General features: G+C 64.3%; 42 protein-coding genes and 3 pseudogenes (2 of these 45 only partly in view). 20 read left to right on the top strand and 25 right to left on the bottom strand.

Annotated elements, in window-relative coordinates:
- Positions 1–622 carry the final stretch of a xanthine dehydrogenase family protein molybdopterin-binding subunit gene (locus tag CSV86_RS12405; RefSeq protein WP_009401489.1) on the top strand. Its footprint begins 1,550 nt before the window's first position, so only the last 622 of its 2,172 coding nucleotides appear in the window; its start codon lies beyond the left edge, outside the window; its stop codon occupies positions 620–622.
- A 50-nt stretch (positions 623–672) separates the two neighbouring features.
- Here the strand turns inward: CSV86_RS12405 and CSV86_RS12400 are convergent, their stop codons facing one another.
- The 4 genes and pseudogenes from CSV86_RS12400 to CSV86_RS12385 form a co-directional block, all read right to left on the bottom strand.
- Positions 673–1,695 (bottom strand): XdhC family protein, encoded by a 1,023-nt coding sequence (locus tag CSV86_RS12400; protein WP_009401491.1) that lies wholly within the window; start codon positions 1,693–1,695, stop codon positions 673–675.
- A 224-nt stretch (positions 1,696–1,919) separates the two neighbouring features.
- Positions 1,920–3,231 (bottom strand): annotated as a pseudogene (locus CSV86_RS12395) (c-type cytochrome).
- A gap of 10 nt (positions 3,232–3,241) precedes the next feature.
- Positions 3,242–5,473, bottom strand: coding sequence for a xanthine dehydrogenase family protein molybdopterin-binding subunit (locus tag CSV86_RS12390; RefSeq protein ID WP_009401494.1), 2,232 nt, complete (start codon positions 5,471–5,473; stop codon positions 3,242–3,244).
- The gene (locus CSV86_RS12385; protein WP_009401495.1) at positions 5,473–5,931 is read right to left on the bottom strand and encodes a (2Fe-2S)-binding protein; all 459 of its coding nucleotides are present in this window, start codon (positions 5,929–5,931) and stop codon (positions 5,473–5,475) included. Before CSV86_RS12385 ends, CSV86_RS12390 begins: the two co-directional genes overlap by 1 nt.
- 301 nt (positions 5,932–6,232) lie before the next feature.
- On the opposite strand from CSV86_RS12385, the gene CSV86_RS12380 reads away from it, so the two are divergent.
- The 5 genes and pseudogenes from CSV86_RS12380 to CSV86_RS12365 all read left to right on the top strand — a co-directional run bounded on the left by CSV86_RS12380 (position 6,233) and on the right by CSV86_RS12365 (position 9,922).
- Entirely contained in the window at positions 6,233–7,120 is an 888-nt protein-coding gene (locus CSV86_RS12380) for a hypothetical protein (RefSeq protein ID WP_009401496.1), read from the top strand.
- Positions 7,071–8,126: a GGDEF domain-containing protein gene (locus tag CSV86_RS12375; RefSeq protein ID WP_080604775.1), complete on the top strand. Its 1,056-nt coding sequence runs from the start codon at positions 7,071–7,073 to the stop codon at positions 8,124–8,126. Before CSV86_RS12380 ends, CSV86_RS12375 begins: the two co-directional genes overlap by 50 nt.
- A pseudogene (locus CSV86_RS33330) lies at positions 8,127–8,846 on the top strand (PAS domain-containing protein); the annotation flags it as partial.
- A gap of 99 nt (positions 8,847–8,945) precedes the next feature.
- Positions 8,946–9,404 carry a methyl-accepting chemotaxis protein gene (locus CSV86_RS33325; protein WP_376699755.1) on the top strand — a complete coding sequence of 153 codons (459 nt, stop codon included), beginning with the start codon at positions 8,946–8,948 and terminating at the stop codon, positions 9,402–9,404.
- Positions 9,405–9,499: 95 nt separating this feature from the next.
- Positions 9,500–9,922: a hypothetical protein gene (locus CSV86_RS12365; protein WP_009401501.1), complete on the top strand. Its 423-nt coding sequence runs from the start codon at positions 9,500–9,502 to the stop codon at positions 9,920–9,922.
- Positions 9,923–9,931: 9 nt separating this feature from the next.
- On the opposite strand, the gene CSV86_RS12360 is transcribed toward CSV86_RS12365, so the two are convergent.
- The 6 genes from CSV86_RS12360 to CSV86_RS12335 form a co-directional block, all read right to left on the bottom strand.
- The gene (locus CSV86_RS12360; RefSeq protein WP_009401503.1) at positions 9,932–10,822 is read right to left on the bottom strand and encodes a LysR family transcriptional regulator; all 891 of its coding nucleotides are present in this window, start codon (positions 10,820–10,822) and stop codon (positions 9,932–9,934) included.
- Positions 10,822–11,730, bottom strand: coding sequence for a LysR family transcriptional regulator (locus CSV86_RS12355; protein WP_009401505.1), 909 nt, complete (start codon positions 11,728–11,730; stop codon positions 10,822–10,824). The genes CSV86_RS12360 and CSV86_RS12355 overlap by 1 nt, the downstream gene beginning before the upstream one ends.
- 5 nt (positions 11,731–11,735) lie before the next feature.
- Positions 11,736–12,293 carry a GNAT family N-acetyltransferase gene (locus tag CSV86_RS12350; RefSeq protein ID WP_009401507.1) on the bottom strand — a complete coding sequence of 186 codons (558 nt, stop codon included), beginning with the start codon at positions 12,291–12,293 and terminating at the stop codon, positions 11,736–11,738.
- Between the two features lie 214 nt (positions 12,294–12,507).
- Positions 12,508–12,852: a carboxymuconolactone decarboxylase family protein gene (locus CSV86_RS12345; protein ID WP_037060772.1), complete on the bottom strand. Its 345-nt coding sequence runs from the start codon at positions 12,850–12,852 to the stop codon at positions 12,508–12,510.
- Between the two features lie 118 nt (positions 12,853–12,970).
- Positions 12,971–13,870 carry a lipid A hydroxylase LpxO gene (lpxO, locus tag CSV86_RS12340; RefSeq protein ID WP_009401510.1) on the bottom strand — a complete coding sequence of 300 codons (900 nt, stop codon included), beginning with the start codon at positions 13,868–13,870 and terminating at the stop codon, positions 12,971–12,973.
- A 159-nt stretch (positions 13,871–14,029) separates the two neighbouring features.
- On the bottom strand, positions 14,030–14,575 hold the full coding sequence (locus CSV86_RS12335; protein WP_009401512.1) for an AidA/PixA family protein: 546 nt from the start codon (positions 14,573–14,575) through the stop codon (positions 14,030–14,032).
- Between the two features lie 482 nt (positions 14,576–15,057).
- Here CSV86_RS12335 and CSV86_RS12330 point away from each other — a divergent pair, with 482 nt between their 5' ends.
- The 3 genes from CSV86_RS12330 to CSV86_RS12320 are packed head-to-tail and all read left to right on the top strand — an operon-like array spanning position 15,058 to position 23,710.
- Positions 15,058–16,728 (top strand): Tc toxin subunit A, encoded by a 1,671-nt coding sequence (locus CSV86_RS12330; protein WP_170394636.1) that lies wholly within the window; start codon positions 15,058–15,060, stop codon positions 16,726–16,728.
- A 41-nt stretch (positions 16,729–16,769) separates the two neighbouring features.
- A complete protein-coding gene (locus CSV86_RS33025; RefSeq protein WP_170394634.1) occupies positions 16,770–20,636 on the top strand; it encodes an Ig-like domain-containing protein in 3,867 nt (1,288 codons plus the stop codon).
- Positions 20,633–23,710 (top strand): neuraminidase-like domain-containing protein, encoded by a 3,078-nt coding sequence (locus CSV86_RS12320; RefSeq protein WP_170394631.1) that lies wholly within the window; start codon positions 20,633–20,635, stop codon positions 23,708–23,710. Before CSV86_RS33025 ends, CSV86_RS12320 begins: the two co-directional genes overlap by 4 nt.
- A gap of 103 nt (positions 23,711–23,813) precedes the next feature.
- Here the strand turns inward: CSV86_RS12320 and CSV86_RS12315 are convergent, their stop codons facing one another.
- On the bottom strand, positions 23,814–24,128 hold the full coding sequence (locus CSV86_RS12315) for an ArsR/SmtB family transcription factor (protein ID WP_000349485.1): 315 nt from the start codon (positions 24,126–24,128) through the stop codon (positions 23,814–23,816).
- 141 nt (positions 24,129–24,269) lie between these two features.
- Here CSV86_RS12315 and CSV86_RS12310 point away from each other — a divergent pair, with 141 nt between their 5' ends.
- The 3 genes from CSV86_RS12310 to CSV86_RS12300 are packed head-to-tail and all read left to right on the top strand — an operon-like array spanning position 24,270 to position 27,701.
- On the top strand, positions 24,270–25,274 hold the full coding sequence (locus CSV86_RS12310) for a permease (protein ID WP_040363373.1): 1,005 nt from the start codon (positions 24,270–24,272) through the stop codon (positions 25,272–25,274).
- Between the two features lie 12 nt (positions 25,275–25,286).
- A complete protein-coding gene (locus CSV86_RS12305) occupies positions 25,287–26,564 on the top strand; it encodes an ISL3 family transposase (protein WP_000610830.1) in 1,278 nt (425 codons plus the stop codon).
- Between the two features lie 27 nt (positions 26,565–26,591).
- Positions 26,592–27,701, top strand: coding sequence for a Tc toxin subunit A-related protein (locus tag CSV86_RS12300; RefSeq protein WP_170394628.1), 1,110 nt, complete (start codon positions 26,592–26,594; stop codon positions 27,699–27,701).
- Positions 27,702–27,824: 123 nt separating this feature from the next.
- On the opposite strand, the gene CSV86_RS12295 is transcribed toward CSV86_RS12300, so the two are convergent.
- The 13 genes and pseudogenes from CSV86_RS12295 to CSV86_RS12245 all read right to left on the bottom strand — a co-directional run bounded on the left by CSV86_RS12295 (position 27,825) and on the right by CSV86_RS12245 (position 44,343).
- A complete protein-coding gene (locus CSV86_RS12295; RefSeq protein ID WP_170394624.1) occupies positions 27,825–30,485 on the bottom strand; it encodes an RHS repeat domain-containing protein in 2,661 nt (886 codons plus the stop codon).
- Positions 30,486–30,488: 3 nt separating this feature from the next.
- Positions 30,489–31,550, bottom strand: a complete 1,062-nt coding sequence (locus CSV86_RS12290; RefSeq protein WP_311985829.1) for an RHS repeat-associated core domain-containing protein — start codon at positions 31,548–31,550, stop codon at positions 30,489–30,491.
- Positions 31,454–32,908 carry an RHS repeat domain-containing protein gene (locus CSV86_RS33020; RefSeq protein ID WP_311985816.1) on the bottom strand — a complete coding sequence of 485 codons (1,455 nt, stop codon included), beginning with the start codon at positions 32,906–32,908 and terminating at the stop codon, positions 31,454–31,456. Before CSV86_RS33020 ends, CSV86_RS12290 begins: the two co-directional genes overlap by 97 nt.
- The gene (locus tag CSV86_RS12285; protein WP_170394621.1) at positions 32,902–33,285 is read right to left on the bottom strand and encodes a hypothetical protein; all 384 of its coding nucleotides are present in this window, start codon (positions 33,283–33,285) and stop codon (positions 32,902–32,904) included. The genes CSV86_RS33020 and CSV86_RS12285 overlap by 7 nt, the downstream gene beginning before the upstream one ends.
- Before the next feature lie 199 nt (positions 33,286–33,484).
- Positions 33,485–36,775, bottom strand: a complete 3,291-nt coding sequence (locus CSV86_RS12280) for a toxin TcdB middle/N-terminal domain-containing protein (RefSeq protein WP_446532471.1) — start codon at positions 36,773–36,775, stop codon at positions 33,485–33,487.
- Between the two features lie 24 nt (positions 36,776–36,799).
- Positions 36,800–37,801: a SpvB/TcaC N-terminal domain-containing protein gene (locus CSV86_RS33815; protein WP_446532470.1), complete on the bottom strand. Its 1,002-nt coding sequence runs from the start codon at positions 37,799–37,801 to the stop codon at positions 36,800–36,802.
- A gap of 97 nt (positions 37,802–37,898) precedes the next feature.
- On the bottom strand, positions 37,899–38,750 hold the full coding sequence (locus CSV86_RS12275) for a CAP domain-containing protein (protein WP_009400366.1): 852 nt from the start codon (positions 38,748–38,750) through the stop codon (positions 37,899–37,901).
- A gap of 452 nt (positions 38,751–39,202) precedes the next feature.
- Positions 39,203–39,916: a GNAT family N-acetyltransferase gene (locus CSV86_RS12270; protein ID WP_009400364.1), complete on the bottom strand. Its 714-nt coding sequence runs from the start codon at positions 39,914–39,916 to the stop codon at positions 39,203–39,205.
- 65 nt (positions 39,917–39,981) lie between these two features.
- Positions 39,982–41,607 carry a methyl-accepting chemotaxis protein PcaY gene (locus CSV86_RS12265; protein WP_009400363.1) on the bottom strand — a complete coding sequence of 542 codons (1,626 nt, stop codon included), beginning with the start codon at positions 41,605–41,607 and terminating at the stop codon, positions 39,982–39,984.
- A gap of 109 nt (positions 41,608–41,716) precedes the next feature.
- Positions 41,717–42,567 (bottom strand): annotated as a pseudogene (locus CSV86_RS12260) (helix-turn-helix transcriptional regulator).
- A complete protein-coding gene (locus tag CSV86_RS12255) occupies positions 42,564–42,887 on the bottom strand; it encodes a branched-chain amino acid transport AzlD family protein (RefSeq protein WP_009400359.1) in 324 nt (107 codons plus the stop codon). The pseudogene CSV86_RS12260 and the gene CSV86_RS12255 overlap by 4 nt, the downstream one beginning before the upstream one ends.
- A complete protein-coding gene (locus tag CSV86_RS12250) occupies positions 42,887–43,579 on the bottom strand; it encodes an AzlC family ABC transporter permease (protein ID WP_037060561.1) in 693 nt (230 codons plus the stop codon). The genes CSV86_RS12255 and CSV86_RS12250 overlap by 1 nt, the downstream gene beginning before the upstream one ends.
- A gap of 77 nt (positions 43,580–43,656) precedes the next feature.
- Positions 43,657–44,343, bottom strand: a complete 687-nt coding sequence (locus CSV86_RS12245; RefSeq protein WP_009400345.1) for a hypothetical protein — start codon at positions 44,341–44,343, stop codon at positions 43,657–43,659.
- Positions 44,344–44,642: 299 nt separating this feature from the next.
- On the opposite strand from CSV86_RS12245, the gene CSV86_RS12240 reads away from it, so the two are divergent.
- Positions 44,643–47,003, top strand: a complete 2,361-nt coding sequence (locus CSV86_RS12240; protein ID WP_037060558.1) for a DNA polymerase II — start codon at positions 44,643–44,645, stop codon at positions 47,001–47,003.
- A gap of 228 nt (positions 47,004–47,231) precedes the next feature.
- Complete coding sequence (locus CSV86_RS12235) at positions 47,232–47,789, top strand: DUF4174 domain-containing protein (RefSeq protein ID WP_009400343.1); 558 nt, start codon at positions 47,232–47,234, stop codon at positions 47,787–47,789.
- A 108-nt stretch (positions 47,790–47,897) separates the two neighbouring features.
- Here the strand turns inward: CSV86_RS12235 and CSV86_RS12230 are convergent, their stop codons facing one another.
- Entirely contained in the window at positions 47,898–49,139 is a 1,242-nt protein-coding gene (locus tag CSV86_RS12230) for an NAD(P)/FAD-dependent oxidoreductase (protein ID WP_009400342.1), read from the bottom strand.
- Between the two features lie 114 nt (positions 49,140–49,253).
- Between CSV86_RS12230 and CSV86_RS12225 the strand changes: the two genes are divergently transcribed.
- The 6 genes from CSV86_RS12225 to CSV86_RS12200 all read left to right on the top strand — a co-directional run.
- Positions 49,254–50,264, top strand: a complete 1,011-nt coding sequence (locus CSV86_RS12225; protein ID WP_009400340.1) for an Ldh family oxidoreductase — start codon at positions 49,254–49,256, stop codon at positions 50,262–50,264.
- 229 nt (positions 50,265–50,493) lie between these two features.
- Positions 50,494–51,687 (top strand): amino acid aminotransferase, encoded by a 1,194-nt coding sequence (locus CSV86_RS12220; RefSeq protein ID WP_009400338.1) that lies wholly within the window; start codon positions 50,494–50,496, stop codon positions 51,685–51,687.
- Between the two features lie 260 nt (positions 51,688–51,947).
- Positions 51,948–53,228, top strand: coding sequence for an HAAAP family serine/threonine permease (locus CSV86_RS12215; protein ID WP_009400336.1), 1,281 nt, complete (start codon positions 51,948–51,950; stop codon positions 53,226–53,228).
- A gap of 260 nt (positions 53,229–53,488) precedes the next feature.
- The gene (gene tpx / locus CSV86_RS12210; protein WP_009400333.1) at positions 53,489–53,989 is read left to right on the top strand and encodes a thiol peroxidase; all 501 of its coding nucleotides are present in this window, start codon (positions 53,489–53,491) and stop codon (positions 53,987–53,989) included.
- Between the two features lie 178 nt (positions 53,990–54,167).
- A complete protein-coding gene (locus CSV86_RS12205; RefSeq protein WP_009400330.1) occupies positions 54,168–55,496 on the top strand; it encodes an MdtA/MuxA family multidrug efflux RND transporter periplasmic adaptor subunit in 1,329 nt (442 codons plus the stop codon).
- Positions 55,493–57,671 carry the 5' portion of an MdtB/MuxB family multidrug efflux RND transporter permease subunit gene (locus tag CSV86_RS12200; protein ID WP_009400328.1) on the top strand. Its footprint extends 920 nt past the window's final position, so 2,179 of the gene's 3,099 nt are visible here — the first part of the coding sequence; it begins with the start codon at positions 55,493–55,495; its stop codon lies off the right edge, out of view. The genes CSV86_RS12205 and CSV86_RS12200 overlap by 4 nt, the downstream gene beginning before the upstream one ends.

The following is a 57,671-nucleotide window of genomic DNA, read 5'->3' as shown; positions in this document are numbered from 1 at the left end:
CTGCCAGGCCTTGCGTGGCAAGCTGGTGGCCTGGGCCAAGGGGCGTTACCCGGAACTTGCCGGGATCGATGCCGGGGCATTCGTGGTTCGTGACGGGCAACTCCAAGTGGCCGGCAAGGCTTATGCGCTGGAAGCCATGGACGTACGCGTCGATGCCGAACCCTCGGCCAGGCGCCAGGGCTTTGCCAGCGCCACGCACTCGGCGGTGTTCGTCGAGGTGCGCATCGACGAGGCGCTGGGGACCTTGCGCGTCAGCCGGGTGGTGAGCGCCGTGGCGGCGGGCCGGGTAATCAACCCCAAGACCGCACGCAGCCAGATACTTGGTGGCGTGGTCTGGGGGCTGGGCATGGCCCTGCAGGAAGAGACGCAGATCGACCATGGCCTGGGTCGCTACATGAACCACAACCTGGCCGAGTACCACATCCCGGTGAATGCCGACATCGGCGAAATCGAAGTGATCTTCGTCGATGAGCCCGACGATATCGTCAACGAGCTGGGCTCCAAGGGCGTTGGCGAGATTGGTGTGGTCGGGGTGGCGGCGGCGGTGGCCAATGCGGTGTGTCATGCCACCGGGCGGCGGGTCAGGGACTTTCCGTTGACGGTGGAGAAGTTGCTGGGGTGAGATGACTCCACGAGTCTCGCGCCCCGCTTGAGCATGGGGGGCGAGACTCGCTAGACCACCTGCATCAGTTGCTCCCGCGCCTGCTTGGCCTGGACCACGGACAGCTCCTTCGGCAACACCACGGCATTCTTCTGCGCCAGCACCTCGGCCATGACGCTCACGGCGATCTCCGCCGGGGTCTTGCTGCCGATGTAGATGCCGATCGGGCCGTGCAGCCGTTTCAGCGACGCCTGGGTTTCGCCGAAATGCTCGATCAGGCGTTCGCGCCGGCTCTGGCTGTTGCGCCGCGAGCCGATCGCGCCGATATAGAACGCCGGGCTGTGCAGCGCTTCGAGCAATGCCAGGTCGTCGAGCTTGGGGTCATGGCTGAGGGCGATGATGCAGGTGCGCACGTCCGGTGCGAAGGCGCGGACGATGTCGTCGGGCATGCCGACCAGCTTCTCGACGCCGTCCAGGCTCCAGGCTTCCATGTATTCCGGGCGCGGGTCGCAGACGCTGACCTTGAAGCCGTTGAAGCGGGCCATGGTCGCCAGGTATTCGGCCAGGGCGCCGGCCCCGATGAGCAGCATGCGGTAGCCGGGGCCGAGGGTGTTGAGCATGCGCTGGCCATCGAAGGCGAACTGTTCGGGGACCAGGGTGGTGTGCAGCGCGACCTGGCCGCTGGCGAGTTCGAGGCTGCGGCGCACCAACCGACCGTTGTCGAGATGCTGGAGAAGCTGGCCGAGGCTGTCGGCACAGGGGGCGAATTCGAGGACGATTTCCAGGGTGCCGCCACAGGGCAGGCCAAAGCGGTGGGCCTCGTCTGCGTCGATGCCGTAGCGCACCAGTCGCGGCAACCCGTCGGGAAGGCCGGGGCCCTCGTAGGCGGTGGTATAGCGGTGGATCAGGTCGTCTTCGATACAGCCACCGGACACGCTACCAACAACCCGGCCATCGCCGCGCAGGGCCATCATCGAGCCGACCGGGCGCGGCGATGAGCCCCAGGTGCGGACCACCGTGGCCAGCAGGGTGCGATGGCCCGAGGTGAGCCAGTCGTGGGCGGTGCGCAGGACCAGGAGGTCGATGCTTTCCATGGGTGTGGTCCTTTTGGTTCGTTATCCGGGTTGGACTGCTGGAGGCGGGGCACAGTGCGATCTGAAATGAACCCGCGATCCCCATGCCTGCCGAGCCCCCTGTGGGAGCTGGCTTGCCAGCGATGAGGCCGGCTCTGATGTCGATGGTGTCCGGGCGGCCGCCATCGCTGGCAAGTCGGAGCGCCGAACCGCAGCTCCCACAGGGTCCTCGGCAGGCATGGGGATCAGCGCATGCGCAGCACGATTGGGCTGCTACTCGCCGGGTCAGTGCGTTCGCGCAATTCACTCACCGCCTTGACCTCGACGGCCCCCCACGATTCCCCCATTGCGTCCTGACAAAACTCAACACCTCGGCAATCTCCCGATCCGACAACTGCTCCCTGAACGCCGGCATCCGATACGCATCCGGCACCCCGGCCGCCACCACCCGCTGCGCGCCGTTCAAGGTGATGTTGATGCTCGACGCATTTTCATGGGCCATGGACGACGAAGCCCCCGCCAGCGGCGGCATCCATTCGTTCTGCCCACGCCCGTCGACACCATGGCAGGAGGCGCAGCGCGTGGCGTAGGTATGCGCACCCGGCGCATCAGCCACGGCTTGCTGGTACTGCCACGGTGGCCCGTCGCGCTGCGGATCACCCGGCAGCGATTTGAGGTAGCGGGCAATCGCGGCCAGGTCCTCGTCGGTCATGAACTGCGTGGAGTTGTTGAACGCCTCGGTCATCGAGCCGAACACCACCGCATGCTGGTTGCGCCCGGTCTTGAGGAACTGCGCGATCTGCGCCTCGCTCCAGCGGCCCAGCCCGGTATTCGGATCGTCGCGCAGGCTTGGGGCGTACCAGCCATCGAGCAGGGCGCCGGAGAGGTAGGCCGGCTTGCTGCCGTCCAGGGCCTTTTCATTGAAGGCCAGCCCGCGCGGTGTGTGGCAGCTGCCGCAGTGCCCCGGGCCTTCGACGATATAGGCGCCACGGTTCCACAGCGCATCCTTGGCCGGGTTGTCGATATGCGGGGCGGAGGCACTGAACAGGCCATTCCACATGGCTATCGGCCAGCGCATGTTCAACGGCCAGGGTATCTCGCCAGGCTTGTTGGCTTCGGCGACCGGGGCGACGCCCTTGCTGAAGAAGGCATAGAGCGCCCGCACATCCTCGTCGCTGAGCCTGGCATAGGACGGGTAGGGCATTGCCGGGTAGAGCCGGGCGCCATCGCGCCGTACGCCGTGGCGCACCGCGCGGTCGAAGTCGGCCAGGCTGTAGGCGCCAATGCCGTGCTCGGGGTCCGGCGTGATGTTGGTGGCATGGATGCCCCCAGCGGCGTGTCCATCTTCAGCCCGCCAGCGAAGGGCCGGCCCTCCGGCAGGCTATGGCAGGCCACGCAATCGGCCAGGCGGGCGACATATTCGCCGCGTCGAACCAGTTGCTCGTCCGGCGCATCGCCCGCTTGCGCCGTGAGGGGCGAGGCGGGCGTGCGGGTGACGTACCAGCCCAGCGCCGCAGCGCCCAGCACGACCAGCAGTGCCAGTGGTTTTGCATTCATCGGCGACCCCTTAGCTGAAGGTGTAGCGCGACAGCGGCATGCTGCGGATGCGCTGCCCGGTCAGATGGGCCACGGCATTGGCCACCGCCGGGGCCGTGGCCGGCAGGGGTGGCTCGCCGATGCCGCCCATTTTTTCGCCGCTTTCGACGATCTTCACCTGCACCCGGGGCATGCGCGCCGGCGGCAGGATCGGATACAGGTCGTAGTTACGCGCCCGTGGCTTGCCGTCGATATACACGGCTTCTTCCACCAGCGCCTGGGACAGCCCCAGGGCCACGGCGCCATTGACCTGGGCGTCGATGATGGCCGGGTTGACGATGCTGCCGGGGTCGATGGCCTGCCAGATCTCGTGGACCTTGACCTGGCCATTTTCAATGGACACTTCGGCGATCACCGCCGCATGCGAGCCGAACGGCGAAGCCATGGCCACGCCGCGGGCACGCCGGGTGCCGTCCTCGGCCACCCAGGGCCCGCGTTTCCAGCCACCGGACAGCTCGCCCACGGCATTGAGCAGGGTGGTCAGGCGCGGGTTATCGCGCAGCAGTTTCAGGCGCAACTCGAAAGGGTCGTGCTTGCCCTGGTCGGCCAGTTCGTCGAGGAAGGCTTCGTAGAAGAAGTCGTTCAGCGAATTGCCCACCGAGCGCCAGTAGCCCAGCATCGCCGGCCCCTGCACATAGTTCTGGGCGATGCGCCGGTTGGCGATGGCGTAGGCCTTGCCTGCCAGGCCTTCGACCGCCGTGGCATCGACCTTTTCCGCTTGCTTGCCGGCCCGGGCCTCGGTTGGGCCCTCGGTGGCACTGACCGCTTCCAGGGCCACGGGCAGGCCGTCCTGGTCCAGCGCGGCACGGAACCTGACCACGGCCATCGGCCGCAGGACATCGCGCAGGAATTCTTCCTCGCGGCTCCAGATCAGCTTGATCGGGCGCCCGGTGGCCTTGGCCAGCTCGATGGCCTGGGGGTAGGGGTTGGCGCTGTCGTAGAGGAAGTGCCGACCGAAGAAACCACCGAGTAGCGGCGAGTGCAAGGTGATCTTTTCCGGGTCGAGGCCGGTACGTTTGGCGATGTCGGCGCGGAACATGTCCGGCGCCTGGTTCGGCAGCCAGACCTCGAGGCTGCCGTCCGGGTTGAAGCGCGCCGTGGCCGAGGCCGGTTCGAGCTGGGCGTGGTTGAGGTACTGGTTGTGGTAGGTGGCTTCGACCCTGGTGCTGGCGTTATTCCAGGCGCTGGCGAAATCGCCTTCCTGCTCCGCTTCGCGGCCTGGGCCGGTTTCGCCGGCCAGGCGCTGGCGATGGCCGTCGCTGGAGAAGTCGGCGGGCATGGCGCGCACCCTGGAGTCGGCAGCGGCTTCCTGCCAATCCACCTGCAAGGCTTCGGCGGCGCGCCTGGCGTGCCACCAGCGCTCGGCCACCACCGCCATGGCCCCGGGCAGACGATGGATCGAGTGCACGCCCTTCATGGCCTTGACCTGCTCTTCGTTGTGCACGCTGGCCACCGTCATGCCCAGGCGCGGCGCGTGCTGCACCGCGGCGTGAAGCATGCCGTCCACCTTGATGTCGATGCTGTACACGGCCTTGCCTGTGGACTTGTCGTAGGCATCCACGCGCTGCACCGGCTTGCCGATCCAGCGGAACTGGCTGGGGGCGCGCAATTTCACGCTGTCGGCGTCCGGTACCGGCAGGTCCATGGCCCTCTCGGCCAGTTCGCCGTAGTCCAGGGTGCGACCGGAAGCGGCGTGGATCACCCGGCCAGGCTCGGTGGTCAATTCGCTGACCGGCACCTTCAGGCGCTCGCTGGCCGCCTGCAGCAACATGGCCCGGGCCAGGGCGCCAAGCTTGCGCATGGTCGGGTAGCTGGTGCGCACTGACATGCTGCCACCGGTAATCCGCCTGCCGTTGTCCATCACCACGAAATCCGGACCTGCAGGCGCCGCTTCCACCAGGAAACGGGCGGGATCGATATCCAGTTCCTCGCCGACGATCTGCGCCATGGCGGTGTAGATGCCCTGGCCACCTTCCATGAACGAACAGAGCAGGCGCACGCGGCCATCGGGGCGGATTTCCAGCAGCGCCGGGACCTTGATCGGCGACGCGGCAGCAGCGTCGGCCGCTTCGACGCGGCCGACGCCCAGGGGCAGGCCGCAGCCCAGCACCAGGGCGCCGGCAGCGACCCCGGCGCTGGCCAGCAGGAAGCGCCGGCGCGACAGGTTGACCGGCTCGCCGAGGGGCAACTGTTCTCTTTTCATCAGGCAGCCCCTTCGTTGCTGGCGACGTCGTGGACGGCGGCGCGGATGGCGTTGTAGGTGCCGCAACGGCACAGGTTGACCATGGCCGCTTCGATCTCGCGGTCGTCGGGACGGGCGTTGTGCTTGAGCAGGGCGGTCGCGGCCATCACCTGGCCGGACTGGCAGTAGCCGCATTGGGCGACCTGGTGCCTGACCCAGGCCTCGACCACGCGCTTGCCGACCGCGTCGGCCTCCACCGCTTCGATGGTGGTAATCTCGCGACCGACCACGCCGGCCACCGGGGTCACGCAGGAGCGCACCACATTGCCGTCCACCAGCACCGAGCAGGCGCCGCATTGGGCCAGGCCGCAGCCGTACTTGGTCCCGGTCAGGCCGAGGTCGTCGCGCAGCACCCAGAGCAGGGGCGTATCCGCGTCGGCGTCGACCTGGTAGGTCTGTTGATTGATTCGCAGGTCCATTGGCTCACCAGTCTTTTTCGGTTATTTGATCGGGCTTGTTGTAAACCGCCGCACGCAGGGCAGTGCGAGCCCGTCGGGAAACGCTAGCACAGGGATCCATTGAGGATGGTCGGAGCGTTTCGCTAGGTGCTAGCGACAGGATTGATAAATCGGCAAACGCGCCGATGTGCACCAGATCGCCGTATTTAGGCTTGCTGAAACATTTTTGGGGTGATCCGATTGCCATCATCGAACTCCCTATAATCAAGTACGCCAGGTAATGGCTATATGACGCTATTTTTCCGGGGTAACCTGAAATTCGATGAAGCGAGCCGAACTGCTGGATTGTCTGCAACACACCATCGGCGACTTCTACAAAGCTGAAATCGACGAAGCCATATCCCTTCACCTGGACCTGATGCTCGACTTCTACCAACGCAAGCCGTTCTTCTACAAAAGCTTGATGAAATACGACCGCCTGATGGTAGTCCTGTCACTGTTCGCCTTTCATTACCAGGATCCACTGACGCCGCTGTCCCGGGTCAAGGAGTTCTGCCTGGGGCGTGGCTACCTGTCGCGCAACAGCCTGGACTCGTATTTTTCGTTCTTCTTCATCAGCGGCTACATGCACGTCAGCGTGCATCCCGAAGATGCCCGGCTGCGGATCTATCGCCCGACCCAATCGGCCATCGACGAGGCGGCCAGGATCATCAAGACCTACCTGCTGCCCGGTTGCCTGCTGGTGCCCGGCAGCGGCGCTACGGCCACCGCGGTGGAGCCGGCCGTCCTGTTGCGACGCTTCTTTACCGGCCTGGTGCAGTTTCTCGAGGCAGGCATCCTGCTCGACAGCCTGTTGCCGGGGGCCAAGTGGATCATGAACAAGGATGGCGGACACCTGCCGATGCTCGCCCTGTACCTGGATGCCCTCAGGCACCGCTCGGTCAATGGCGGCTACAAGGTCTCGACCTATGCCGAGCTGTCTTCGCGCCTCTACGTGTCGCGCACCCATGTCATGCGCCTGGTGCGCGAAGGCGAGGCGAAAGGCTATTTCCGCTGCTGCGGTAACACCGTGGAAATGCGACCGATGTTCGCCGAACTGGTCAGGCACACCATGGCGATCAATTTCGCGGTAGCGCGGGTCAGTATGGAGCTGGGGTCGGATGTTAAGGAAAGCAGAGTGTTCAAGCCAGGCGCTGGATGTGCCGGTTAGCCAGGCACAGCGTATCCGCCTGCTGCTGCGCGAGGGGGTGATCGCCGCGCAGATGCTGGTGCTGGTCAGTTGGCTGCTGATTCACGTGGTGCTGTACGAGCGGGCGACCAGCGTCGCCGCCTGGGGACCGTTGCTGATATCGGCAGCGTTGGCCCTGTTGCAGACCTATGCGCAGTCGGACCGGATCTGGCGTTTTTCCGGGCTGGCCTTCGTGCTGGTGGTGATGGTCGGGTTCAAACTGCTGTTTACCGAGTACCCGCTGCTGCACCAGCGGTTTTCCTTGCCCTTGACGGTGCTCGCGGTGGTGGGTGCATCGCTGCTGATTCGCGGGTCGTGGGATTACCTGGTGGTCGCGGTGCTGACCTGGGTGTTGATCCAGCCCTATGTGAACGGCGAAAGCGACGATCGGTATTTCCTCGGCCTGTTCGTGGTGTTTTCCATCAGCCTGGGCTGGATCAACAGCCGCACCTACATCCGCGCGCTGGAAAACACCCTGGACATCGAGCGGTACTACCGAAACCTGTCCGAGACCGACCACCTCACCGCGCTGTACAACCGCCGGGCGCTGATGGAGCGCCTGGAAACCTTCGTCGCGACCAGGGCAGGCGGCTTCTTCATGATGATCGATGTCGATGACTTCAAGAGCGTCAATGACCGCTTCGGCCATGGAGTCGGCGATGAAGTCCTGCGGGTGCTGGCCGAGCGCCTGAAGGCAATGGCCGTGGGCCATTGCGTTGGACGGCTGGGCGGCGAGGAGTTCGGCGTCATCCTCGACACCTGCGATGCGCGTAAGGCGTGCGCCCTGGCGCAGCAGATGCTGGACGCGGTGCGCGAGTGTCGCGAGGCACCGGTGCCCTTCACCTTCAGCGCCGGGCTGGCGCCCTTCGCCCCGGGCCAGGACATTTCCGAGATTCTCATCCATGCCGATCGCAACCTGTACAAGGCCAAGCGCGCCGGCAAGGACCGGGTGCATCCAGGCACCCAGGACAGCCATTCCCGTCAGTAAATGGAGTCAGCCATGTTCAACCGTCGTTGCACGCAGGCCTTGAGGGCTTGCCAGCAGGAGTTGCAAGCACTTCAGGGATCGTTCGCCTGTCTTGAGCAGGGATTGGCCAGTGTCGCTCTGGACGAGCGCGGGCAGATCAGCGCTGTCAGCCAGACCTTTGCCGATGCCCTGGGGCACCCCTCGGCGCAGTTGCTGGGCATGAAGCCTGGCGAGTTGCTGGAGCCCGGCACCGAGGGCGCGGTCAAGCCGCAGACCCTCACCCACTGGCGCTGTCGCGGCGCCCAGGGACGCTCGGTAATGCTGGGCCTGTATTGGCTGTGCGATGGCAGCGGCTGTTGCCGCGGCTACGGTACGGCATGGCCGGTGCCAAGTCGCCAGGAGCGTGACGGGCTGGAAATGTTCCAAGCGCTCGACCGCTCCACGGCAATCATCCAGTTCAATCTCGAAGGCGTGGTGATGGATGCCAACGAGCCTTTCCTGCAGGCCATGGGCTACGGCCTTACGGCAATCCTGGGCAAGCACCACCGGATGTTTTGCCGCGCCGAGGACGCCGCCTCGCTGGAGTACACCGAGTTCTGGCGGGCGCTCAAGCGTGGCGAGTTCATCGCCGGACGTTTCCAGCGCGTGGACAGCCGTGGCCAGCCCGTCTGGCTGGAGGCCACCTACAACCCGATCAAGGATGCCGCCGGCAAGGTCTACAAGGTGGCCAAGTTCGCCAACCTGGTGACCGCGCAGGTAGAAAAGGCCGACCTGGTGAAGCGGGCCGCCGGCCTGGCTTTCGATGTCGCCCAGGTTACCGACCAGCGTGCGCGACGCGGCATGGACGTGGTGGGCGAGGCGGCCACGGCGATGCGCGACATCGCCGGGCAGATGCAGGCGCTGACCGACAGCATGGAAGCCCTGGAAAACCAGTCGCGCCTGATCGGTTCGATCGTCGAAACCATCGGTGCGATCGCCACCCAGACCAACCTGCTGGCCCTCAACGCGGCGATCGAGGCGGCCCGCGCAGGCGGGCAGGGCAGGGGCTTCGCGGTGGTAGCCGATGAAGTGCGCCGGCTGGCGGCACGCACAACCGAGGCTACCGCGGAGATCTTCGAGGTGGTCAAGCAGAACCGCGCCCTGACCGATGCCGCGACCCGCGGCATTGAATCCAGCCGCGCCCATACCGGCCAGGTCGAGGCGTTGGCCGAACAGGCCGGCAGCACCATGCTGGAGATCCAGCAGGGCGCGCGCCAGGTGGTCGAGGGTATCGGGCGGGTGGTACACGACCTGGAGTGAGCCCGGGCCATGTCCATTTCTGGGGAGAACGTGGCGCCGGCTGTCGGCCTGTTAGCCTGACCTGACTTCAACAGCGATCCGCAAGTGGAGGCAACATGGCTGATTTGGCAGTGCGGGTGGCAGGCGCCCCCGTGATCACCGACAAGACCACGGTTCGGGTGCAGCTCGGCATGAAAGCGCCGGACAAGGAGGCCTCCGCCGCCGAGGCCAAGGCGCCAAACGATGCCATGGGCAGCCTGCTGGCGGTGGAGCAGGGCAAGGACAACCAGCAGGACCTTATGCGGCGCACCCGCGAAATGATTCAGGAAGCGCAGAAGCGCCTGCAGCAGGAGCAGCAGAAACTCGAGCGCCTGGCTGCCGAGGCGGCCCAGGATCCCGCCGCCCAGGCTGCGCTCTCGGCCCAGCGCACCAGCGTCTCGGCAGCCAATGCGCAGTTGCTCGCCCTGCACGCGCAGTTGATCCAGCTGATGAGCCAGTCCTCGGGGGTTTCGCTGGGTCGGGTCGATACCACCGCCTGAGCCTGGCGTTCAGTCCAGGCGCAGTTCGTCGATCACCAGGTGCATCGCCCGGGACACTTCGCGCTGGTTCGAGTAGTACAGGTGAAACCCGGGAAACTCCCGCCACCATTCCTGCAACACGGGCACCAGCCGGCCGCCATCGAGGTGCGGCCGGGCCATGTCCTCAGGCACATAGGCCAGGCCATGGCCGTCCAGTGCGGCACTCAGCACCTGGTAGATGCCGTTGAACACCAGGCGGCCGTTGACCCGCACATTCATCTCCCGCTCGCCGCGCTTCAGTTCCCAGGCATACAGGTTGCCCAGGGTTGGCAGGCGCAGGTTGATGCAGTCGTGGTTCATCAGTTCGTCCGGGCTCAGGGCCAGCCCTCGCTCGGCCAGGTAGTGCGGCGAGGCGACGATGGCCAGGCGAATGTCCGGACCGATCCTCACGGCCTGGATGTCCCTGGCCAGGCTGTCGCCCAGGCGCACGCCGAAGTCATAGCGGCCCTGGACGATATCGGTAAAGGCGTAGTCGGAGTGCATTTCCACCTGCAGGCGCGGATAGCGGCGCAGCAGCGGTGCCAGTTTCGGCCAGAGCAGACTGTCGATCGCGTGGTCGCTGGCGGTGAAGCGCAGGACGCCACCGGGGCTGTCGCCCAGCTCGCTGACCGCACGCAGCTCCTCGGCGATGCTCGCCAGGCGCGGACCGACGGCCTCCAGCAGGCGCTCGCCGGCTTCGGTCAGGGACACGCTGCGGGTGGTGCGGGTGAGCAGGCGGATGTCCAGGCGTTTTTCCATCTCGCGGATGGTGTAGCTGAGCATCGACTGCGACATGCCCAGTTGCGCCGCCGCGCGGGTGAAATTGCGCTCGCGGGCCACGGCCAGCAGGGCCAGCAATTCGCTGTAGCGTTCGCGGGGCATCAGTCCGGCTCCAGGCGTAGGGCGGCGATCAGCAGGCTCATGGCACCGGAGGGCTGGCGCCGGCTCGGGTAGTACAGGTGCAGGCCGGGCCAGCTCGGGCACCAGTCTTCCAGCAGGCGCAGCAGATGACCGGAACGCAGCCAGGGATCGGCCATTTCTTCCGGGACATAGGCCAGGCCAAGGCCGGCGACGGCCGCCTCGACGCAGTCGGTGGCGCGGTTGAAGGTGAGCTGGCCATCGACCCGTACCGACAGCGGCTTGCCGTCGCGCTCGAATTCCCAGGCCCACAGGTTGCCATGGGTGGACAGTCGGATATTGATGCAGTTGTGCCGGCTCAGGTCCCGCGGATGCTCGAGGGCGGGGTGACGGGCAAGGTAGGCCTTGGTTGCGACCAGGGCGAAGCGCAGGTCGGGGGCGATGCGCACGGCGATCATGTCCTGGGCCAGGGACTCGCCCAGGCGCACGCCAGCGTCGAAGCGCCCGGCGGCAATGTCCACCAAGGCGTTGTCCACCGAGATCTCCACCTTGATTCCCGGGTACTGGGGCAGGAAGCGCTTGAGCTTGCCCATCAGCACCGTTTGCACGGCGTGATCCGAGGCGGTGATGCGGATTGAACCGGTCGGAGTATCGCGCAGCTCATCAAGGGCGCGCAGCTCGGCGTCGATCTGCGCCATCTGCGGCGCGACCTGCTGCAGCAGGCGCTCGCCGGCTTCGGTCGGCACCACGCTGCGCGAATTGCGCGACAGCAGGCGCACGCCCAGGCGCGCCTCGAGGTTGCGTATGCCATGGCTGACGGCGGTCTGGGACAGGCCCAGGCGTGCGGCGGCCTTGGTGAAACTGCGTTCTTCGGCAACGGCGAAGAACAACGGCAGGCCGGCGAAGGCATCGCGCAGATGGCGGTGCTCCATCCTGCTCAGCGCCCGCGACGCCGCGACACCACGGCCTCGATATTCTTGCGGCCGATCAGCTTCGGCTGCTCCGGTTCGCCCAGCCACTTGTACATCACCAGGCAATCGACCAGGCCCAGGCGCGCATGGCGGTAGGCCTTGGGCAGGCGCCCCACTGTATCGAAGCCGAGTTTGGTCCAGAGCGCGACGGCGGCTTCGTTGCTCGCCACCACCGAATTGAACTGCAGGGCAAGAAAGCCCGAGGCCTGGGCCAGTTGCTGGGAGTGTTCGCACATCTGCCGCGCCACACCGCGGCCGCGGGCGGCCTCGCTGACCATGTAGCCGCAGTTGCCGACATGGCTGCCGGGGCCGGTAGCGTTGGCCTTGAGGTAATAGGTACCGAGCAGTTCGCCGTGTTCTTCGGCGACCAGGGTGTGCAGGGGCAGGTCCAGCCAGAGATGGCGCGCCTGCTCCGGGGTCATGGCCGGATCGTAGGCGTAGGTTTCCCGGGCCGCGACGATGGCCTGGAAGGTGGGCCAGAAACGGTCGAAATCGGCGGCGGTCATCGGGCGGATCTGCAGCATGCGGGGGCCTTGGCTGGGGGAAGGGGAAGTCGGCATTCTAGGGGATTCGAGACCGCGCCGTCGAAAGCACGACGCGTACCCTGTGGGAGCGGGTTCACCCGCGATTGCTATGGTGAATTCACTACTGTAATCGCGGGTGAACCCGCTCCCACAAGGTCCCTGCAAATCAAAGGGTTATGTGTTGTCCTATGGAAGCTGGCCGGACGGCGATGGCCTACTCGCCAGCCTTGCCCACCGCATCCAGCGCCCGCGCCGAATACACCAGGGCCGCGCCGGCATTCATCGCCACCGCCACGCCCAGCGCTTCGGCGATCTCTTCCCGGGTTGCGCCATGCTTGACCGCCTGCTGCGAATGCACGGCGATACAGCCGTCGCAACGGGTGGTGACCGCCACCGCCAAGGAAATCAGCTCGCGGGTCTTGGCGTCGAGATGGTTGGTCTTGGCCCCGGCCGCGCTGGCGGTCGCGTAGCCGGCCACGGTATCGGGAGAAAGCTGCTTGAGATCGCCGATACCTGCCATCAACTGCTTACGGTAGCCATCCCAGTCCATCATGCTCATTGCGTTCACCTCGTTGGTTTGGATCGATCGAACAGTGAAGCTAGTCGCTTCCCCGCCGTCTTGCCAATGAACAATAGGACTGGAAGGTCGATGCTTTGGCAGCAAACGCCGGTGGACTTCAGATGTAGATGAACACCAGGGCCAGCACCGCCACCACCGCCCATTTCTCGGCGTAGTAGCGCGCCCGGTTGCGCTTCTTCAGGGCCTTGCCACGCTCGCGGATCCTGTAGATGCGGGTGAACAGGCGGTTGATGCCGCCGGTCTTGTCCCCGGCGTCGTTGGGCGCTGCGGCCGCGGCCATGACATTGGCGCTGAACCAGCGGTTGAAAGCGGTCGCCCAGCGGTACTTGAGCGGTCGCTCGACGTCGCAGAACAGGATCACCCGGTTGTGTCCGGTCTGGTTGGCGGCGTAGTGGATGTAGGTTTCGTCGAACACCACCGCTTCGCCATCGCGCCAGTGGTAGTTCTCGCCGTCTACGCAGATGTAGCAGGCCTCGTCGTTCGGCGTGTCCAGGCCCAGGTGATAACGGTAGGAGCCGGCGTAGGGGTCACGGTGGCGCACCAGCTTCGAGCCCGGCGGCAGGGTGGCGAACATCGCCGCCTTGACCGTGCCGATGCTCTGCAGCAGTTCGGTGGTGCGCGGGCACAGTTTCATCGCCGACGGATGGCTCTCGCCGTACCACTTCAGGTAAAAGCGCTTCCAGCCGCTCTTGAAGAACGAGTTGAAGCCGACGTCATCATAGTTCTGCGAACTCTTGATTTCGCCTACATGCAGCAGTTGCAGGGCTTCTTCGCGGATGACCTGCCAGTTGTCCTGCAGCGGCTTGAGTTCGGGGAACGACTCGGTCGGCAGGTATGGCCTGGCCGGCAATTTCGAGAACAGGTAGAGGAAGGCGTTGACCGGCGCCAGGAAGCTGGAGTGGTCGCCCAGCTGGCGGGTGATCTTGTGTCGTACGCGGCCGCGGAAATGCACATAGGCAATGGAGGCGGCGAACAACAGGACGATGAAGATTTTCATGGACGGGTACTTGTCGATGTGGCGATGCGCCATGGCATAAGCCCGCCAGCATAATCAATTGGCCCGTCGGTTTGTACAAAATGTTGCAGTAAGGCATGTCGACCATGGTGCAATGGCTCCCCCGGCCATGGCCGGGAGGTGAGCCGTTTCAGCAGTGGGTCAGGTGAGGGAAACGGTGATGAACGGATCCCAGCTCAGGCGATCGCTGATGAGATTGCCTGCGGCATCCAGCAGGTAGAAGTCGATACGGTAGGCAATGCGGTCCGTGCCTGCTGCCCTGGCTTCGGCTTGCCAGAGGCTGACGGTGGTGCTGGTGGTACCGATATCCGGTGCCTTTCGCGGATCGCTGTCCGCTTTCACGTAGGGCACGAGCACGTCGTCGTACTGTTGCAGCGTGAACTGGTCGAGCACGCCGGCATGGGCCGATTGCGTACCGCTTTCGTACACGTTGGTGATCACGCTGGACTTGTCGAAGTTGCGCGACAGGGTGGTGGTGCGCCAGCGGATGACGTCACCGCGCTTGACGTCGATCCACAACTCGTAACCGCCGTCCTGTTCGTTGCCCTGGGCATTGGGATCGACCAGTTGGCGCTGGGCCACCAGGTAGACGGCGTTCGCCACCTGGCCTGCTTGCTGATTGCGGGGCACCGAAGCAATGAGGTCGGCATCGACGACCAGCAGGATATCCACGATGTTTCCAGACATGCATGACTCTCCATGAAAAATTGGGTTGGCAAGGCGACCACGCCCCTTGGGCGCATCCCGACTCCCGGTCCTTGGGTGCGGTCGCGGGGCAAAGCATGATTGATGGCTATGTGATGTCAATTTATCGAGAAGCGCCGGGATACCGACGAGCGCTTGGCGATGCCAGCCATGCTGTTGAATTGTCTGACAATACGCCGATAGCTGTGGTTGATACGGGGTGTTGTCGTGCAGCGCCCATGGCAGGACGCTTACGCAGATCAAGGTCGATTTCCCCCTCTGCGATCTACATTGTCGTAGCCCGGTCGGGGCGCAGCGGCGAACGGCGGGCTCGCTCCCTTGCGCCGCAGACAGCGTCGGCAGTCGCTCTATTTCAAGCCTTTTCGAGGTACCTGATATTTCTGTCAGTAGCGGGGAAGTCCACTGCCTGATTAGCTTGGCCGAACCGCGGCCAGGCGTGCCGCGCTACGACGGAGATTGACCCCATGGCCCGGCGCAAGGTGGAACCCGCAAGCAACCCCCTATCGCGTATCGCCAGTGGCCCGGAGCAGGCCGAGCAACTGCTGCAGGCCGGCCTGGACTCGGCCTTCGCCATCGCCCGCGACAACCTCGACAGCCTGATGCGGCGGCTTCCCGGGCTGTCCCGCGACGAGGCCCGGCGTTTGCACCAGCGCGCCAGCACGCTGGCGGTGCTGGCGGCACGGCATTACCGCGAGCAGCGACTGACGGCAGCGGAGAAAACCAACCAACCCTGGCGCACCGGCTTGCGTTCGCTGGTAGACGGGCCGAACTTCGAAAACCAGTTCAGCCCGAGCTGGGACGAGAACTGCCCGCCCGGGTCGATCGAGGCCACCACCTCGCCGGCCGCCTACCTGACCGCGCTGTACCAGTGGGTGACCCAGGTCATCGAGCCGCAGGCCAATACCGAGGAGGACACGCCGATCCCGCTGGCCCAGCGCCGCCCTGACCTCGCCGGCCTGGTACTCGACAACCAGGCCCTGGAGCGCGTCGAGCCGACCATCGGCATCGTCAACGAAATTCTCGACAGCGCGGCGCGCAAGCATCTTGACGATCACAACCTGAAAACCTTCAGCGTGGACGATGCCCTGCTGCAAACCCGCTACCCGTTCAAGCTGCCGTTCGAGCGCTACATGTCGCAGATCAACGGCATTCTGCACAGCAAGGGTTTCGGCCTCGGCGACCTGGTTCGCCAGCTCGATCCGGAATTTCCTTACTTCTGCCGGGGCGGCCTGCACTCGGTGCGTTCCGACGATGCCTTGCAGTTGGACACCGCCCTGGGCCCGGAACAGCGCAGCCTGCTCCTCGAAGCGGCGTACTTTCCGCGTGGCGCACGACGTGCCAGCACCCGCTCGATACAGACCCGAACCAACCCGCGGAGCCTGTTGCGCGAGTCGCTGCATTCCCTGCAGGCCGGCTTTTTCATGCGCCACTTTGGCGTGGCCAAGGCCGAGGACCTGCTTCCCCTGAGCGCTTTCTGCCTGCGCACCGGGCTGGACCAGGATGGCGTCGAGTCGCTGTTGTCAATCCAGCGTTGCGCGCCGGTGGCTTCGCCCAACGTTCCCGGCCTCGCTGCGCCGACCCCGGCACGTTTTGGCTCGGTGTACATCAACGCTGCTACCGAGCCGGCAATCGGCGTCAGCACTGTCGACAAGGAACACAGCCTGAGTGGCTGGACCAACGACCACTTCGACCGCATGCAGCGCATGGTGCGCCTGGCGCGCTGGCTGGAGGTGTCGTACGGCGAGGCGGATCAGTTGCTCGATGCCGCCCTGCAGGCCGAGTATGGCGATGAAGGCCGCGGCCGCGAGATCACCGAGAACACCCTGCGCGCCCTGGGCCTGTTCCGCCGCCTGCGCCGCGACTTCAAGATCGGCGCCGAGGACTTCGCCGCTTTACTGCAAGGCCTGGCCCTGTATGCCAGGGGCAGCGAAGTGCCGCAGTTCGACCGGGTATTCAACGATCCGACCCTGTTTAGCGAACCGCTGGTACTGGACGGCCGTGCGTTCAGCATCGTCCCTGACAACGATGCCGACTATAAACGCGTGCAACATCTGTGCGCGGCGTTGGGCCTGGACTTCGAAACCTATTTATACCTCGCCCGCTACATCGCCCAGGCCTGGGGGACGAAGCCCTGAGCAACGAGAGCACTACCGAAACCCTGTATTGGTCACATGCCGTGGTCTCGGCCTTTTATCGCCTGGCGCGGCTGCCGGCCTGGCTGGGGCTGACCAGCATCGAGGCCCTGGCCCTGCTGCAACTGGTGGGCGAGGGCGGGCATCACTACGTGTCGCGGCTGGTCCGCACCCGTCTGTCAATTCACCAGCACAGCGAACTGAGCGATACCCTCAGCGTGATCCAGTCCCTGGCCGATGCTGCGCAGTGGTGCCGCGAGCATGACCTGACGGTGGCCTGGCTGTATCAGCACCTGATGCCGCTGGCACCGGTGGCGGTCGCCAGCGACCGCGAACTCGATCTGCTGCGCCAGATCAACGGGCGCATGCTGCCGACCATCCTCGACGATGGCGCGTTCCGCGACGCCGGCTTGCCGATGATCGCCGGCAAGGATATTCCCAAGCCTGTCGACTGGTTGAGGCAACTGGAGCTGTTCGTATCCGAGGATGGCCTGATTCTGCAGCGCGACGACCTGCCCGACATCGAAGACTACGAAGCAGCCCTGACCACCCGCCTCGAGGAGGTTGTCGACGAGCTGGGCCTGGACGCCGGCCCCGTGGTCATCCTGCGCGCCTTCCAACTGGTGATGGACGCCCGGTCGGCACAGCACAGCCTGGTCTGGGAGTCGCTGGCCAGCGCCTTCGGCGGCAGTGCCGAACTGAACCAGGAAGTCCTGGCCTGGGCCGGCGGCAGCAGTTACCAGTTGCTCGAGGAAGTGCTGCGTCTGTTCGGTGGTACCAGCGAGCCGCTGCCGATCCCCGTCGGCGACGAGGTACTGGCATTGCTCGCGCGCCTGGGGCATCGCATGGGCATCGTCGAACAGCTCAGCCTCAGTCCGCTGGTGCTGCGCAACTGGCGCCTGCATTCGCACTGGTTCGACGAGCCGGCGGGCGGAGACGAGGTAACCTTTGCCCATTTGCACCTGCTTGGCCAATACCGCCATTTGCTCGAGTTCACTCGGCAGGGCGAGCAGGCGATTCTCGACTACCTGAAGCTGGTGCACGACCTACCCGCGGACCTCACCGAACAGGATCTGCAACTGATCCGTGAGGACGCCGCAGGCAAGGTGGCGCTGTTCACCGGCTTCGGCGTGCGCGAAATCCTCGAGATCGCCCTGGAGATCACCGAACATGGCTTTATCGCGACCCTGCGCCAGCTTGATCACCTGGTGCGGGTCCGCCAGGCCTGCGAAACCCTGCAACTGGGCTGCGGGGCGGCGCTAGAGTTGAGCCATCTGCGCAGCAACAGCCCGTTGCCGCAATACCGCACGGCCGCCGAGAATGCCTTGAGCAGCCTGGTAGAGCACGGCAGCGCCTCGCAGCCACCGGCGCGGGGCGAACTGGGCCAGAGCGAGGCTTCGTGGATCGTGGTGGATACCGAGGTACTGGTGGCCAGGGCAGGCGGCAAGGCCCGCTGCCTGCTGACCGTGAAGAACTTCCTGGGGCAACCTCTGGAAGGCATCACGGTCACCTGGCACACCGATCTCTCGTACATGGATGCGCCCTCGTCGTTGACCACCGATGCGAACGGCCAGGTGGAAAACCATCTGCTGGCCGGAGAAGAAATGGGCACCGCCCAGGTCATCGCCCGCTATGGCCTCGACCGGAAGATCCTGGCGCCATTGGTGGTGATCGACTGCGATGACACCAGCCTGATGATCAAGGATCCGGTGCGGGCACCGGACAGGGCGCTGGCCGGCAACCTGGAAGTGATCGAGTATCGCCTGCAGATCCTTGACGATTACGGCAATCCCGGGCGCGATCGGGTGGTGGAATGGAGTACCGACCTGGGTACCTTCGAGCAACCGCAGACCCGTGGCGATGCCGACGGCTTTGCCACGGCACGCCTGCGCAGCCTCTCTTCCGGGGAGGCTCTGGTGATCGCCAGGCTGCCGGTCAATGGCGAAGAGCACCCATACGCCGCAGCTACCTTCCTCGAACAGCAGTACTTCCAATACGTGCGTTTCAGCGGGCCGGTGGCGGCAACCCAGTCGGTCACCGTTACCTCCCGGGTGGTCAACCTCGATGGCAGCCCGCAACGCAACGTAACCGTGCTGTGGGAAGCCGACGTCGGTACCTTCAGCGCCGACCGCAGCATTACCGATGCCCAGGGTATCGCCCGCATCGAATATACGGCTGACGAACCGGGGCATGTGACAGTGACTGTCACTGCCAGATACAACGAAAAGTGGCTGGAGCCTCTGTCCTCCGAGCGGACCCGGATCCACGAACTGCCCACACTGGTCGAGATGGAGCCGGCCGAGCAGTACTTCTCGGTCAACCAGGCGCTGCCGGCCAGCTTCAGGGTTCGGGTGGAGCCGGCAGTTGCCGGCTCACCGGTGACCTGGTGGGCTGGTGAGGAACTGTTGGCGACTACAATGACCACGGCCGCTGGAGTGGCGGCCTACCAGATGCGCTTCACCGAGGAACAGTTGGGTGAGCACAGCATCACCGTGAAATCGGTGCGGGCCGATGACAGCTTCGACTTCAAGGTACGGGTGGTCGTGCCGCATACCCGGTTGGTCGCGCAAGCTGCGCCGGACAGCCCGGGTATCGTCCTGGCCGAGGAAGCGAGGTGGGTATTTGCGGTGGACCCGGGATTGTCCTCGGACCTGCTGGTGTTTGCCGAGCGCGTCGATGGCGTCGGTGATGACGATGCGCGATTGACCTTTACCCTGGATAGTTATGCCGATCCTGCCGAACTGGGCATCGTATTCGACCCGCCCATCGGCGAGATGATCCAGTGCGACCCCGATGGCAAGGTCACGTTGAAGATCGATTGCACCAATGCGGCATTCCTGGCCAACAGCGATCCTTCCAACAACCATATCCGCCTGCACATTACGTCGAACCTCGGGACCAGCCTGAGTATCTGGGTTGGCCTGCGCTATCTGTTGGATCTGGAGAAAAGTGCGTTGCATTTCTTCCGGGGTGTGCGCGACGGTCTTGATCACGCTGGACTGTCCGGGCGCATTCACCGGCGCAATGGTCAGGATGTAGTGCATCTGCGTCAAGGCGCGAGGCGGTTGAGCCTCATCCTGAATGGAGCGGCAGAACCACAGGAAACAGACCTGGTTTTTGACGAGGACGGGGGGATGTGGTTGTACGCACCTTCTTTCCAGGGCGAGGTTGGGGTGATTGGTTCGACGTTCGAATTTCAGGCGGTCGGTGACTTGCACAAGCGCGTGTACTTCGCGGGTACGAATGTCTACGAGGCGACACGGATCATCAGTGGTGCCACGCTGAGCATTCTGTCGGACGACTCAGGGATGGTCCCGGTGGACAATTATTATGTCATCGATTCTGACGGTGTTTCTCGGTGCACTCTTGAGCTGAGTGATGCGGAAGGTCCTATCGAAGGTGTGTTGCTGCTGTTGCCGGGCAGGACCTCGATCAGTGGCATCGACTTTCATAGTGGCGGACTTACCAATGCGCAGGGACGGACCCATATCGAGGTCGATACGCGCAACTCGAGTCTCCAGGCAACGGCCTCATTCCCTGCCGGCCTGGCTGAAAACTACAGGGCATTGCCTATGAAGGTCATGGAAATCGCGATAACCGCGATGACCGGTAGGTTGACCGAAGACGGCAAGGACATCCGGGCAACAACCAGCTTTACTCGCCGCGAAGGGCGGTTGTTTACCCACCTGGATTCTTGGAGGATCTATCACCTTTGCAAGGGATACGGTCTTCTACGCTCGCAGGCCCCTGCGCCTGAAGGGTTCACGATATCACCCACATTCACGAGGCCACCTGCACTACCGGGCATCATGACGGTCCACCTGGAGCCGAGGACTAGTGGGTATGTGTGGTTGACCGGCGTAACTCAGGTGGAAGTCACCGAGGAAATGTCCCCAGGAGAAGACTCATGAACCCCATCTTCGCCACGCTCGCCGAAGACCTGCGCGACGCCCTGGTCGCCTACTACCTCGGCCAGATCGTCCCGCAACACCCGGTGGAGGCCGGGCGCGGTCTGGTCACTGAGCAGGACCTGTACGAGTTCCTGCTGATCGACAACCAGGTCAGCGCCAAGGTCGATACCAGTCGTATCGCCATGGGCATGGCCAGTATCCAGCAATATATCCACGCCATCTTCAACGGCATGGAGCCTGGCTACCTGGGCATGCTCGAAGGGCGCGAGCAGGAGCAGTGGCGGGTGGCCAAGAGCGAGTATTCGATCTGGGGCGCCAACCAGATGCTTCGGGATTATCCGGAGAACTACCTGGTACCGCCACTGCGCCTCAAGCAGACCGCGGCCTTCCGCGAATTCATCGGGGATACCGACCAGAGCCGGATTTCCAAGGATTCGGTGCAGCGGGCGCTGCAGCATTACCTGGACAAGTTCGAGACGATCAGCAATCTGGAGGTGAGCAGCGGCTATATCGATGGCCTGGACTTCCGCAACGCCGACTATTATTTCATCGGTCGGCAGAACGTCGAGCCGCGTGCCTGGTTCTGGCGCAAGGCCGCGATTCGTTTTGGCGACCCCGGAGAGACGCAGGCCGAGGGTGACGACTACCTGAGCCCCACGGCCTGGAGCGAATGGATGCCGGTGGAGGTGCCCAAGGGCGACGAGGTGGTGCTCATGCGCCCGTTGGTGCTCGAGGGCCGGTTGTACGCCGTCTGGGCCGAGCGGCGCGTCGAGCAGAAGCCGATACCTGCCGCGAGGGCCGAGGTGCCAGGGCTGATGGAGGAGGTGCTCCGCTACCGTATAAAGCTGGCGTATCGCACGCTGGAGGGAACCTGGTCGGTACCGATGAGTTATGACCTGCAACTCGAGGGGAACGTGACCGACAGCCGCCTCATGGCCTTCGTCAACATGGCTGATCCGCAGGACAAGAAGATCGTCATCGGTTTTGCTCTTAACAAGGACGTGATGCTCGAAGGGCTCATTTTGAATATGCGTTTCAGGGTGTTGTTCCAAGGGACATTCACACCGAAACCCGTTGAAAACGAGCAACCAACCGATTATCAGCGGATAGCCCACGGCATTCGCCACTTCGTCGAGCCGCCCACGGTGCTGCAGCATCCCATGGTCTCTGACAAGCCCATACAACTCCAACTGCGCGAAGATCCCGATGGCGAGCATGCATTCCCCGGCCCGTTCAACAAGACCTTGCGTCTGGAGTGTCACATTGGCGGGAGCACTGCCGAGCCGAAGCTGTACCTCAAGGGCCATTCCAGTCTAAGCCTGGGCTATCTGCAACCGGTATTGACCAGCTTTTCGATGTTGGGATACCAGGCGGGCGTAGAGGTGCTCACCTGGTCTGGGGTGGTCAGGCTCAACGGTGCCGTGCAGACCGGTGCGGTGACCTACGCACTGGATATGGACAAACTGCCCATGGCCATTGCACTTGGATTCCCGGATGCGGATATCAGATCGACCAACCAGTATGAAATCTCGCTTACCGAGACAATTCCCAAGGCGCCCGTTCTGGCCTCGAATATGGGGGGACAATTCCTCGACCTGGGAAATCTCGGCCTCAAGGGCCTGCGCTACGTCCGCTTGAATACCCTGTTCGCCAAGGAACTGGTAGCCCGTGTGATGGTGTCGGTGGATGCCCTGATCAGTTGGGACACCCAGCACATCGAAGAGCCGAAACTACCGGGCAGCACAGAGAGGGAGGATATGGACTTCCACGGCGCCAACGGCCGCTACTTCTGGGAGCTGTTCTTCCATATCCCCCATGCCATCGCCTGGCGCCTGCATAATGAAATGGATTTCCAGGGCGCCGAACAATGGCTGCACTACATCTTCAACCCGCAAGCGCGGATCAAGCCGACCAATCCCCCCAGCCCGTTCTACTGGGGCGTGCGCCCGCTGGACGAGCCGGGCCGTGGCGAGTACGAGATCGACGGCATCGCCGACCCGGATGCCATCTGCTATTCGAAACCGGTGCATTACCGCAAGGGTATTTTCGCGTTCTACGTACAGAACCTGCTTGGCTATGGCGACCTGCTTTACCGCCGCTTGACCCGCGATTCGCTGAACGAGGCCAAGCTTATCTACACCCGTGCCCTGAGCCTGCTCGGCCCGCGTCCGGACAATCGCATGATCGGGCGCTGGGAACCGGCGACCCTGGAGGAGGCGGCGACACCCGACGAAAGCCTCTTCGCTACGATCGAGGCGCAACTGCCGGCAGGGCTGCCGCTGCAACTCGCACCTGACAGCACGCCCTGGCTGGAGCTGCTCGACTCGCCGCGCTTCCGCCTGCCGGTCAACACCCAGTTGCTCGACCTGTGGGACCAGCTGGAAAGCCGCATCCGCAACCTGCGCAACAACCTGACCATCGACGGCAAGCAACTGATGTTGCCGTTGTACGCGAAGCTGCTCGACCCGTTGGACCTGTTGCGTGCGCAGAGCAGCGGCAGTGGCCTGGTGCAGCGTAGCGTCGGCAGCATGGCGCCGGTGCTGGCGTTCCGTTTCAGGGCACTGTTGCCGCGCCTGCAGATGGCAGTGGAGACGCTGAGCCGCTTCGGCGAGCAAGTGCGCATGTACCGCGAAATGAAGGACCGCGCCGAGCAGGAAGAGCTGCAGCAGACCCACGTCCTGGAGCTGTCGCAGTTCGCCATCCAGTTGCAGGAAGTCGCGCTGGAGCAGGCCGATGCGACCTTGCTGGCGCTGGAGTCGAGTCGGCGGGTGATTGAGCAGCGGCGCGGGCATTATGGTCGCCTGGTCGCCGAGAACACGTCACTCGCCGAACGTGACTCGCTGGCCCTTCAGACCTCTGCTGCTGTGACCACTGCCATCGGCCAGGGCTTCGAAACCGCGGCGGGCGCTTTGCAGATGGGCTCCGTTGTTGTCACTGCGTTCGGCGGAGGGCCCATCCGCTTGGGGTCTGCACTATTGGCGACTGCCGGGTATTCAATTTGGGGTATCCGGAATTTCTGGTTGATAAAATGCCAAAGATGTAAAGAAGAAAATCTTTCTCAGCGGATTATCTGATTGATCCTCTTCAGCCTACTCTACTGCCAATTTTCTGTTTCCACCTTCGCCTGAGTCTTCATAGCGATGCTGACTAGGGAGGACAGCGAGAGCTGGGCAAGCGTCAAAGCGGTTCTGGTTCATGCGCAATCCGGACACCTGCACAACATTCCTCTTGTAAGAAACCGATCAAATTCTCTAGGTGCCCATACTCGGGTATACAGACAATCGTGCGGCTATGTTTCTCCTGCCGGATCAGCCCTACCTTGGCCATGCGCGCAAGGTGATGTGATAGCGTCGAAGCAGGAATACCCAGCCCCTTCTGGATATCTCCGACCGAAGCCCCATCATGGCCAGCTTTGACCAGAAAGCGGAACACGGACAGTCGGTGACTATTCCCTAGCTCAGCTAAGCTGGCTGCAACCTTTTCGTGATCCATAGCACGCCCCAATAATTCGATGTTTCTAGAATTATAGTTGACAGGTCGGATAAACGCAAGTAGGCTGCGTACATCATTTCGACAATACTAGAAATATAGGAGTAATATTGAATGTCATCTCAACTCCAAGACGCTCTAGGCATGTTCGCCTTTCTCGCTATCGAGCTATCGGTTTTATTCATTGGCATTAGCTTGCTGGTCGGAGTTCTTCAACGTCACATCCCACCATCCAAGGTGGAAGCGTTACTGACTTCCAGTGGGAAGCGAGGCTATTTTCTTGCTGCTGGTTTAGGAGCTATAACGCCCTTCTGTAGTTGCTCGACTATCCCCATGTTGAAAGGGTTGATTCGGGCACGGGCCGGTTTTGGGCCGATGATGGTGTTTCTTTTCTCATCTCCGTTGCTGAATCCTATCGTCGTCGGCCTGCTGGTTGCCACGTTTGGATGGACACTTACTGCTATCTATGTGCTCGCCGCTTTGGTGGTCGCGGTAGGTGCCGGATGGCTGCTTCACACGCTTGGCTTCGAGCGTTATGTGCGCCGGACGGCGACACAAGAGAGCAGTGGATGTAGTTCATCAGCAAGCCCGTGCAGTGCTACATCGACCGCATCGAGTTGCGGCACCAACAGCTGCGACACCACTCCGAAGACGGCTTCTTGCGGGGCTGATAGGAAGACAACAGTCTCTACGTCTAGCGAATGCTGTGACAGTCAACCCACTGTCACGGTTAAGAAAGAAGGGAAGTACAGTGGTGTGTGGCGGGAAGCTTGGTCGGACTTTATCGATGTGTTGCCTTACCTGCTCATCGGTATTGCGATTGGCAGCGTGATCTATGGTTTCATGCCCACTGACTTATTGGAGCAGTATGCAGGCCCAGATAATCCCTTTGCCATTCCAGTTGCCGCTGTCATCGGCGTGCCGTTGTATATTCGCGCTGAAGCCGTCATACCTCTGGCAGCGGCTCTGATGGCCAAAGGCGTGGGTGCCGGGACGGTGCTAGCGTTGATCATCGGCAGTGCCGGAGCCAGCCTGACTGAGCTCATTCTGTTGCGCTCTTTGTTCACGCTGAAGCTTTTAGCGGCGTTTTTAGCAGTCATTTTTGCTATGGCGATGATTGCCGGTTACGCCACCTACCTGTTTTTCTGATCAAGGCGGGAGATGATTAATTCGTTAAGCCTTCCTGGGTACCAGTTGGTGGATTCTGATGAGCAGAATGAAGACATACATTTTCGGCTTGAAGCACCTACACCAGTAGCCTGCGAGGGGTGCGGCGTGCAGGGTGAGTTCGTGCGGTTCGGCAAGCGTGACGTTCCCTATCGTGATCTGCCCATCCACGGCAAGCGGGTCACTCTCTGGGTGGTCCGCCGCCGATACACCTGCCGGGCCTGCAAGACAACATTCAGGCCCCAGCTACCGGAGATGGTGGACGGATTCCGTATGACACTGCGGCTGCATGAGTACGTGGAGAAGGAATCCTTCAACCACCCCTACACCTTTGTGGCGGCACAGACCGGCCTGGACGAGAAGACGGTGCGCGACATCTTCAACGCCCGCGCCGAGTTCCTGGGGCGCTGGCACCGCTTCGAGACGCCCCGCATCCTGGGCATTGACGAGCTATACCTGAACAAGCGCTACCGCTGCATTCTGACCAACATTGAGGAGCGAACCCTGCTCGACCTGCTGGCCACCCGCCGCCAGGACGTGGTGACCAACTACCTGATGAAGCTGAAAGACCGGCAGAAGGTCGAGATCGTCAGCATGGACATGTGGAACCCCTACCGGGCAGCGGTCAAGGCTGTGCTGCCCCAGGCCCGTATCGTGGTCGATAAGTTCCATGTGGTGCGCATGGCCAACGATGCCCTAGAGAGAGTGCGCAAGGGCCTCAGAAAGGAGCTGAAACCGTCCCAGAGCCGGACTCTCAAGGGAGACCGGAAAATCCTGCTGAAACGCGCTCACGAAGTCTCAGACCGGGAGCGCCTCATCATGGAGACCTGGACAGGCGCGTTCCCGCAACTGCTGGCCGCCTACGAGCACAAGGAGCGCTTCTACGGCATCTGGGACGCCACCACACGGCTCCAGGCAGAAGCCGCCCTGGACGAGTGGATAGCCACCATCCCGAAGGGCCAAAAGGAAGTCTGGAGCGATCTGGTCAGGGCAGTGGGAAACTGGCGCGAAGAGACCATGACCTACTTCGAGACGGACATGCCCGTCACCAACGCTTACACGGAGTCCATCAACCGACTGGCCAAGGACAAGAACCGTGAAGGGCGCGGTTACTCCTTCGAGGTGATGCGGGCACGAATGCTCTACACCACGAAGCACAAGAAGAAGGCACCGACTGCGAAGGTCTCTCCTTTCTACAAGAAAACCATCGGTTACGGACTGCCGGACTTCGCAGAGGAACTCAACTACGGAGTCGATCTATCAACCATCTGATAATGGTATCAGGTTGGTGGGGTAAAGGTGCCCCATCAACCATTAAATCCGTATACCCTCAATTTGAAGGCGGCGGCCGATCGCATAATTGCCGATCGCCTGAGCACCAACGAGCAATACCGTCGACGCCGCGAGGAATGGGAGTTGCAACGTGACCAGGCCGCCGCCGAACTGGAGGCCATCGACGAACAGATCGCCGCCCAGCGCAGCGCCATCGAGATGGTCAAGGTGCAGATCGCCCAGGCTGGCAAGGCCGAGCAGCAGGCCCAGGACTACTACCGCTTCCTCAAGTCCCGCAGCACCAATGCCGGGCTCTACCAGTGGCTGCTCAGCCAGATGTCGACCTTCTACTACCAGGCCTACGACGCGGTCGTCGCCCTGTGCCTGAACGGCGAGGCCAGCTGGCATTACGAGATGGGCGACTACCAGACCCGCTTCATCCAGCCGAACGTCTGGTTCGACAACCACTTCGGCCTGACCGCCGGCGAGGCCCTGCGCCTGCAACTGCTGCGAATGGAAGCGGCCTGGCTCAAGCGCTTCGAACGACGCCAGGAACTGGTGCGCACGGTGTCGCTCAAGCAGCTGTTCCAGCAATCGGGCAGCGAACAGACCTGGGACGAGGCCCTGAAGGGCGTGATCGACGAAGGGGTGGTCAACTTCGAGCTGGCGCCGAAGGTGTTCGACGGTGATTACCCGGGGCATTACTTGCGCCAGCTGGTCAGTGTTTCGGTATCGCTGCCGGCGCTGGTCGGGCCATACCAGGAGGTACGCGCAGTGCTCACCCAGGTCTCCAGCCGCACCGTGCTCAAGGCCGATTACCGGGCGATGAACGAACTCTACGGCAAGCCGGACAGCTCTCCAGCCAATATTCTCTACAACCCGCGGGCCAGCCAGAGCATCTGCCTGTCACGGGGCATCGACGACCATGGCGTGTTCCAGCTCGACTTCAACGACGACCGCTACCTGCCGTTCGAGGGCACCGGTGCCTTGTCGCACTGGGAGCTGCGCTTCCCGCGGCATGGCGAGCAAATCGACATGCTCGAAAGCCTGACCGACATCATCGTGCAGGTGCGCTATACGGCGCTGGATGGCGGGCCGGACTTTGCCGGGCATGTGGAGGGGTTGCTGGACGGTTGAGTACAGCAGCCGCGCGCCCAGCAGGGTAGGCGCGGCGACCACACACGACACGATATAGGGTCTCTCTGCCAATTATCCCGCCCGGTGCCCCAGGTCTCGACGGCCTGGCCCGCACCGGGCTTTTCACAGGTAGGTGACCGGTTGACCATCGATGATCAGCTCCGTGCCTTCAGGCATGTCTTCCCAGTTCGTTTCCTCCAGGGTCTCCCAGCGAGCGTCGGTCGCTAACGATCCTCTCGGGGAACGGCTGCTCGGTGAGGGCATTTCGACTCCGGCGCCTTGCGGTTCCACGCTTACGAGGACATCGATCGACAAGAGGATGCCGCCGTCCCTGTGCTCGATTGTCTTTCCCGGCTTGAACCTGACACCAGTGGCGCGCAATTGAGCATCCTGCAGGATCTGCCAGGTGCTCTTGCCGTTCGGGGTGTCTTCGAAAAAGGTCTTCATCATCGTCGCCGAACCGTTTTCGAGCCCTGTCATAAGGTTCAGGGTGGTCGGGTTGGTTATGGTCTTGCGCTTTACCAGGGACGGCCGCACTCCGGCGAAACCCCTTGCCTTGGACACTTTCTCGTACTGGACCCAGGCGACGTCGCTGGCATAGAACTCCCGGGTCTGACTGGGCTTCTTGTTGTCCATGAACGTCCATTTGTGTGGCTTGTATTTGTTCTTGAAGGTGTCGATATCGCTCAGGTCGGCACCCTCCGGCACGTGGATCGACACCATGATGTTGGGATGCGCGGGATCCTCGGAAAACTCATGGGAGAAGTTTCGCGGGTCAGCGACATATCGGCGGCGACGCTCCGCGGCTTCCTGTCTTGCGCGGTCCTGGTGAGTCTCCTGTGCCGAGGTGTTCATCAGGCCCTTGGGGTCTTTCAAGGTCAAAGGATTGTTGCGCACGAACGCAAAGCGATTGGCACCATCGATATCTCCCGCCGGATCCGGATTGATCCAGCGCGCAAGCCAGGGTGCGTAGTAACGGTGGCCGTAGTCGTAAAGGCCGCTGCTGTCGCGTTCCTTGCCGGAATACCGGCGGGTTTTGTAACTGGCCTCGACAGCGGAATGCGCTGCCCACCACGCCGTACCACCGAAGGGGTAGTACCCTTCGTGGCTTGTGATGCTTGCCTCGCCATCCAGTTCCAATGCGCTGCTGCCCAGCAGATCGTCAAGACTGTAGCGCAGTTGCGGATTGGCGATGCCCCCAGGCTGGCCTTCGCTCCAGACCAGGCAGCGCACGGTGCAGCGGCCGGCCTGGGTGGTGATCACGGCGAAGGACTCGCCTTGCCGGGTATGCAGCTCAAGGCCGGGTAGATAGCGGACTTCGCTGGATTGCATACGCCCCGAGACCAGGCGGGTAACGACCTTGCGCACGCGCAGGCCATCGCCGCCATAGCGGTAATGCTCTTCATCGGATTCGCCCTCGTCGCGAGTCACCTGGCGGGTACTGTGCAACTGGTTGCGGGCGTTCCAGTCCAGCGGTTGGCCCGGGCTCAAGCGGTGCAGGTTGCCATTGGCATCGAAGCTGGTCAGCGGGTCGCCGGGCTCGGGTACGGCGTGGTTGCTGTCCTCGGCGACATTCATGATCCGGGTGTAGGACTGCTGCCCGATATGCTGCAGCGACAGCAGGTTGCCGCTGGCGTCGTATTCATAGCGCTGGCGGTAGTTGAGCAGACGACTGGTGTCGCCCGGGTCCGGGGTAAGGTCGGGCAGGGCCGGGCCTATCGTGGCGCCGGCGGCTTCGCGACCGGTGGCTTCGGTCAGCTGGTACAGCGAGTCGTACGCGAAGGTGCTGACGGGGTCGATGCGCTGGTTGGCGAAGTGCCTGACCGGCTGGCTGTGGTCTTCGATGCGGATGACGTTGCCGACCGGGTCGTAGGCGTAATGCAGGTCCTGAAGTTTCGAGCGTCCTGGGCGATGGCTGCTCAGGCGCGTGAGGCGGCCGTCGGCGGGATCGTACTCGGCGTGGCTGATCACGCCGTTGCCGGCGGTCTGGGACTCGATCTGGCCGAAGGCGTTATAGCGCGTATCGGTGAGCAGCAGGCACTCTGTGCCGTCTGCCAGTATCAAGCTCGAAGCGGCCAGTTCGCCGCTGAGGTTTAAGCGGGAGCGTTCGCGGTTGCCGAGGGCGTCGGTGCGTTCCAGCAGCTCGCCGAGCGGGCTGTAACTGAAGCGGGTGCTCGCGCCATTGCCGGGTTCGAGCGGGGCGTCGGGCCAGTCGGGAAGGTCCGGCGAAGCAAGGAAAAGCCGGGTTTCGCTTTGTGCCTGGCCGGTCAGGCTGTAGTGGTCTATCAGGCGGCTGCCGGCATCGTCGTCATGGCGGACCAGCCGGCCGCGCTGGTTGAGGTCGGAGGTGCCGGAGTAGGTGAAACGCTCGGCAACACGCGCTCCATTTTCCCGGATCAGCAGGGGGCGAAGCAGCTCGTCATGTTCGGTCTGCCAATGATTGCCCCGGGTATCCCAGCTCTCTACGGTTTGCCCGGCTTCACCGTGCAGCGCCAGTTGCCAGCCGGCGTCCTGGCTTTTGTTCAGTACTGTCCTTCCGGAAAGCGAAGCCAGCGCTTGCTGATTGCAAGGTGTATTCTTGTCCTGCTCCAGGCGTTGAAACAATCTTGCATCCCATCGGCCATGCCATTGTCCGCTGGCATCGACATGGGTTAGTTGAATCCGGCTCTCGATCGGCTGCTGCGCTTCGACCCGGTGGTATCCGACCTGGCGTAGTGGTAGATAACGTCCCTCGACGACGCTCAGGTTCGGTGTATGCCTGTGCAACGAGTTGCTCTGGGGCATCTGCTAGAACCTTCTAAAGGCATTCATAAATCTTGACTGATTGCGCAGACGTGCGCCGTGCGACAACGACTCGTACGCCGCCTCGTACATGGAAGCCGGAACGGCCGCCGCGTTAAAGTCCTGACTATCGACCTGGAAGTACACGCTTTGCGGGTGCAGCATCACTGTTGCCAGCAGCCACATGCTCTGGTTGTAGACCAAGTTGATGAATCTAGTGTCCAGTACGTCATCGTCATCCCGGTGTACATCCGTATAGTGCTCATCTCGCAGCGCCTCGACTTGCTGGTAACTGATAGCGTGCGTCGGGTCGCCGGGCATCCTGGGTGTGAATTCCGTCAGTTGGCAGCTCCCCAGGGAGTTATAGCTTTGAGACCAGGTATGGACCACTGGCACGGCGACCCAGCCGTCGACCACTAAGGGATCGGTTATTCGCGGGTCACCCAGAATCGAGGAGACATGCAATTCTTGCTTTACCCGGTAGACGGGCACATTCGGCCAGTCGGGAGATGAAGACATGAGCATCGCCCCAACCACGCTGTATTCATCGCAAAGTCCGGTACCTGCCGCGAGGGAGTGCATTGCCCGGTCCCGGTGCACTGGAGCCTTGCCAAGAAGCGTCCGCATATGATTGCCAACGATCATGGCTTCGTAGTCGCTGGCCTTGACGTCCCCAGCCTGGTTGGAGGCGCCCAAGTGAAGGTATTCGCGCAGTGACCAACCCGCGTTGTAAGCAAACTCCGCGACGGCATCGAGGTTACGCCGCAGCGAAACGCCTGCGGCGAGCATGCCGGCTGTCATGCGTTCCGAGCCTCGCTCCTTGGGCTCTTTACTGAACTTCTTGATTTGGTAGGTCTGGTCCTGTGGATTGAGCCCCAGTGAGTCCTTGAGGGTGGCCGGATTATTACGCCCGAACCGATAGCGATTGAGCCCGTCGATATCCCCCGCCGGATCCGGATTGACCCAGCGCATCAGCCACGGGGCGTAGTAGCGCAGGCCGTAGTAGTAAAGTCCGGTGCCGTCGCGTTCCTGGCCCGAATAACGGCGAGTCTTGTAACTGGCTTCGATCGCCGAGTTCGCCGCCCACCAGGCGGTCCCGCCGAAGGGGTAGTAACCTTCGTGGCTGATGATATTCGCCGCATCATCCAGCTCCAGCCCGCTGCTGTCGTGCAGGTCATCAAGGCTGTAGCGCAGTTGCGGATTGGCGATGCCCCGGGCTGGCCTTCGCTCCAGACCAGGCAGCGCACGGTGCAGCGGCCGGCCTGGGTGGTGATCACGGCGAAGGACTCGCCTTGCCGGGTATGCAGCTCAAGGCCGGGTAGATAGCGGACTTCGCTGGATTGCATACGCCCCGAGACCAGGCGGGTAACGACCTTGCGCACGCGCAGGCCATCGCCGCCATAGCGGTAATGCTCTTCATCGGATTCGCCCTCGTCGCGAGTCACCTGGCGGGTACTGTGCAACTGGTTGCGGGCGTTCCAGTCCAGCGGTTGGCCCGGGCTCAAGCGGTGCAGGTTGCCATTGGCATCGAAGCTGGTCAGCGGGTCGCCGGGCTCGGGTACGGCGTGGTTGCTGTCCTCGGCGACATTCATGATCCGGGTGTAGGACTGCTGCCCGATATGCTGCAGCGACAGCAGGTTGCCGCTGGCGTCGTATTCATAGCGCTGGCGGTAGTTGAGCAGACGACTGGTGTCGCCCGGGTCCGGGGTAAGGTCGGGCAGGGCCGGGCCTATCGTGGCGCCGGCGGCTTCGCGACCGGTGGCTTCGGTCAGCTGGTACAGCGAGTCGTACGCGAAGGTGCTGACGGGGTCGATGCGCTGGTTGGCGAAGTGCCTGACCGGCTGGCTGTGGTCTTCGATGCGGATGACGTTGCCGACCGGGTCGTAGGCGTAATGCAGGTCCTGAAGTTTCGAGCGTCCCGGGCGATGGCTGCTCAGGCGCGTGAGGCGGCCGTCGGCGGGATCGTACTCGGCGTGGCTGATCACGCCGTTGCCGGCGGTCTGGGACTCGATCTGGCCGAAGGCGTTGTAGCGGGTATCGGTGAGCAGCAGGCACTCTGTGCCGTCTGCCAGTATCAAGCTCGAAGCGGCCAGTTCGCCGCTGAGGTTTAAGCGGGAGCGTTCGCGGTTGCCGAGGGCGTCGGTGCGTTCCAGCACCTCGCCCTGCGGGCTGTGGCGCAATGTGCTGTTGGCCGCGGAGTCAGGGTCGAGCTCCGCAGGCCAGTCCGGCAAGTCCAGGGTCGGTAGCAGATAGCGGGTTTCCTCCTGCTCCAAGCCGGTGAGGCTGTAGCCCTTGATCAGGCGGGTACCGGCCTCGTCGTCGTGACGCACCAGACGACCACGGCGGTTGCTGCCGGCAACGGTGGACCAGGTGAAGCGTTCGGCCACGCGTCCGGGCTGGCCGGCGGCAGTCTCGTGAATCAGCACCGGGCGCAGCAGTTCGTCGTAGTCGGTTTGCCAGTGATTGCCCGGGCATCCCAGGTTTCGCTGGTTTCACCTGCTTCGCCTGCTTCGCCTGGCAGCGACAGCGTCCAGCCGGCGTCGCGGCTTTCGCTCGACAGCGTCCTGCCCGAGAGCGACGCCAGGGTCTGCTGGCTGGGCTGGGCGCTGTCCTTCTCGAACAGGCGCGGGTCCCATTGCCGCTGCCATTGCCCGTTCGCGGCGAGGCGGGTGAAGGTGATCCGGCGTTGCGCCGGGTCCGCAGGTGCGGCGCGATGGTAGGCCACCTGGCGCACGACGAGATTGCGCGGGTCGTACGCGACCAGGCTCGGGGTTTGGCTGTGGAGCGAGCGGGTTTCGGGCACTTTCTGTGCTCCTGGCTGCGCGTTTACGCAGGTCTGCGATGCGACATGGGCCTTGTGAGCGGGTTTACCGGATCGCCGCAGCGCCGCGATTGCGATGGCGAGACCACTACCGCTATCGCTGGCAAGCCAGCTCCCACAGGGTTCTCGGCCAGCCACGGGTTTTATGCATGACAAGCTCCCACAATCATTGCGGCGCGTTTCATCCTTTGCCCTGCATTTCTTCCCAGGTGTCGTTCTCGTCCTCGCTGATGCTGTACCACGGCAGGTACCGTTGCCGGCGCAGGTAGCCCTTGGCGGTCAGCACGCGGATTTCCCGCCCCAGCGGGTCGTAGAACTGCTGGTCGTTGTAGCCGAACTGTCTGAACGAGACGTCGTTGATGTAGCGCCAGCGCTCGGCGAAGTAAGGGCGATAGACCCGTACCGGCAGGCCCTTGTTGTTGTATTCGACGCGTTCGCTGACGCGCCAGCGCTCGGCGGCGTCCACCTGCACCGGTTGACCGTCCTCCAGGCGCAGCTCACCGTTGTCGTCCACCGCGTAGGCCAGGCCCGGCTCGACCTTCTGCTTGCTCTGCAACGCCCGGCCGAAGCCGTCGCTGCTGCTCAGGCTGATGCGGATCTGCAACTCCGGATCACCGGGGTAACGGTCGGCCAGCAGCACTGCGCTTTGCACCGGTTGGCGGGTTTCGACCGGCTGCATCCAACTGAAGGCGTCGTAGTAGCAGGCGCTGGCGGCGTTCTGCAGTGCCGCGTGCGGGTCGTCGATTGCGCCGGCGAGGTCCTCACTGTCGCGGCGGTACTCGCTCAAGGGCGCGAAGCCCGCCGGCTCGCCGTTTTCGGTGCCATGGAAACTGCTCGCCAGGACCCGGCCGAAACCGTCGTACAGGGCTTCCTGGATGTTGTCGTTGGGGTCGGTGATGTGCAGGGGTTGCAGGCAGTGATAGTCGAAGACCGCCAGGGTCCGGCAGCCGTCGGGCAAGGTGATGCAACTGACCTGACAGTGATAGGGGTCGTAGGCAACTTCGGTGACGCCGTGGCTGCGGGTTTCTCGGAAGGCCAGGGTACGGTGGAAGGTGCTGGCCGGGCCGTAGGTGGTGAAACCCTGGCGGATTGCCCACAGCTCCAGCTCCGGCTGGTCCGGCAGGAACGCCGGCATGGGTTCGTAGTTGAGCGCGACCAGCTTGTCGCGCAATTCGTCGCGGCTCATCACCCGGTCGTAGGCCTGCATCGCCTGTTCATTCAGTTCGGCGCTCTCCAGGTAGCCGGGCAGGGCCTCGAAACTGGCCTGGCCATCCGGCAGGTCTTCGCGGGCCGTCGTGTCGGCAGCCTGGTAGCGTTGCACGGTCTGCCCGGCGAGGACACGCTCGGCGTGCTCGCCCAGCGGGCTTTCCGGGCCGGCCAGGTGTTCGTAGCTGATCTGCCGGAATGGCAATGCCGTGCGCGCCAGCATCACCACGTTGTTGCGCTGGCGCCAGGGCAGGCCGAGGCGCCAGCCCTGGGCATCGGTGAGGTGGATGGTCTGGCTGCGGGTTTCGTTGAGGTAGTGGTTGTACTGCGCCTCGTCGTGTGCGTCGCGCCACCAGGTCTGTTCATGCTCGGTGTCGAAAGGCGGCGGGTCGCTGACATGGCGGCGCCGCGCACAATGGATGACCACGGCGTGGGTCGGCTGGGCGAACGCGTCGTGGGCCAGGCTGATGTTGTGCTGGCAGCGCGGGTCGTCGGCCTGGCGCTCATAGTCGAGGCTGATGCTTTCCAGCGCCAGCGGCAGCATGCGCGCGTAGGGCTGGTGGGGCCCGGCGGACGCCAATTCGCGCAGCAGGTAGCGGTGCTGCTCCACCGAATAGGGCACAGCCGCTTGCGGGCTGTCGTCCAGGCCGTAGCGTTCGCTGCGGATCGGCGAACCGCTGAGGGCATGTGCCATGGCCCGCTGCCGGGCCTCGTCCGGGCTGGCGACGATCTGATCGCTACCGTTGTGAAACAGGGCGAGCAGGTCGGGGCCGAGTTCGGCGGCTTCGGCGTCCCGGTAGAAATCATCGCGGGGCGGCGCCGGGAATTGGCCGGTATGGAACCAGGTCTTGCTGAGGATCGGCGCGGTGAAGTGGATGTCCTCGTCGCCCCGGGCGCTTTCGCTGTCGGTCTGCAGGAGCAGGCCGAAGCCGCGCAGCTCGCGTTCGTGGCGGTCGTAATGGCCGCGGCGGTACTGCATGCGCTGCACCAGCAGGTTGCCGGTGATCTCGTCGAGCTGGGTCTGCCGGGTGACCACGTGCAGGGTCATGGGCAGGTGGCTGACCGCAGGCTTGCCGGCGAGGCGCAGTTCCTCCTTCTCGTCCAGCCACTCCTGGCCGGAACTGCGGTACTCGACACTGCCCACCGCGCCCATGTTGTTGTCGGTACGGTTGAGCAGGTAGGGCTTGTGCGCGGTGAAATCCATGCGCCAGTGGCGTGGCTGCATATGCGGCACAGTCAGTACCAGGCTGGCACAGCCCAGGCCTTGCAGGTCGGCGGCGCTGACCTGGCACAGCCGGTCGTAGCGCACGCCCTGCGGCCAGGGCTGCAGCACCGGGGCGTGCAGGCCGAAGCCGCTGCGGTTCATGAACAGGCGCACGCCGTCGCTCTCCAGATAAAGCAGATCGCTGGCGCCGGAACCGTCGAGGTCGGCCAGGCGCACCCGCCCGGCATCGAAGGTCGCGTGTTCGAAAGGCAGGCTGGCGAAGCGGAAGCCCTTGCCGAAGCGGCCGTGGCCGAGGTTCGGCCAGCAGCGGATCTCGTCGTGGCGGATACGCACCAGGTGCTGCTGGCCGCTGCCGAGGATGTCGCTGAAGGCCACCAGTTCGGCGCGGTCATCGCCGAGCACCGGCAGGTTATCGCCGGCGATGTCGTGGGGTACTTCCACCGGCCTGGCGTGCCCCAGTTCGCGACGGTTGGCATACAGGCGCACGCTGCGCGGGCCGATCAGGGCCAGGTCGAGCAGGCCGGCGCCGCTGAAGTCGGCCAGTTGAGCCATGGGGTGGAGCAGCTCCGTTGCCACGGCGGCATAGGGCACGAAGGACGACCAGTTGCGATCCTGGTCGAGGGTGAAGAAACCGTTGAGGCCCGGGGCACTGATGCTCCATTCCAGGCGGCCGTCGCCGGTCAGGTCCTGCAGCGCCTGACGCATCGGGCTGCGGCTGTCGGCCAGGGGAATGCGCGGCAGCAGCGCCCACTCGCCGTAGCGCACCTTGTCATTCGGCGATGTTTCGTCGCGCTCGCCGTCATCGCGCAGCGGCTCGCGGTAGTACCAGCCCTGGTCGTTGCGCAGCAGAACGCCGGGCAGGCCTTCGCCGTAGAGATCCACCAACTGGTAGTCGCGGCCGTCGTTGAGGCCGGGCAGGGCGGGAAACTCGCTGAACACGCAAGGCGCTTCGGGATGGAACGGCGCGTAGGCGAAGCTCAGGGGCGGCAGGCTGCTGGCCTGGCCGCTGGCCGACCAAGCCTGGCTGTGGGCGCCGATCAATTGGTTATACGACAGCTCGCAGGCCTAGTACTCCAGCAGCAAACGCCGGACCAGCACCGGCTCCGGCCCCAGCTCGGCCTCGAAGCGATGGAACATCAGGACCTGACGGCACAGGCGCAGGTTGCCCAGCTCGAAACCGTAGGCGAAGGAACTGTGCGGGTCGCTGCGCACTGGCCAGGCCCGTGCTTCTTCGTAGCCGGGCTTTTCCTCCAGGGCAGTGGTGCGCTCGCCGTAGTCCAGCAGCACCTCGAAGTGCCATTGCACCTCGTCGATGCTGTCCGGCTGCCACAGGTACAGCCAGGGATGGGCGTTGACATTGCCGTAGCAGACCCGGTTCAGGTAGCACTGGGCGCGGAAATCGCGGGGATGGTCCGGGTCGAGACCGTCCAGGTCCTCGCCCTTGTACTGGTAGAGGATGTGCTCGCCATGGGCGTTCATGCTCTCTTCCAGCAGCCACTCGCCAACCCGCTTCGGGTTGTCCGGGTCGGTGCTGCGCGAGGAGGGGTTGCGCCCATAGAAGTGCAGGCTGCCATCGCTGCCGTGGATCAGCCAGAAACCCGGGTCGCCGACTTCGGCACGCCAGTGCTCGATGCGCTCGAAGGCGCCTTCTATGCGGGGGAAGTGACGGATTACCTGGTAACGGCGGTCCAGCGCCAGGCCGCGGTATTCATCGACCTCGCTGAACAAGAGATCACCGCTGCCGTCGCGTTCGGGCAGCCAGACCACCCCGTCCGGACCGAGGATAACGTCGTCGTCGGTATAGCGCGGCACGCCCTTGTTGGTACGTCGCGCCACGCAACCGAGGGACAGGCTCCAGCCCATGCCGAACAGGCCGTTGCTCACCGTGCTGCGGTAGTTGAGGGTCAGCGGCGGGGCATAGCCGCGGCCAGGGGAAATGGGCAAGGGGATGTCGAACGACGCCGCACCGCTGGTGCCGACACCGCCCCAGCCGCCGCCGATGCTCTGGATCGCACCGCCGCCCTTGGGCAGTGCCGGGGTAGCGATTGCCGATGCCTGATCCTGCATGACCTGTGCTCCATGTCCCTGTGCATGGAGCAATCGTGCCTTGGTTCGAGCGTTTCGTTAACTGACAAAAATACCAGGTGGCGCCGTGAGCCAAGCCTCAAGGCGTCCCGAAGAGCGCCGTCCAGTAGATCCCTGCATCGCTTTTCGGATCGGTGGCGTAGGCTGCCCCTAGTTCGCGCAACTGCGGATTCATCAGGTTGACGCAGTGCCCGGGGCTGGCCAGCCAGCCGTCGACCACCTTGCGCGGGCTGTCGAGGCCGGCGGCGATGTTCTCGGCGATGCGCTGGCCGCTGTAGCCGGCCAGTTCGGCGCGGTCCCCCGGCGTGCGGCCTTCGCGATCGATATGGTCGAAGAAGTTCTGGTTGGCCATGGCCCGGCTGTGGCCCTGGGCCGCTCCAGCCAGGGTATCGTTCCAGCCCAGCGGGGTGGTCGCAGCCATTGCCTGGGTGCCGCACTGGCGCGGCTGGGCGCGGGCGGCATTGACCGCTTCGAGCAGGTTACGCCCCTCGCTCTGCCAGTCGCCCAGGCGTGCGCTGAGCAGCGGGCGGGCGACCACGATGCGCCATTCGCGGCCCTCGCGGCTGACGCCGATATCGACGAACTGCGGGTCCAGCACCACCTGGCAGAAGCTTTCGCGGATCGCCTGCATGGCAGCGGCGGCATCGCGCGGGCCGGACAGGCTGATGGCCTGGACATTGACCATGGGATAGGCGACCCGGGCCAGTTGTTGCTGCAGGTCGCCCATGCTGGTGGCCGACAGTACCAGGCGCGGGTCACTGGCCAGCGGCGGCAGCTCCAGAGACGCCTGGTTGGCGCAGGCCTGGGACTGGTTGCGGTAGGCGTTGATCGAGTCGATCAGTTGCGTCTCTTCCGAAGCCTGGACCTGGCTGGCGAGCAGGGGGCCGAGGCAGAGCAGGGCAAGGCGGAGCATGGAGGAACGGACGCGCATCTGGATCTCCCTGGTACATGAAAAACCGGCGGGTCCGCGCTGATGGCCCGACCGCCGCCCCGATGGATTGGGGGTAAAAATGCTCAACAAGCGGGGTGCATGGTAGCCAGAATGGTCCGTGCCTGTCGTCTTTGTCCGGAATCAGGGGGTTCAGGTTCCCTGCGACGGACCAGCGTGCGGCCCTGTTCTGCGGTTTTATGCGTTCAGGGCTGCGCTGTCGCACCAATAACAGCTCCAAAGCACGACGCGTACCCTGTGTGTGTGTGGGTTTACCCGCGATTGCGCTGGTGTGGTCACTATGGCTATCGCTGGCAAGCCAGCTCCCACAGGTTTCTCGGCCAACCGGGGATTTTGTGTTCGACATGGTCACTGTGGGAGCTGGCATGCCAGCGATTGCGGCGGTGCGGCCACCATCGTAATCGCGGGTGAACCCCACAAGGGCCCGTCTCGGGTCAGGACCGACGTTCCTGCACAATCCGCATCGGTCGTATTTGCCACCGTTGGATCCGCTCCCAGGCAAACGCCGCCGCGTGCCGGGTCAGTTCGTCCAGGTGGCGGTCGCGCTTCTTCTCCGCCTCGACCATCGCCTTGCGCCCATGCTGCTTGAGCAGGTAACTGTGAATCTGCTGGATTTCCACGGTGCGGAAGATCGGCGCCACATCCAGCACCGCCAGCTCGGCATCTCCGGCCGGCGCGTCGGTCGCCATGAGCACCTGCGGCCCGCGCGCGCCGACCACCTCGAAGCCAAGTGCCTCGAAGCACGCCACCTTGCCCTTGCCGCAGGCCAGTTCCATGCGCGGATGGCGCTGGCGTACCTCCGCGAGCATGGCTCGGGCGATCCCGCGCCGGCGCAGGTCCTGGCGCACCGCCATGTAGGCGACGGCGCAGGCGCCTTCCTCGGCGTCGATCGGCAGGTACAGGACGAACCCGGCCAATTGTTCTTCCTCGCAGGCCAGCACCAGGCCGACCGGCAGGCGCGTGCCGCCCAGGGCCTGGAGATACAGGTGCACCTCGAAGCCCAGGGCGTATTGGTAGAGGTTGTAGAGCGGGTTGCTCGGCGGCAGCGCGGTGGCACTGAGGTCGCTGAAATTGTCGACCACCAGTTGCATCAACTGGCTGTGCAGCGGTTCGGCGGGGGCGGTCTGGTGAAGAGTGACAACGGGCATTACGCGCGGAGCTCCGGAAACTGGGCAGGGTGCCAGTCTACAGGAGCCGCGCCGCCTCTTCGATTTTAGACGCGGAAACGCCCCACCAGCGCCGTCAGCTCCGTCGCCAGGCCCGACAGTGTTCGGCTTGCCGCGCTGGTCTGCTGCGCGCCTTCGGCCGAGCGGGCCGACAATTCGCGGATGTTCAGCAGGTTGCGATCCACTTCCCGGGCTACCTGGGCCTGTTCCTCGGCAGCGCTGGCGATCACCAGGTTGCGCTCGTTGATCTGCCCGATCGCGGCGTAGATGCCTTGCAGCACCTGTTCCGAGGCCTGGGTGGTGTCCAGCGCCGCCCGGGCCCGTTCGGCACTGGCGTGCATGGAGCTGACCGCCACCTCGGTACCATGCTGCACGCTGCCGATCATCTGCTCGATTTCCTGGGTCGATTGCTGGGTGCGGTAGGCCAGGGTACGCACTTCATCGGCGACCACGGCGAAGCCACGCCCGGCTTCGCCAGCCCGGGCCGCTTCGATGGCGGCATTGAGGGCCAGCAGGTTGGTCTGCTCGGAGACCGCGCGGATCACCTCCAGCACCTTGCCGATATCGCGGATTTCCCCGGCCAGCAGTTGCAGGCGCTCGCTGCCGGCCTGCACCTCGCCGGCCATGGCCTGGGTACCGTCGAGGGTGTCGCTGACCTGTCGACGGCTCTGTTCGGCAAGGCGGTTGGAGTCGTTGGCGGCCTGGGAAGTGGAGACGGCGTTGCGCGCCACTTCCTCTACGGCGGTGGTCATTTCGGTGACGGCGGTGGCCGCCTGCTCCAGTTCTTCGTCCTGGCGGCGCAGGCTTTCGGCACTCTGCTCGGTGACGGTGTTCAGCGCTTTCGCGGCATCGGCCAGTTGCCCGGCGCAGGCGTTGATCTGGCCCAGGGTATCGCGCTGGCTGTGCTGCATGCGTTGCAGTTCGGCGAACAACTGGCCGATCTCGTTGCTGCCCGGCACCTTGACCGGCTCGCTCAGGTCGCCAGCGGCGATGCGCTGGAAATGCCGGCCGGCTTCGGCCAACGGGCGCAGCACGCGCTGCTGGATGAAGGCCCAGCACAGTGCTGCCAGCAGCACGGTGGTGACCAGCAAGGCCAGGCTCAGCAGTTGTGCCTTGCGCAGGCGGCTCTGTGATTCGTCCATGATCTGCTGGCTGCGGATGCTCAGTTCCTTGACCAGGTCCTGGCGCAGGGCCTGCAAGCGGCCCATGGCGTTGCCAGCCTCGATGTTGACCGTGAAATAGCGGTCTAGGGAGTTCTCCAGGGTCGCCTGGCGCTGGCCGGCGATGGCTGCGGAATAGCTCAGGTAGGTGCGTTGCAGTTCGTCGGCGGTGGTCTTGAGCGTCGGGTCGTCCACGGCGGCGACGAAGTCGGCGATCAGCGCCTGACCGGAGGCGATCAGTTCTTCCGAGCGGGTCAGGCGACCCTTGGCACTGTCCATGTGGCCGCCTTGCTGTTCGATGAAGCCGGAGGACACGTTGGCGCTGGAGCGGATCGCCATGAGCAGGGCGTTGTTAAGGCGGTCGGACTGGTGCGCGGTACGGTCCAGCTCGGCGATCTGCACATCGCTGCCCACGGCGCTGCGCCAGGCGCTGACGGTGGAGAACAGCAGGGTCAGGCTGAACAGTGACAGCACCCAGAACATTCCGGTGCGGATTTTCAGGTCGGCGAACATGCGGGCAAGGACTCCTCGATAGTCGGTCCCGCCACTGCGGGCGGGTTTGCCAATAGCTATCGGAGAGGGGTGACGGGCGCTTGAGGGGGCAGGACCGGGTTGTGTTCGATTATCGAACGGAGATCGAGGTCGAGTGCACGCAGGCGCGGCGGTACTCGCCGGGGTGACGCCGTAGGCCTGCTTGAACTGTCGATTGAGGTGGGCCTGGTCGGCGTAACCCAGGTCCACGGCGACGTTGAAGGGCAGGTAGCCGTGGCGCAGCAGGGTCCGGGCCCGGGCCAGGCGGCGTTGCTTGAGCCAGGCATGGGGTGGCAGGCCGGTGGCCTGGCGGAACACCCGGGCGAAGTAGAACGGCGACAGGTGCACGGCAGCCGCCAGTTCCTCCAGCGACGGCGGGCAATCCAGGCGCGCATCCAGCAGCTCGCGGGCGCGGACCACGGCCAGCGGTTCGTTGCCCGGGGCGCGCGGGTCGCGGACCCGGGCGTGGCGCTGCATCAGCAGCAACGCTGCCTCGCGCCAGGCCGATTGCTGCTCCAGGGCGCTGGCGCCTTGCTGGGCGCAGCGGTGCAGGCCGAGCAGGGCACGGAATACCGGCGGGTCGTGCAGGACACTGGCGCTGAAGCCCGGTGTGCCCCCGGCATCCAGTTCCAGTTCGTCGAGCACGCTGGTCATATGGGTCACGTCCGGGTAGCAGCCGCGGTAGCTCCAGCCGTTCTCGTGGGCGCGGGCGCCGGTGTGCAGTTCCTCAGGGTTGATCAGCACTACGCTGCCCACCGGTGCCACATGCTCGGCGCCGCGGTGCCAGAAGCACTGCGCACCGGTCTCGATGGCGACGATGGAATAGCCTTCGTGCACGTGGGGAGCGAAACGCTGCTGGAAATAGCGGGCCTGGAGCAACTCGAGGTTGTCCAGCGCCGCTGCCTGCCAGAAATGGGTCTGTTCCCGTGGAACCTGTGTCATGGCGAACCGCTCAGCCAGCCGCGATAGATAAAGAACAAGCCCATGCTCAGCAGCATGCTGAGCAGGGTATTGCGCGTCCAGAGTACCAGCACCACGGCGAGCAGCGAACCCAGCAGGTAGGGGTTGGCCGGGTCGAGGTTCAGTTGCTGCCCGGGCAGGAACACGATCGGTCCGCAGATCGCCGTGAGCATCCCGGGTACGGCGAAGCCCAGGAATTGCCGGGCATTGGAGCTCAGGCGCAGGGGCAGGCGCGGTTCGAGAAATGCGTAGCGGTTGAGGAAAACCAGCAGGCCCATGGCCAGGATCAGGATGAAGACCATCAGCGTGCTCCGAATGATTTCTGGCAGATAAAACCTGCGGCCATGCCCAGCAGCCCGGCGGCGACCAGCGCGGTTTCCCAGTGCCAGTAGCTGAACAGCACCGAGCAGAACAGCGCGACCGCCACGCACACCAGCGTCGGCACGCTGCGTACCGTGGGCGCGATCAGGGCGACGAAGGTAGCGGCGATGGAGAAGTCCAGGCCCAGTTGGTCCAGGTGCGGAATGCTCTGGCCAAGGATGATCCCGGCCAGGGTGAACAGGTTCCAGGCCAGGTAGAAGGTGAAGCCGACGCCAAAGGCGTACCAGCGGTTGAACTGCTGGCGGTCATGCTGGCTGACCAGGGCGAAGAACTCGTCGGTGAGCAGGAAGCCCAGGGTCAGGCGCCAGCGGGTCGGCAACTCCGACAGCACCGGGCGCATCGACAGGCCATAGAGCAGGTGCTGGGAGGTCAGCAGCAAGGTGGTCAGCAGTATGGAAAACAGGTTGGCGCCGCCCTTGAGCATGCCGATGGCCACCAGTTGCGCCGCTCCGGCGAAGACGATCGCCGACAGGCCCTGGCTTTGCAGCGGGGTAAGCTTGGCTTCGATGGCCATGGAACCGGCCAGCAGCCCCCAGGGCGCGACGGCCAGCGACAGCGGCAGGCAGGCGATGGAGCCTTTGATACAGGCAGTACGGGCGATGGATGCAGGCATGGGCGACAACAAGGCAAGGAACGGTCCTGCAGCATGCCAGAGCACCGGCCGGGCGCCTTGAACGATCTTGCTGTCTGCTACGGGTGGCTGACCAGTTGGTGTTGCGCAGCCTGGCAGCCGTTGATTTCCATGGCCTTGTGCGCGTAGGTGACGCGCTGGCTGGCGTCCAGCCCGGCGAGCAGGCGATAGACCTCGGCCTGGAAGTCACGCTGGCGTCCCCACTGCATGGCCAGGCCTTGTGGCCGTTCGCGCAGACACAGCAGGCGCACGGCGGGTTGCGGGTAGTAGCCGGCATACATCGAACTGCGTGTCGACACCTGCTCCAGGGCCTGGCGATAGGTGCTGTCTTCCAGCACCTCGGGACACCAGTTGACCACTTCCAGCGCGGCCGGGGCAAAGCCCTGGGCGATGCTGGAACGCAGCAGCGGACAGGCTTCGGCAGCGATCTGCCCGGCGGGAAGATGGGTGATGTAATGCAGGGCCAGGCGGTATTCGGCCACCGGGTGCTGCAACAGCGCGGCGCGCTGCAGCAGGGCCACGGCCGGTTGCAGGGTCTGGTCCAGGGCCTGGACCTTGCGGATCAGTTCGCGGTCGGTGGGCAGGGCGTCCAGCGGCAGCGCGTTGCTTTGTGCCTCGGCCTTTTCCAGCAGCGGCAGGGCCTGGCGGTAAAGCAGGTCGGCATGCGGGTCGATAACCGGATCGCCGGCCAGTGCCGTCAGCGGCAGCAGCCACAACAGGGAGAGCAGGGAGCGGTCAGATCGCACGGGATTGGTCCTGCGGGGCGCAATTCATCATGTCGGGCACTGTCCATAGTGGGGGAAGGAGCTCCTGGCCGGGCATTCTAACGGGATGAGGGGCGCGCCGAAACCCGTCGTCGACAAGGCGTCGTGCAGGTAGAATCCGTCCCCCTTCGCGGCTTGCGCAAGAACCTGTGGGAGCTGGCTTGCCAGCGATGAGGCCGGCCATGGCAAAGATGTTGTCAGGTCCGGCCCAATCGCTGGCAAGCCAGCTCCCACAGGGTTTTGCAGCGGCCATTCGATGTTTGCCAGCAGAGGAAACCGTGGTGCAGCCACAACAGGGCTTTGTCCTGACCCGCCATTGGCGGGACACGCCCCAGGGCACCCAGGTGGAATTCTGGCTGGCCACCGATGCCGGCCCGCGCCTGTTGCGCCTGCCGTTGCAGACCTCGGTGGCCTTCATCCCGGCGCAGTACGAGGCCCGCGCCCGCGAACTGCTGCGCGGCGAGCGCGACGTGGAACTGCGCCCGCTGGCCCTGCAGGACTTCGAACACCAGCCGGTGCTGGGCCTGTACTGTCGCCAGCAACGCCAGGCGATCCAGCTGGAAAAACGCCTGCGCGGCGCCGGTATCGAGGTACTGGAGGCCGATATCCGACCGCCGGAGCGCTATTTGATGGAGCGCTTCATCACTGCGCCGGTAGCGTTCAGTGGCAAGGTCGATGCCGACGGCGTTTACCTGGACGCCCAGCTCAAACCCTCCAGCAATTACCGCCCGCACCTGAAACTGGTGTCCCTGGATATCGAGACCAGCGAGCGTGGCGAACTGTACTCCATCGCCCTTGAAGGCTGCGGCCAGAGGCAGGTGTACATGCTGGGACCGGCCAACGGCGATGGCAGCACGGTGGATTTCGACCTGGCCTGGTGCGACACCCGTGCCGAACTGCTGCACAGCCTCAATGCCTGGCTGGCCCGGCATGATCCGGACGCGATCATCGGCTGGAACCTGGTGCAGTTCGACCTGCGCGTGCTCCACGAGCACAGCAAGCAACTGGACGTACCGCTATTGCTGGGCCGTGATAAGCAGCCGATGGAGTGGCGCGAGCACGGCAGCCGCACGCATTTCTTCGCCGCGGCCGCCGGCCGGCTGATCATCGACGGTATCGAGGCGCTGCGCTCGGCAACCTGGAGCTTCCCGTCCTTCAGCCTGGAAAACGTGGCCCAGACCCTGCTTGGCGAAGGCAAGGCCATCGACACCCCTTACCAGCGCATGGACGAGATCAACCGCATGTTCGCCGAGGACCGTCCGGCGCTGGCGCGCTACAACCTCAAGGACTGCGAGCTGGTCACACGGATCTTCGATAAGACCCGGTTGATGGACTTCCTGCTCGAACGGGCCACGGTCACCGGATTGCCCGCGGACCGCAGCGGCGGCTCGGTGGCCGCGTTCTGCCATTTGTATATCCCGCTGATGCACCGCTTAGGCTTCGTCGCGCCGAACCTGGGCGGGCGCGAGGGCGAGGCCAGCCCTGGCGGCTTCGTCATGGATTCGCGGCCCGGGCTGTACGAATCGGTGCTGGTACTGGATTACAAGAGCCTGTACCCATCGATCATCCGTTCCTTCCTCATCGACCCGGTGGGCCTGATCGAAGGCCTGCGCGAGCCGGACGACGAGCACTCGGTGCCGGGCTTTCGCCAGGCGCGTTTCTCGCGTACCCGGCACTGCCTGCCAGCCATCGTCGAACGGGTCTGGCAAAACCGCGAGGCGGCCAAGCGCGAAGGAAACGCGCCGCTGTCCCAGGCCTTGAAGATCATCATGAACGCCTTCTACGGCGTGCTCGGCTCCAGCGGCTGTCGCTTCTTCGACCCACGGCTGGCCTCGTCCATCACCCTGCGTGGGCACCAGATCATGCAGCGTACCCGGCAGTTGATCGAGGCCCAGGGCTATACGGTGATCTATGGCGATACCGACTCCACCTTCGTCTGGCTCAAGAGCGCCCATGCTCCGGAGGACGCCGACCGCATCGGCAAGGCGCTGGTGGCAGGCGTCAACCAGTGGTGGCGCGACCACCTGCGCGATGAATACGGGCTCGAAAGCGCCCTGGAGCTGCAATACGAGACCCATTACACGCGCTTTTTGATGCCGACCATCCGCGGCGCCGAGGAGGGCAGCAAAAAGCGCTACGCCGGCCTTGTAAGGCGCGCCGACGGCAGCGAGGAAATGGTCTACAAGGGCCTGGAAAGCGTGCGCACCGATTGGTCGCCGCTGGCCCGGGAGTTCCAGCAGGCGCTGTACCGCAGGATTTTCCAGCGCGAGCCGTACCGCGAGTTCGTCCGCGACTACGTGCAGCGCACCCTGGCCGGCGAGCTGGACGAACTGCTGATCTACCGCAAGCGTCTGCGCCGCCCGCTGGACGACTACCAGCGCAACGTCCCGCCGCATGTCCGCGCCGCCCGGCTCGCGGACGAGTACAACGACAGCCAGGGGCGGCCGCGGCAGTACCAGCGGGGCGGCTGGATCAGCTACGTGATCACCACCAGCGGGCCGGAGCCGCTGGAAAACCGGCGCAGTCCGATCGATTACGATCACTACCTCAGCCGTCAGTTGCAGCCGGTGGCGGACGCGATATTGCCCTTCGTCGGTGATGACTTCGCCGGCTTGATCGACCGGCAGATGGGGTTGTTCTAGAGGAATCTTTCGCTGCGAGGGTATCTTCCGCGCAGCTTCCCGCCATCGACTATCCTCCTGTCTAGGTGTGTCGGACTTTTCGTTTCGGCACGTGAGAAATTACCTTTCTGAAACCGAAAGTTACCTTTGTCCCGGGCAGTTGCCCTGCGCAGTCGTTTAGGCTCCGACCTTCGGATCTTTCCTTGAGGTCTGTAGTCATTGTTACGAGGAATGAAGAAGGAGAAACACATGCTCGTCCGGTCCCTGACCCTTGCCGTCCTGCTGGCCATCGCCGGTCCGCTGCTGGCCGATGACAACCCTCTGGATCTGGATGCGGGCCGGGCCCGTCCGCTGGTGGTGATTGCCCCGACCAGCGCCGACCCGCTGTTGCGAAGCCTCAACGAATCACTCAAGGACCCGGCGACCCAGGCCGGCTTCAAGGAGCGCGGCCTGGTGCTCTACAGCGTGGCCGGGATGATCGGCAAGCGTGACGACAAGAACCTCGAACAGCAGACCACCATGGCCTTGATCCGCCAGGTCAGCCGCGGCGCGCAGAACGGCACCCAGGTGACCCTGGTGGGCAAGGACGGCAGCAAGCATGTGCTGGACAACGACGGTTCGCTGGATATGAGCAAGGTCTTCGCGGCGGTGGATGCGCTGCCGGCGGAAGAGAAGGCGATCAGCAAGCCGGAGCCCCAGGCGGCGCCAGCTGCCGCAGATGCCAAGGCGGGCAAGGCGGGCAAGGCGGATGCCAAGCCGGCCAAGCCGGCAAAACCGCTGCCGCCTCCGAAACCGCTGGAAGACTGAAACACGGTCCCTGTGGGAGCTGGCTTGCCAGCGATTTGGCCAGATCTGACAACATCTTTGTCAGTGCCGTCCTCATCGCTGGCAAGCCAGCTCCCACAGGTCCGTGTTTCAAACGAAACGCCCGGCGCTATAGGGCGCAGGGTCGGTAAACGGCACTTCCCCACACATCATCTCCGCCACCAGCCGTGCCGTGACCGGCCCCAGGGTCAGGCCATGGTGGGCATGGCCGAAGTTGAACCACAGCCCTTCATGCCGTGGCGCCGGGCCGATCACCGGGCGCATGTCCGGCAGGCACGGGCGGCGCCCCAGCCACGGCTGTCTGTCGAGCCGCTCGCCCAGGGGGAACAGGCTGCGAGCGATCACCTCGCAGCGCTTCAACTGGATTTCATTGCCCGGATCGTCGCTGGCGGCGAACTCCACGCCCGTGGTCAGGCGGATGCCCTGGTCCATCGGCGCGATGACGAAGCCGGCCTCGACATCGCAGATTGAATGCCTGAGCGACATGCCCGGGCGAACCTGGTAGTGCATGTGGTAGCCGCGCTTGCTCTCCAATGGAATGGCGTAGCCCAGCGGCTTCAGCACCTCGGCCGCCTGCGGGCCCAGTGCAATGACCACCTCCCGGGCATCGATCGGGCCGCGCTGGCTGCTGACCTGCCAGCCACCCCCGACCTGCCGCAGGCTGCGGGCATCGCCGTGGATGAACTGCCCGCCGCGCTGCACGAACAGGCGTGCATAGGCGCGCACCAGTGCGCCGGGGTTGCTTACGGTCTTGGGATCGAGCCAGTGGATGGCGCCTATGGCCGCCTGGCTCAGGCTGGGTTCCCGGGCATGCAGTTGCTGGCGGTCGAGCAGGTCGAAGGCCAGGCCGTAGGGTCCAAGGTTCGCGGCATCGGCGGTGGCGGCGGCCAGGGCGTTTGGATCACGGTACAGCTCGATCCAGCCCTCGGTCCTGACCAGCGCCTGGGCCCCGGCGGCTTCGATCAGCGGGTCGTGCTCGCTGACGCAGCGTTGCATCAACGGCTGGATGGCCCGGGTCGCGTCGGCCAGCGGGGCAGGGGCGGACTGCTGCCAGTAACGCAGCAGCCATGGCGCGACCCGTGGCAGGTAGCGCCAGTCGTAGCGCACCGCGGATTGGCGGTTGAGGCTGTAGCGAGCCAGGGTTTTCAGGTCGCGGGGAAAGGCGTAGGGCGTCACGCTGGAGCGCTGGATCAGCCCGGCATTGCCATGGCTGGTGCCGCTGCCGGGCTCGTTGCGGTCGATCAGCACGACCTGCCGTCCGCGCGCCTGCAAGTGCAGGGCGGTACTGACGCCGACGATTCCGGCACCGAGAACGAGGGTTTGGCATTGCATGCGGGTACACCTCCAGCGTGGTCAGGGTTGCTACAGACTTTGACAGATAGCGGTCATCCGGAGAAAGTCCACGGGTAGCTGATCCCAATCCAATTCCAAGCAAGGGAGCTTCAGATGTCCGCACCTGCCACACGGATTCCGTTCGCCGACCTGGTGAACCTGTTGCAGCGCATCTTCGTTCGTCATGGTTGCAGTGAAACGGTGGCCGCCACCCTCGCGGCCAACTGCGCCAGTGCCCAGCGTGATGGCGCCCATAGCCATGGCGTGTTTCGTATCCCCGGTTATCTTTCTACGCTGGCCAGCGGCTGGGTCGATGGCCGGGCCGAGCCCGTGGTCAGCGATGTGGCCAGCGGTTATGTGAGTGTCGATGCCGCTGGCGGGTTTGCCCAGCCGGCGTTGGCTGCGGCCCGCGAGCTGCTGGCAGGCAAGGCGCGCAGCGCCGGGATCGCGGTGCTGGCAATCTACAACTCCCATCACTTCGCCGCGCTGTGGCCGGACGTCGAGCCGTTCGCCGAAGAGGGGCTGGTGGCCCTGAGCGTGGTCAACAGTATGACCTGCGTGGTGCCCGAGGGCGCGCAGCGGCCATTGTTCGGTACCAACCCGATCGCCTTTGCCGCGCCCTGCGCGGGCGGGGCGCCGATCGTCTTCGACATGGCGACCAGCGCCATGGCCCATGGCGATGTGCAGATCGCCGCGCGCAAGGGCGAGCTGCTGCCCAAGGGCATTGGCGTTGACCGCGAGGGCAGGCCTACCCGGGACCCGGCGGCGATTCTCGATGGCGGAGCGCTGCTGCCGTTCGGCGGGCACAAGGGCTCGGCATTGTCGATGATGGTCGAATTGCTGGCGGCGGCGCTGACCGGCGGCAATTTCTCCTTCGAGTTCGATTGGTCGCGGCATCCAGGGGCGAAGACGCCGTGGACCGGGCAATTGATCATCGTCATCGATCCACGCCTGGCCCAGGGCGAGCGCTTCGCCGCGCGGGCGCGGGAACTGGTGCGGCAGATGGAGGCGGTAGGGGTGACGCGGATGCCAGGTGAGCGGCGGTTCAGGGAGCGGGAGCAGTCGGCGCGGGAAGGGGTGAGCGTGACGGCGGAGGAATGGAGTCAACTGCAGACATTGGCCTGACACTGACCCTGTGGGAGCTGGCTTGTCGGACCGCCGAACCGCAGCGATAGCTATAGTGAATTCACTGCTGCAATCGCTGGCAAGCCAGCTCCCACAGGGGGCGGCGGCGTTCTCCGGATCATGCACCGCCGCACAAAACCCTTGCACCAAGGGCATGTTCCTGCACCGCGAGTCCGGGTATGCTCGACACACTTTGTTCGATTCATCCTGCCCCAAGGAGCTGTGCGCTGTGTTCAAACATGTCGATGCCTATGCCGGTGACCCGATTCTGTCGCTGATGGAGACCTTCAAGACCGATCCGCGTGCCAACAAGGTCAACCTGAGCATCGGCCTGTACTACGACGCGGCCGGCGTGGTGCCGCAACTGGCAGCCGTGGGCGAGGCGGAGAAGCGCCTGGCCGACAAGCCCCACGAAGCCTCCCTGTACCTGCCGATGGAAGGCCTGGCCGGGTACCGCCAGGCCATCCAGAACCTGCTGTTCGGCGCCGATCACCCGGCGGTGACCAGCGGTCGCGTCGCCACCGTGCAGACGGTCGGCGGTTCCGGCGCGCTGAAGGTCGGTGCCGACTTCCTCAAGCGCTATTTCCCGGAGTCGCAGGTATGGGTCAGCGATCCGACCTGGGACAACCACCGTGCCATCTTCGAAGGCGCCGGGTTCAAGGTGAATACCTACCCGTACTTCGATCAGGCCTCCCGTGGCGTCAACTTCGACGGCATGCTGGCTACCCTGCAGACCCTGCCGGCCAACAGCATCGTCCTGCTCCACCCGTGCTGCCACAACCCCACCGGCGTCGACCTGAACCAGGCCCAATGGCAGCAGGTGATCGAAGTGGTCAAGGCGCGCGAGTTGATCCCGTTCCTCGACATCGCCTACCAGGGCTTCGGCGAAGGCCTGGTCGAGGACGCCTTCGCCATCCGCGAGGCCGCCCGTGCCGGCGTACCGTGCCTGGTCAGCAACTCCTTCTCGAAGATCTTCTCGCTGTATGGCGAGCGGGTAGGGGGGCTGTCGGTGGTCTGCGACGATGCCCAGACCCAGGCCAGCGTACTCGGCCAGCTCAAGGCCACCGTACGCCGCAACTACTCCAGCCCGCCCACCTTCGGTGCGCAACTGGTGGCCACGGTGTTGAACGATGCCGGGTTGAATGCCCAATGGGCAGCGGAAGTCGAGCAGATGCGCCTGCGTATCCTGGAGATGCGCCAGGGCCTGGTGGATGCGCTGGCGGTGTTGTTGCCGGGTCAGGACTTCTCGTTCTTCCTCAGCCAGCGCGGCATGTTCAGCTACACCGGCCTGAGCGTGGCCCAGGTGCGCCGTCTGCGCGACGAGTTCGGCGTGTACCTGATCGACAGCGGCCGGGTGTGCATGTCGGGGTTGCGTCCTGACAACCTGCAGCAGGTGGCCGAGGCGATCGCTGCGGTTCAGTAAGTCTTGAGGGCCCTATCGCTGGCAAGCCAGCTCCCACAGGGTTCTGTGGGAGCTGGCTTGCCAGCGATGAGGCCATCAGCAACACCTCAAAATCCTGCTGTCTATGCACCGCAAAGGTGCAACCATTCCTCGGACAGGGCTTTGCAAGTGCAACCTTTCAGCGCACAATCGCGCCCCTCTTTTATGGCCGGGGTGTGCTGAGGCGTCTATTCAGCCACTTGCGGCGCTGTTGCAGTCTTGCGAGTGGAGCTTCACCCGGAATGAACGAGCAGTCCCCGAGCGTTGAACAACGCTTCGAATCCACCCCGGCCGCGAGCCTTGCGCGCTGGGACCGTCATGACACCACCTGGATGCTTGGCCTGTTCGGCACCGCGATCGGCGCCGGCACCCTGTTCCTGCCGATCAACGCCGGCCTCGGCGGCTTCTGGCCGCTGCTTATCCTGGCGCTGCTGGCCTTCCCGATGACCTACTACGCCCACCGCGGCCTGACCCGCTTCGTCCTGTCCGGACGCAACGGCGGCGATATCACCGAGGTGGTGGAAGAGCACTTCGGCCTGAGTGCCGGTGCGATGATCACCGTGCTTTACTTCCTCGCCATCTTCCCGATCCTGCTGATCTACTCGGTGGCCCTGACCAACACCGTTGGCAGCTTCATGGAGCACCAACTGCATATCCAGCCGCCACCGCGGGCGCTGCTGTCATTCGTGCTGATTCTCGGCCTGCTGGCCATCGTGCGCTGCGGCGAGCAGGCCACGGTCAAGGCCATGAGCCTGCTGGTCTACCCGTTCATCGTCGCCCTGGCGTTCCTCGCGGTGTTCCTGGTTCCGCACTGGAACGGCGGCATCCTCAGCACCGCCGGCGATGTGCCGAGTGGCGGCGCCTTCCTGCACACCCTGTGGCTGGCGATCCCGGTCATGGTCTTTTCCTTCAACCATTCGCCGATCATCTCGGCCTTTGCCGTCGACCAGAAGCGCCGCTACGGTGCCCATGCCGACGAGCGCAGCGGGCAGATCCTGGCCCGTGCCCACCTGCTGATGGTGGCGATGGTGATGTTCTTCGTGTTCAGCTGCGTGCTGACCCTTTCCCCGGCGCAACTGGCCGAGGCCAAGGCGCAGAACCTGTCGATCCTGTCGTACCTGGCCAACCACTTCAGCAACCCGACCATCGCCTTCGCCGCGCCGTTGATCGCCTTCGTCGCCATTGCCAAGTCGTTCCTCGGTCACTACATCGGCGCCAGCGAGGGCCTCAAGGGCATCATCCTCAAGACCGGCAAGCGCCCGCCGGCCAGGACCCTGGACCGGGTCACCGCCGCGCTGATGCTGGTGGTGTGCTGGATCGTCGCCACCCTCAACCCGAGCATCCTCGGCATGATCGAAGCCCTGGGCGGCCCGGTGATCGCGGCGATCCTGTTCCTGATGCCGATGTACGCCATCCGCAAGGTCCCGGCGATGCGCAAGTACAGCGGCAAGGCGTCGAATGTGTTCGTCGTGGCTGTCGGCCTGGTGGCGCTGTCTTCCGTCGTCTATTCGCTGCTGCCCTAAGCTGAGCGCATAACACCTGTGGGAGCTGGCTTGCCAGCGATAGGGCCCTCAAGGGCAAGGATGTTGTCTGTTCTGGCCTCATCGCTGGCAAGCCAGCTCCCACAAGGGCCAGTGAAGGCGACTGAAATTGTTCGGCTTCAAATCGGCAGATTGTCCACAAAAAACGTCCGACAATTCAACAATTTGCATTGCTCCATAGGTGCCGGCGCACTTTCGTGCTTAACTCTGGGTCTTTTCAACCCCGCATAAGGACTCCGCTCATGGCTCAAGTGACTCTCAAAGGCAATCCGGTTCAGGTCAAAGGCGAACTGCCGAAGGCCGGCGCCCAGGCGCCGGCGTTCTCCCTGGTTGGCGAAGGCCTGGCCGACAAGTCGCTGAAGGACTACGCCGGCAAGCGCAAGGTGCTGAACATCTTCCCGAGCGTCGATACGCCAACCTGCGCCACCTCGGTGCGCAAGTTCAATGCCCAGGCCAATGACATCGCCAACACCGTGGTGCTGTGCATTTCCGCCGACCTGCCGTTCGCCCAGGCCCGCTTCTGCGGCGCCGAAGGCCTGAGCAACGTGCAGAACCTGTCGACCCTGCGCGGCCGCGAGTTCCTCGAGAACTACGGCGTGGCCATCGCCGACGGCCCACTGGCCGGCCTGGCTGCCCGTGCGGTAGTGGTCCTGGACGAGAACGACAAGGTCCTGCACGCCGAGCTGGTGGGCGAAATCGCCGAAGAGCCGAACTACGACGCGGCCCTGGCGGTCCTGAAGTAAGGCAAGCGGCACGACGATCCTGCAACACCCTGAAACGGCCTGGCTTAGTCCAGGCCGTTTTTATTTAAAGTTCAGAAACTTGGCAACGTCAGTTATCGGTAAATTGCCGGTAAAGGCGCTTTGCTAAAACGCTTGGAGTGCTTATCGTTCAGCCTCCTTCAAAGTTTCCTGCGTACTCATGGTCGAGAACCCGATGCAATCTTCCTCCCGTTCCTCCCGCCGCTGGCTCCTGAGCCTGTTGATCCTGCTGGTCATCGCCGGCCTGTGCTGGTGGCTCTGGCCCAGCGCACAGACCCACACCACGCCGGCCGCCCAAGGCGAAGCCAAGGGCAATGCCGGTGGTCGCCGCGGCGCCATGGCCGGGGTCGGCGGTGGCCGTCCAGGCTTCGGCTCGTCCACCGCCAGCGTCCCGGTGCGGGTGGCCGCGGCCACGGTTGGCGACTTCCCGGTCTATTACAAGGCGCTGGGGACCGTGACCGCGACCAACACGGTCAACGTGCGCAGCCGGGTGGCGGGGGAGCTGGTCAAGGTCTACTTCAAGGAAGGCCAGCAGGTGAAGGCCGGCGACCTGCTCGCCGAGATCGACCCGCGCAGCTACCAGATCGCCCTGCAGCAGGCCGAGGGCACCCTGGCGCAGAATCAGGCGCAACTGAAGAACGCGCAGATCGACCTGGCCCGCTACAAAGGCCTGTATGCCGAGGACAGCATCGCCAAGCAGACCCTCGACACCCAGGCCGCGCTGGTCGCGCAGTACGAAGGCACGATCAAGACCAACCAGGCCGCGGTGGGCGACGCCAGGCTCAATCTCGACTTCACCAGGATCCGCGCCCCGATCTCCGGCCGTCTCGGCCTGCGCCAGCTCGACCTCGGCAACCTGGTGGCGGCCAACGACACTACCGCCCTGGTGGTGATCACCCAGACCCAGCCGATCACCGTCGCCTTCACCCTGCCGGAAAACGAACTGGACACCGTGCTGGCCCGCTTCCGTACCGGTACGCCGCTGCCGGTGGAAGCCTGGGACCGTGGCGACACGCGCCAGCAGGCCACCGGCGTGCTGGCGAGCATCGATAACCAGATCGACATCACCACCGGTACCCTCAAGTTCAAGGCGCGCTTCGAAAACCGCGACGAGGCCCTGTTCCCCAACCAGTTCGTCAACGCCCGGCTGCTGGCCGACACCCTCAAGGACGTGGTGCTGGCGCCGGCGGCGGCGATCCAGTTCGGCAGCAACGGCACCTTCGTCTATGTCATCGACGACGAGAACAAGGTGCATATCCGCAATCTCAAGGTCGGCGCCAGCGATGGTGAACGCACCGTGGTCAAGGAAGGCCTGGCCAAGGGCGAGCGGGTAGTGCTGGAAGGCACCGACCGCCTGCGCGATGGCACCAAGGTCGATGTGGTGGACGATCCGGCCAAGGTCCCGACCACTCCCGGCCAGCACCTGCAAGGCCAGGACAAGCCCGAGGTCTCCGAAGCCCCGGCATCCAGCGGCAAGGCCGGCGCATGAACCTCTCGCGCCTGTTCATTCTCCGCCCGGTCGCCACCACCCTGAGCATGCTGGCCATCGTCCTGGCCGGCCTGATCGCCTACAAGCTGCTGCCGGTGGCGGCGCTGCCCCAGGTCGATTACCCGACCATCCGGGTCATGACCCTGTACCCCGGCGCCAGCCCGCAGGTGATGACCAGCGCGGTCACCGCCCCGCTGGAACGCCAGTTCGGGCAGATGCCGGGCCTGGAACAGATGGCCTCGACCAGCTCCGGCGGCGCCTCGGTATTGACCCTGCGCTTCAGCCTGGAAATGAACATGGACGTCGCCGAGCAGCAGGTGCAAGCGGCGATCAACGCCGCCAGCAACCTGTTGCCCAGCGATCTACCGGCGCCGCCGGTGTACAACAAGGTCAACCCGGCCGATACCCCGGTGCTGACCCTGGCGATTTCATCGAAGACCATGCCGCTGCCCAAGCTCAACGACCTGGTCGATACGCGCATGGCGCAGAAGATCGCCCAGATCAGCGGCGTCGGCATGGTCAGTATCGCCGGTGGCCAGCGCCAGGCGGTGCGGATCAAGGTCAACCCCGACGCCCTCGCGGCAGCAGGGCTGAACCTGGCCGACGTGCGTACCCTGATCGGCGCGTCCAACGTCAACCAGCCCAAGGGCAACTTCGATGGCCCGACCCGGGTGTCGATGCTGGACGCCAACGACCAGCTGCGCTCTCCCGAGGAATACGCCAACCTGATCCTCGCCTATAACAACGGCGCGCCGCTGCGCCTGAAGGATGTCGCCGAGATCGTCGATGGTGCCGAAAACGAGCGCCTGGCCGCCTGGGCCAACCAGAACCAGGCGGTGCTGGTGAATATCCAGCGCCAGCCGGGGGCCAACGTGATCGAGGTGGTGGACCGGATCAAGACCATGCTCCCCGAAATCACCGACAACCTCCCGGCCGGCCTGGACGTCAGCGTGCTCACCGACCGCACCCAGACCATCCGCGCCTCGGTGCGCGACGTGCAGCACGAACTGCTGTTCGCCATCGCCCTGGTGGTGATGGTGACCTTCCTGTTCCTGCGCCGGGTCAGCGCCACCCTGATTCCGTCCATCGCCGTGCCGCTGTCGCTGATCGGCACCTTCGGCGTCATGTACCTGGCCGGCTTCTCCATCAACAACCTGACCCTGATGGCCCTGACCATCGCCACCGGTTTCGTGGTGGATGACGCCATCGTCATGCTGGAGAACATCGCCCGCCACATCGAGGAAGGCGAGACGCCCCTGCAGGCCGCGCTCAAGGGCGCGCGGCAGATCGGCTTCACTCTGATCTCGCTGACGTTCTCGCTGATCGCAGTGCTGATCCCGCTGCTGTTCATGGCCGACGTGGTGGGGCGGTTGTTCCGCGAGTTCGCCATTACCCTGGCGGTGGCGATCCTGATTTCCCTGGTGGTATCCCTGACCCTGACCCCGATGATGTGCGCGCGCCTGCTCAAGCGTGAACCCAAGGAGCACGAGCAGAGCCGCTTCTACCGGGCCAGCGGGGCCTGGATCGACTGGCTGATCGAGCATTACGGCCGCGGCCTGCAATGGGTGCTCAGGCACCAGCCGCTGACCCTGCTGGTGGCGGTCGCGACCCTGGGCCTGACCGTGCTGCTATATATCGCCGTACCCAAGGGTTTCTTCCCGGTGCAGGACACCGGGGTGATCCAGGGTATTTCCGAAGCCCCGCAGGCCACGTCCTTTGCCGCCATGAGCCAGCGCCAGCAGGAACTGGCGGCACTGATCCTCGAGGACCCGGCCGTGGACAGCCTGTCGTCCTATATCGGCGTCGATGGTGACAACGCCACGCTCAACAGCGGGCGCTTCCTGATCAACCTCAAGCCCCACGGCGAGCGCGACCTGACCGCCGCCCAGGTGATCGCCCGCCTGCAACCGCAGGTCGACCGCCTCAGCGGCATCCGCCTGTTCATGCAACCGGTGCAGGACCTGAGCATCGAGGACCGGGTCAGCCGTACCCAGTACCAGTTCAGCCTGTCGTCGCCGGATGCCGAACTGCTCTCGCAGTGGAGCGGCAAGCTGGTGCATGGCCTGCAGCAATACCCGCAACTGACCGACGTCGCCAGCGATCTGCAGGACAAGGGCCTGCAGGTGTTCCTGGTGATCGATCGCGACGCCGCCAGCCGCCTTGGGGTGACCGTTT

The organism is Pseudomonas bharatica CSV86 (assembly GCF_000319305.2).
Classification (GTDB): domain Bacteria; phylum Pseudomonadota; class Gammaproteobacteria; order Pseudomonadales; family Pseudomonadaceae; genus Aquipseudomonas; species Aquipseudomonas bharatica.
This window is presented reverse-complemented; position numbering and strand designations above follow the sequence as displayed.

Coding starts and splice junctions, on each gene's coding strand:
- CSV86_RS12305 (WP_000610830.1), top strand. CDS start 25,287: ATGATTAATTCGTTAAGCCTTCCTGGGTACCAGTTGGTGGATTCTGAT.
- CSV86_RS12355 (WP_009401505.1), bottom strand. CDS start 11,730: ATGGAGCACCGCCATCTGCGCGATGCCTTCGCCGGCCTGCCGTTGTTC.
- CSV86_RS12350 (WP_009401507.1), bottom strand. CDS start 12,293: ATGCTGCAGATCCGCCCGATGACCGCCGCCGATTTCGACCGTTTCTGG.
- CSV86_RS12230 (WP_009400342.1), bottom strand. CDS start 49,139: ATGCAATGCCAAACCCTCGTTCTCGGTGCCGGAATCGTCGGCGTCAGT.
- CSV86_RS12250 (WP_037060561.1), bottom strand. CDS start 43,579: ATGCCTGCATCCATCGCCCGTACTGCCTGTATCAAAGGCTCCATCGCC.
- CSV86_RS12375 (WP_080604775.1), top strand. CDS start 7,071: ATGTTAAGGAAAGCAGAGTGTTCAAGCCAGGCGCTGGATGTGCCGGTT.
- CSV86_RS12295 (WP_170394624.1), bottom strand. CDS start 30,485: ATGCCCCAGAGCAACTCGTTGCACAGGCATACACCGAACCTGAGCGTC.
- CSV86_RS12385 (WP_009401495.1), bottom strand. CDS start 5,931: ATGGACCTGCGAATCAATCAACAGACCTACCAGGTCGACGCCGACGCG.
- CSV86_RS12255 (WP_009400359.1), bottom strand. CDS start 42,887: ATGGTCTTCATCCTGATCCTGGCCATGGGCCTGCTGGTTTTCCTCAAC.
- CSV86_RS12360 (WP_009401503.1), bottom strand. CDS start 10,822: ATGCCCCGCGAACGCTACAGCGAATTGCTGGCCCTGCTGGCCGTGGCC.
- CSV86_RS12320 (WP_170394631.1), top strand. CDS start 20,633: ATGAACCCCATCTTCGCCACGCTCGCCGAAGACCTGCGCGACGCCCTG.
- CSV86_RS12330 (WP_170394636.1), top strand. CDS start 15,058: ATGGCCCGGCGCAAGGTGGAACCCGCAAGCAACCCCCTATCGCGTATC.
- lpxO (WP_009401510.1), bottom strand. CDS start 13,870: ATGAAAATCTTCATCGTCCTGTTGTTCGCCGCCTCCATTGCCTATGTG.
- CSV86_RS12265 (WP_009400363.1), bottom strand. CDS start 41,607: ATGTTCGCCGACCTGAAAATCCGCACCGGAATGTTCTGGGTGCTGTCA.
- CSV86_RS12275 (WP_009400366.1), bottom strand. CDS start 38,750: ATGCGCGTCCGTTCCTCCATGCTCCGCCTTGCCCTGCTCTGCCTCGGC.
- CSV86_RS12235 (WP_009400343.1), top strand. CDS start 47,232: ATGCTCGTCCGGTCCCTGACCCTTGCCGTCCTGCTGGCCATCGCCGGT.
- CSV86_RS12310 (WP_040363373.1), top strand. CDS start 24,270: ATGTTCGCCTTTCTCGCTATCGAGCTATCGGTTTTATTCATTGGCATT.
- CSV86_RS12205 (WP_009400330.1), top strand. CDS start 54,168: ATGGTCGAGAACCCGATGCAATCTTCCTCCCGTTCCTCCCGCCGCTGG.
- CSV86_RS12390 (WP_009401494.1), bottom strand. CDS start 5,473: ATGAAAAGAGAACAGTTGCCCCTCGGCGAGCCGGTCAACCTGTCGCGC.
- CSV86_RS12270 (WP_009400364.1), bottom strand. CDS start 39,916: ATGCCCGTTGTCACTCTTCACCAGACCGCCCCCGCCGAACCGCTGCAC.
- CSV86_RS12365 (WP_009401501.1), top strand. CDS start 9,500: ATGGCTGATTTGGCAGTGCGGGTGGCAGGCGCCCCCGTGATCACCGAC.
- tpx (WP_009400333.1), top strand. CDS start 53,489: ATGGCTCAAGTGACTCTCAAAGGCAATCCGGTTCAGGTCAAAGGCGAA.
- CSV86_RS12400 (WP_009401491.1), bottom strand. CDS start 1,695: ATGGAAAGCATCGACCTCCTGGTCCTGCGCACCGCCCACGACTGGCTC.
- CSV86_RS12335 (WP_009401512.1), bottom strand. CDS start 14,575: ATGTCTGGAAACATCGTGGATATCCTGCTGGTCGTCGATGCCGACCTC.
- CSV86_RS12215 (WP_009400336.1), top strand. CDS start 51,948: ATGAACGAGCAGTCCCCGAGCGTTGAACAACGCTTCGAATCCACCCCG.
- CSV86_RS33325 (WP_376699755.1), top strand. CDS start 8,946: ATGGACGTGGTGGGCGAGGCGGCCACGGCGATGCGCGACATCGCCGGG.
- CSV86_RS12315 (WP_000349485.1), bottom strand. CDS start 24,128: ATGGATCACGAAAAGGTTGCAGCCAGCTTAGCTGAGCTAGGGAATAGT.
- CSV86_RS12225 (WP_009400340.1), top strand. CDS start 49,254: ATGTCCGCACCTGCCACACGGATTCCGTTCGCCGACCTGGTGAACCTG.
- CSV86_RS12345 (WP_037060772.1), bottom strand. CDS start 12,852: ATGAGCATGATGGACTGGGATGGCTACCGTAAGCAGTTGATGGCAGGT.
- CSV86_RS33815 (WP_446532470.1), bottom strand. CDS start 37,801: ATGCAGGATCAGGCATCGGCAATCGCTACCCCGGCACTGCCCAAGGGC.
- CSV86_RS12380 (WP_009401496.1), top strand. CDS start 6,233: ATGAAGCGAGCCGAACTGCTGGATTGTCTGCAACACACCATCGGCGAC.